Genomic DNA, 57,671 nt, shown 5'->3' on the forward strand with positions numbered 1-57,671 from the left:
CGGCCCGAGCCGGTCACGGCGGCCCGTCCGGTGCTGGCGGTGGCCCTGGCCGCCCGCCTGGGTCCGGCGCCGAGCGAGGCCCCCGCGGCCCCGCCCCTGCGCCTGCGCGGCAACGGCGGCCTGCTCACCCTGATCGATGCCAGCGGCCAGCGCTTTCAGGCACCCTCCCTGGTGCTGCACTGGCGTCGGGAGCTGTTGCCCGGGCCCGTGACGCTGCGGCGCCGGGTGCTGGGTCCGTTCGCCAGTTTCGAGAGCGCCGAGCAGGCGGCCGGGATCTGGCGTTCGATGGGGGTGGCGGCCGTGATCGCCCGGCCCCGCGACTGGGAGGTGTGGGCTCCGGCCGGCGCACCCGACCCCGCCGCGCTGCCCGAGGGGCTGCGGCTGCAGAGCCTCGAGCGGACGGTCAGCGAACGGGTCGGCCTGGAGCTGCGCCGGGCCCAGGGGGTGGTGCCCCTGGCCGGGCCGATCCGGATCGAGGCCCCCGGTGGTCTGCTCTGGGACCGGGGGGTCTACGCCGGCCCCTTCCAGCTGCTGAGCGACGCCCATGGCGGCTGGAGCCTGGTGGAGCAGGTCCCCCTGGAGCGCTACCTGGAGGGGGTGGTGCCCCATGAGATCGGGGCCGGGGTGCCGGCGGCGGCCCTCGAGGCCCAGGCCGTGCTGGCCCGCACCTGGGCGGTGCGCAACCAGCACCGCTTCGCGGCGGATGGTTACCACCTCTGCGCCGACACCCAGTGCCAGGTGTACAGCGACCCGCGCCAGGCCGGCGCTGCCGTGCGCCAGGCCATCGCCGCCACCCGGCTGGCCGTGCTGATGGGTGCCGATGGGCCGATCCACGCCGTGTACCACGCCAGCAACGGCGGCATCAGCGCCGCCTTCCAGGAGGCCTGGAATGGGCCACCGGTCCCCTATCTCAACGCCTTCCCCGACGGCCCGGCCCCCTTCCAGACCCGCTTCCCGGTGCCCCTGGCCGCCGCGGCCCTGCCGACGCTGCTCCGGGATGGCCAGGCGGCCTGGGGGGCCGACCATCCCGTCTTCCGCTGGCAGCGACGGCTCACGGCCGCCCAGGTCGCCGCCGCCCTCGGGCCGGAGCGGGGGGTGGGGAGGCCCACCGCCCTGAAGGTGCTGGCCAGGGGGCCCAGCGGCCGGGTGCTGGCCCTCGAGGTGCAGGGGACGAAGGGCCGCACGGTGCTGCGGCTGGATGCGATCCGCCGCACTCTCCGCTCCCTGCCCAGCACCCTGTTCACCCTGCGGCCGGAGGGTGAGGGCGCCTGGCAGCTGGCCGGCGGCGGCTTCGGCCACGGGGCGGGGCTCTCCCAGGCGGGTGCGATCGACCTGGCCGGTCGCGGCTGGGGTGCCCGGCGAATCCTGGCGCACTACTACCCGGGCACCTCCCTCCAGCCCCTGGGTGCCGGCGCCGATTCCCCCTAGAGTCTCCGCCTGCATGAGGTTCACCATGGCTGCCGGCGGCAGTGACAGCGATCGCCGCCGTGCCAAGGCGGCCCTGTTCCTCGCCTGCTGCGGCCTGGTGGGGATCGCCCCCCACTGGCTGCCCCCGGGCCGCAGCCTTGTGCCGGCCCTCACCCTCGCGACCCTGCTCGGGGGTTACAGCCTGCGGACCGTTCTGCTGCAGGCTTTCCGCCGCCGCCCCAGCGAGGCGCCCGCAGCGGCGGCCCCCGCGGGGGCCTGTCCGGCCGTCGATGTGGTGGTCGCCGCCCGCGACGAGCAGGCGGTGATCGCCCGGCTGGTGGAGCGCATCGCCGCCCTGCGCTGGCCCGAGGGCCAGCTGGCCCTGTGGGTGGTCGATGACGGCAGCGACGACCGCACACCCGAGCTGCTGGCCGAGCTCCAGGGACGGCATCCCTTCCTGCGGGTGCTGCGCCGGCCCAGGGATGCGGGTGGCGGCAAGTCCGGGGCCCTGAATCTGGTGCTGCAGCAACTGGGCGGCCGTTGGATGCTCGTGCTCGACGCGGATGCCGATCTGCAGCCGGATGTGCTGGAGCGCCTCGTTCCCTGGGCGGAGGCCGGCGGCTGGGCGGCGGTGCAGTTGCGCAAGGCGGTGGTCAATGCCCAGACCAACCTGCTCACCGCCGCCCAGGCGATGGAGATGGCCTTCGACGCCATGATCCAGGAGGGGCGTCTGGCCAACGGCGGGGTGGCCGAACTGCGGGGCAACGGCCAGCTGCTCTCGCGGGAGGCCCTCCTGAAGGTCGGGGGCTTCAACGAGGACACGGTGACGGACGATCTCGACCTGAGCTTCCGTCTGCTGCTGGAGGGCCTGCCGATCGGCGTGCTCTGGGATCCCCCGGTGCAGGAGGAGGCGGTGCTGACCCTGCCGGCCCTCTGGCGCCAGCGCCAGCGCTGGGCCGAGGGTGGCCTGCAGCGCTTCTTCGACTACGGCTCCGGCCTGGTCTCCGACCGGCTCGGGTTCAGCCAGAAACTCGATCTCACCTGCTTCTTCCTGCTGCAGTACGTGCTGCCCGTGGTGGCCAGCGCCGACCTGATCGGCACCCTGCTCACCCGCACGGCCCCCACCATGTGGCCGTTCTCGATCGTGGCCCTGGCCCTCTCGGGCATGGCGATCGCCACCGGCTGCCGCCGGCCGTCGGAGGGCCCCCCCCTGCCGGAGATGAACCCCTTCAGCGCCGGTCTGGGCATCGTCTACCTGGTCCACTGGTTCCTGGTGATCCCCTGGGTGACCCTGAAGATGGCCCTGCTGCCCAAGAAGCTGGTCTGGGTCAAGACGCTGCATCTCGGCCAGGACCATGGCGATCCGCTGCTCGCGGCCGATCCCGGCGAGGGGCCGATGGAGTCCGACCCCGAGCTCGCCTCGGAAGCCAGCCATGTCTGAGGGCTCGTCGCCGTGAGCAGCGGTCCGCGGCGCGGTGACACCGAAGCGGCCCCAGCCCCATCGACACGGGCCCCGCTGGTGTCCGTCATCATCCCCAGCTACAACGCGATTCGCTTCATCGAGGACACGATCGCTTCCGTCTATGCGCAGGCGCATCGGCCCCTGGAGGTGATCGTCGTTGACGACGGCTCGACGGACGGTTCCTGGGACCTGCTGGAGCGGCTTCAGGCCACGGAGTTTCCTGACCTGATCCTCCTTTGTCATCCGGGCCGTGAGAATCGGGGCGAGACAATCGCCAGGGCCCTGGCGCTGGGCAGGGCGTCAGGGCAGTTCATCGCGATCCTCGATTCCGACGACCTCTTTCGGCCCGGGAAGCTGGACCTTCAGCTGCAGGCCCTTGGCCAGCACCCTGATGTCGTGCTTTGCCATACGGCGGTCGAGGTGGTGGGGGACCTGAGTCGGTCCAGCTATTTCCAGTCCCACTTCAACAACAATCCGGCCGGGCCCTATCGCTTCTCCCAGCTCTCCGAGTATCTGATCAGGAACAGGATCTGCAATTCCTCCGTGCTCGTCAGGGCAGCGGACCTGCGGTCGGTGTCCTGGGCGACGAACATCGTGCTGGGTTTCGGTGATTGGGTGTGCTGGGCTCTGCTGGCTCAGCGGGGGCGCTTTCTGTACCTTGATCAGCCCCTCACCGGCTACCGCGTCCACCCCGATTCCAAGACCACCGCGTTCGCCAAGCACAAGCTGCGACGTCTGTTCGCCCTGCTGGAATTCAAGCTGGCCGTTCTGGCCAGACTTGAGCAGCCCGTGCTGGCGGCCAGGGTGTTTCTGTCGCTCTGCGAGACGATCCGGTTGATGCTCGTTGAGTATCTCTGGGATCCGGCCGGGCACGTCTACGGCAACCCGCCGATCACCATCAACCCTGTCGTACGCCTTCTGCTGCTCATCGGCAAGGTCTCCCGCTGGGCCGGCGGCCTCCCACGCGTTCTCAGGGGCGGGCGGACAGCACCCTGAGGTCCTGCGGCCGTTGGCTGTCAGTTCAGGTCGGCATCGCCGTTGAGGCCGCTGATCACCTCACCGTTGAAGAACTCGGCCAGACGACTGGCCTGGGCATCAATCGCCGCCGGTATCGCCCCCGCGGCCGCCCTGGGTTCGTCGGGGCCTTCTCCAGCCTGCGGCGCAGCCGGAGGCCGAGGTTGGCGATCAGCTGCAGGGGGGCTGGCAATGGGGGCCCGGGCCGCGGAGACCCCGGCGGCCTCAGGCCTGGCGGCGGCGGTCGTCGTGGGCGGTGGGCTGGCCAGGGCCGGGGCCGGGGCCGCCTGGGCGCTGGCCGTCCGGGCGGCTGGGGCGTCGCCCCCCGCCTCCAGGGTCAGCTGGCGCGGACTGCCCAGGGCACTGGCCACCGCTTTCTCCAGCAGGGGCAGGCGGCTCTGAACCATGGCCATCCAGGTCCCGGCCACCCGCACCACCGCCCGACGCTCATCCAGCCGCAGCAGCTGGGCCTGCTGGGAGAGCAGCATCCGGGTGGAGGGGAGTTCCAGCCCGGCCAGGATCTGCTGCCACAGTTCGGCCAGATCCTCGCCGGAGGGCCCCTGTCGCTCAGGGGCGGTCGCCGGATCCGCTGGGAGAGCGGCGGGCACGGTCCCGGCCGGTGCCGCCGGGGTCGTTGCCGGGGCCATGGCTGGGGTCGGTGCCAGCGGGGCCGGCGGTGGTGGGGCCGCAGCGGCCCCCGCGGGCTCCGGGCTGCGGCTGACACGCTGGCCTTCGACCGGTTGTTGCGGCCCCGCCGGGGCGGCGGCGGGTGCGGCGGCCACGGTGGCCGGCTCGGCGAGCAGGCCCAGCAGCAGCACCTCCAGCCATAAGCGCGGCTGCACGCTGTGGCGCAGCTGCTGTTCGCTGCCCTTGAGCTGGGACTGCCAACGCAGCAGGCGGGCCTTGCCGATCCGACGCGCCACCTCCGGCAGCCGTGGCCGCAACTCGGGCGTCACGCTCGTGAGCTCCAGCCGGTCGGGCGCCACCCCCGCCAGCAGCAGATCCCGCAGCAGGCTGACCAGCCCCTGCAGCACGGCGGCCGGTTCCCTCCCCCGGTCCAGCAGTTCGCGGCAGCCCTCCACCACCTGGAGGGGATCCGCCGCCGCCATGGCCTCGGCCAGCTGCAGCAGTTCCACCTCCGGCACCGCCCCCAGCAGGTCCCACACCGCGTCAGCGGCGATCGGCGCCGGCAGCAGGCTGAGCTGGTCGAGCAGGCTCTCGGCGTCCCGCAGGCCCCCCTGGGAGCGCTGGGCCACCAGGTGCAGGGCCTCCGGAGTGATGCCGATGGACTCCTCAGCGGCGATCCACTGCAGGTGCCCCACCAGGGCCTCCAGGGGGATGCGCCGGAAATCGAAGCGCTGGCAGCGGCTCAGGATGGTGGGCAGTACCCGCTGGGGATCGGTGGTGGCTAGCACGAAGACCACCCGCGGCGGCGGTTCCTCCAGGGTCTTGAGCAGGGCGTTGAAGGCGGCGGTGGAGAGCATGTGGCACTCGTCCACCACGTACACCTTCCAGCGCGCCTGGACCGGGGCGAAGCGGGAGCGTTCGATCAGCTCCCGGATGTTGTCGACGCCGGTGTTGGAGGCGGCATCGATCTCGATCACATCGAGGGCGTTGCCGGCGGCGATGTCGAGGCACAGCTGGCAGCGGCCGCAGGGCTCCGGGGTCGGTCCCGGGCTGGCCAGACAGTTGAGCGAGCGGGCCAGGATCCTGGCGCTGGAGGTCTTGCCCGTGCCGCGGGGTCCGCTGAACAGGTAGGCCGGGGCGATGCGGTTCTGAAGCAGGGCCTGGCTGAGGGTGTCGGCCACCGCCTTCTGGCCCACCAGCTGGTCGAAGCGCTGGGGCCGGTACTTGTGATGAAGGGGCTCGTAGGCCTGGACCATGCACCCTGCCCTGACCGGACAGGGAGCCTAAGGCGGACCGCCTTCGGGTGGATCAGCGGGGCGGTTCAGCGGTAGGTGGCGTGGATGTGCTCCTGGATCGGGGGATGGCGGTCGTACTGATGGAGGATCGCCGGGACCCGGCCATCCACCTCCACGAGCCCGTCGGCATTCACCCGCAGGTGCTCCCCTGCCGCCTGGGCGACGGTGGCGACGAAGCCGTTCCACGGCACCGTTTGGAACGGAAAGCCGTCGAGTAGAAGCATCTTGATGTGAAAGGCCTGATCCCAGACCGGCAGGGTGTCGAGACACTTGTCCTGCATCACACGGATGGTTTCCTGGCAGAAGGCGTCGAGATACTCACGCATGGACCCGATGGTGCCGATCGAAACGCCCGAGCAGACGGAGACCTTGTCGGCCAGCTGATGGAAGATTTCCTCGCCGTAGGCCGCTTTGATCCAGACCGCATTCGAGTGACAGTCCTTCACCTTGAGGATCTCGTCACCCGTGTAGCGACCGGAGCTCACATGGGCAAACGGGTCGGATTGAAAGATCACATCGCGCACATCGGCCAGCAGGACAGAGGCGATGGCCCTGTCGCCGCGCTCAGCCAGCAGATCGCGCGCGGCGAAATACCGGCGCAGGCAGACATGGACGTTGAGCATGCTGAGGCCGAGAACGGACGACCTGTTGTGGCGGATGATCGGCCGCAGGCCGAGCTTGCTCTTGAGCAGCAGCAGGGCGATGAGCTTGGCCTTCTTCAGGCGTTGCCACGGCTGGCTGGCTGCTCCCTTCGCTGCAGGCGTGCGGGATCGCTTCCTTTCGGGGATCAGGAAGAAGCTCAGATTGGGATAGCGCTCCTTCAGGTTGCCGTAGCGCGCCGCGTCGGATGGCGTGGTGATGATCGTCACGTCGGCTTCCTGGCAGGCCCGGTGCGCTGACTCCAGAAAGGGGATCAACTGGACGGGGTGATAACCGAAGGACGAGGTGATGATGAGATTCTTCACGCATCCGTATGGATGATTCTTGATCGATTCTACAGCGTATTCGGAATGGGGTCGCCTCCATATCGGCATGCGCACTCTGGTGGCAGCCGTGCTGCTGCGGGAGGTGATGTGATTGGCTGCGTCAGACATGGCCAATGGAGTCGGGTCGACCCTGTAGGCTGGCGGCGCCAGATTCCCGACGGTCTCTTTCCCGGTGGCGATCATTTCCCTGGAAAAGAAGTTCATCTTCATCTCCAACGGCAAGACAGGAACAACATCGATCGAAGATCAGTTGGGCCCGTACGGTGATGTGGATGGGCTCAATACTGGCCTGCCGGGCCTCTGGGCCAACAAACACATGCCTCCGGCGGTCTTGCGCTCCCTGCTGCCCCGGGATGTCTGGGAGTCCTGCTTCAAGTTCGTCTTCGTGCGCCATCCCCTCGACTGGTTCACCTCCCAGTGCGTCTACAACCTGGCGCCGCGGTGCGGCCCGCCCGGGGCGGGGGTGCCTCCGGGGCGGGCCCGGTCGGTGCTGCAGCGGCTTGCGGGCCGGCGGGTCGATCGGGCTTCCGCCCCTTCCCCTGCCCAGCCGCCTCCATCCGTCGCCCCCGGGGCCAGGAGGCGCTTCACGGTGGAGGACGTCAACCTTCTCCACGGCCATCTGTACCGGTATCGGGGGCTGGCGATGACCCCGACCCTGCTGCAGACCTCCTACGTCTGCAGTCCCGACGGTGAGGTGCTCGTCGACTTCATCGGCCGCTTCGAAACCCTCGCGGCTGATTTCGAGCGCGTCAGCCTCCGACTGGGCTGTCAGCTGACCCTGCCGCACCTGAACGCCACCGTTCACCTGCCGCCCGGTGAAGCCTTCGAGCCCGAGGCCGAAGCGCGGGTGAGGCAACTCTGGGCGGCGGATTTCGCAACGCTGGGTTACGACTGATCCGTTCCCTGGAGGGGTGGCCCTGGCTCCAGCAGCCTCTGCAGCCTGTCCTCCATCTCCTCCACCGCGGCCAGCTGGTCGGCCAGATTCTGCCCCGCTAGCCGCAGCCGCTCAAAGGGGTCGCTGCCCGTGGTGAGGGTGCCGTCCCCCTCGCCCCAGCGCCGTTCGGCCCGGGCCAGCTCCTCTTCCAGGCGCGCCTGCAGCCGCTGGCGCAGGCCATCGAGCTGTTCCAGGCTGCGCCGCGCCAGCTCCCGGCCCCGGGCCAGTTGCTCGGGGTCGAGGCCGGTGGCCAGGGTCTCGGCGAGGGACTGGCCCTGGCGCAGCAGCACCCGCGCCCCGGTGAGCAGGGCCGCCGGCACGAACTGGCCCAGGGCCAGGGCGCCGAGGCTGCCGGTGTGAAGCCAGTCCTCCACCTGGGCGCTGCGATGCCGTCCGGTCTTGCACCAGTGGGCGAAATGCTCGCAGTTGTTGAACAGCAGGTTGTAGCGCTGTTCCCCGATGCGGCCCATGGCTCGCCGCAGGGTGACTCCCACCGGCGAGCAGGCCCCCTCCGGGTAGCTCACGGCGCTGATGGGTTCCCCGCGGCTGAAGTCCTGCAGGGGGCTGCGCAGGATTTCCCTGCCCTCCAGGTAGTGGGCCACGGTGCCGTCCCCCAGGTCGATGCCGTGGTGCAGGAACAGGCCGTGCTGGCGTGGGGCCTGCAGATGATCGGCGGCGGCCAAGGAGCGGAGCGGAGCGAGGGGCGTCCACTCAGCATCGCGTCACTGGCGCGGCCGGGGATTCCCTCCGGGAGTGGGGATAGCCGCTCGCCAGGGTGTCGCTTCCCCCGGTGCCTCACGGCCCCTGCCGGTTCCCCGGAGACGCTTCGGGAGATGGAGCAGGGGGCCGCGCCAGTCGAGCAGGCGGGCGAGGCCGCGGCCTGAGTTCGGCCAGGGCCTCGAGAACCGGATCGCCCGGCGCACGTTCGCCGTCAGCCGCTTCGTGCTCTGGTGCTTCGCCTGATCCACCAGCCGGGCGAAGGCGTGCTGATCGTCAGCGACAGAATCGAGACCAGCGCCATGTCGGCGTCGAGCGCGGCCTCGGGTCAGGCCGTGGCCTGTTCACCCCGGTGGCCGTCGAGGTCGGCGGCGGCACTGATCGGCAGCACCTTGGCCTTGCTGCGCTGCTCCACCAGCTCCCGGGTGATGGTGAAGGTCTGCACGTCGCGGCGGGAGGGCAGGTCGTACATGACGTCGAGCATCAGCTCCTCGACGATGCCCCGCAGGGCCCGGGCGCCGGTCTTGCGGCGGTGGGCTTCGGCGGCGATCGCCTCGACGGCGCCCGGTTCGAACTCGAGCCGCACGTTGTCCATGCTCAGCAGCGTCTGGAACTGCTTCACCAGGGCGTCCCGCGGTTCGGTGAGGATCGCTTCGAGGGCGCTGGTGTCGAGAGGTTCGAGCACTGCGCTCACCGGCAGCCGGCCGATGAACTCGGGAATCAGGCCATAGCGCACCAGATCCTCCGGTTCGAGGTGGCGCATCACCTCGCTGGAGTGCTTCTCCTTGCCAGAGCGCACGCGGCTGCGACCATCGGCCGGCAGGAAGCCGATCGCGTTGCGGCCCATCCGCTTCTGGACCAGGTCCTCCAGTCCCACGAAGGCGCCGCCACAGATGAACAGCACCTGGCTGGTGTCGATCTGGATGCAGTCCTGGTAGGGGTGCTTGCGTCCGCCCTGGGGGGGCACGTTGGCCACGGTGCCCTCCAGCATCTTCAGCAGGGCCTGCTGCACCCCCTCACCGGAGACGTCACGGGTGATCGATGGGTTCTCGCTCTTGCGGGCGATCTTGTCGATCTCGTCGATGTAGATGATGCCCCGCTGGGCCTGCTCGACGTCCAGATCCGCCTTCTGGAGCAGGCGCAGCAGGATGTTCTCCACGTCCTCGCCCACGTAGCCCGCCTCGGTGAGCGTGGTGGCATCCGCCACCGCGAAGGGCACATCGAGCATCTCCGCCAGCGACTGGGCCAGGAGGGTCTTGCCGCAGCCGGTGGGGCCGATCAGCAGGATGTTCGACTTGTGCAGGCGGGTGGCCGTCTGGTCCGTCTCGCCCTTGCCGTCCCCCTGCCAGGCCAGCCGCTTGTAGTGGTTGTAGACGGCCACGGCCAGCACCTTCTTGGCTTCCTCCTGGCCCACCACCTGCTGGTCGAGGAAGCTCTTGATCTCCTGGGGCCTGGGGATGGTGGCGAGGGTGGGCGCCGGCCGGGCCGATTTCTTGGCCGGGGCCTTGCGGCCCCCATCGGCCATGGGCCGGCCCGGGGGGCCATGGCCGTGGTGCTCGACCAGTTCCTCGTCGAGGATCTCGTTGCAGAGATCGATGCACTCGTCGCAGATGTAGACGCCAGGCCCGGCGATCAGCTTGCGCACCTGTTCCTGGGACTTGCCGCAGAAGGAGCACTTCAGATGGGCGTCGAACTTGGCCATCGGCAAGGAGGCGGCGGGAGCGGCGGTGGTCGCCCTGGGTATGGCGGCAGGATGGACCTGCCTCCAGGATCGACCCCAGCCGCCGATTTGTCAGTCGTTCCTGAAGTTCGGAGCGGTGATCGGTGACGTCCTGGCCAGGGGCGCTAAGGGACGACGGGGGCTGGGGCGTCATCGACCACCCGGTCGATGAGTCCGTATTCAACCGCCTCCGCAGGGGAAAGGAAGTAGTCCCTGTCCGTATCTTCAGCGATCTTGTCCAGGGGCTGGCCGGTGTGCTCGGCCATCAGCCCGTTGAGCGTGTCCTTCAGGAACAGGATCTCCCGGGCCTGGATCTCGATGTCCACCGCCTGTCCCTGGGCGCCCCCCAGGGGCTGGTGGATCATGATCCGGGCATTGGGGAGGGCCATCCGTTTGCCGGGTGCCCCGCCGGTGAGCAGGAAGGCCCCCATGCTGGCGGCCAGCCCGTAGCAGATGGTGACCACGTCCGGCGCCACCTGCTGCATGGTGTCGTAGATGGCCAGGCCGGAGGTCACCGAGCCGCCCGGGGAGTTGATGTAGATCTGGATGTCCTTCTCGGGGTCCTCGGCCTCCAGGAACAGCAGCTGGGCCACCAGGGAATCGGCGACCTGGTCGTCGATTCCGGTGCCGAGGAAGATGATCCGCTCCCGCAGCAGACGGGAATAGATGTCGAAGGCCCGGTCGCCGCGGCCCGACTGCTCCACCACGGTGGGCAGGACCCCCGGAGCGGCGGTGGGGCCCGGAGCGGCCATCGCGTTCCAGGGCATCGGCCCCTGCCAACGGTTGTTCACGGGGTGGGGCCGTGTCCCCGCCGGGCCCGCCAGGGCGGCGGGCAGCCAGTCGGGGATCAGGGGCGGTCGGGCGTCGATCACGCGGTTTCGCTGGCGGACGGGGGGAGTGGCTTCAATCTATGGCTGGGCGTCCTCCTCCCGGGCCTCGGCGCCTGTGGCTCCCTTCTTCGCCTTGGCGGCCTTGGCGGGTTTGGGCGACGCTTCACCGGTGGCCTCAGGGACGCCCTCCGCCGGGGCCTCCTCCGCGTCCGGGGCCTTGTCGGTGATGGTGCTGTTGGCCTCGAGCCACTCCAGCAGCTTCTCCTTCAGCAGGTCCTCGGCCACCGCCAGCCGCAGCCGCTCCGGGTCGATGGCGGCGCTGTCGCTCAGGCCCTTGCGGATCTCGGCCAGCCGGGCCTCCAGGTCGGCGGCGGCCACCTCGATCGCCTCGGCCGCGGCCAGGGCCTTGAGCGCCAGGCTGCGCCGAAGCCGCTGCTCGGCTTCGGGGCGGGAGGTGTCCATGAGGCTGCGCACCAGATCGGGGGTGAACAGCTTCTTGACGTCCATGCCCTGCTGGGAGATCTGACCGGCGGTCTGCTCGATCAGGTTGCGCACCTCCTGCTGGATCAGGGTCTCGGGCAGCTCCACCTCCAGCTCCTCCACCAGGACCGTCAGCAGGGCCTCATGGCGGTTGGCGCGATGGCGGCGCTCGGCGTCCTCCCGCAGGCGGGTCTCCAGGTCGGCGCGGAGCTCGGCCAGGGTCGGCTTGTCGCTGGCCTGCTGGGCGAAGGCGTCGTCGAGGGCGGGCAGTTCCCGGGCTTTCAGTTCCAGCAGGGTGATGGCGAACAGGGCCTCCCGGCCCGCCGCCTGCTCCTGGGGGTAGCTGTCGGGGAAGCGGCAGGAGACGTCGCGGCTGTCCCCGACGGCCATGCCGATGATGCCGGCCACGAAGCCGGGGATCATGCGGCCCTCCTCCAGCTCCACCTCCATGCCTTCGCTGCTGCCGCCTTCGATGGCCTCGCCGGTGTCGACGAAGGTGCCGCGGAAGGCGATCTGGGCCACATCGCCCTCAGCGGCGGGCCGGTCCTCCACCGGCACCAGGGTGGCCAGCTGGCGGCGCGACTGCTCGATCAGTTCGTCGACCCTGGCCGGATCAAAAGGCACGGGCTCCGCCTCGGCCTTGAAGCCCTTGGTGCTGCGCAGGGTCGGGGTGGGCTCCACGTCCATCTCCAGGGTGATGGTGAGCTCCTCCCCCGGGGTGAAGCGCTCCAGGACCCGCTCGAAGGCTTCATTCAGTTCGGGCCGGCCGATGGCCTCGATGGCCTCCTGCTGCATCGCCTCGCGCACGACCGCATCGACCAGGTCCTCGAGGGCGGTGGCGCGGATCCGCAGCGGTCCGATCTGCTGCAGCAGCACCGGCCGGGGCACCCGTCCCTTGCGGAAGCCGGGCAGCTTGACGCTGCGGCTCAGCTTCTCGAGGGCGGCCTCGTAGCTCTTCTGGCTGCGCCCCGCAGGCACGGCGACCTCCACCGCCAGACGGCTTCCGGGGCGCGGGGAGGTGGTCACCCGGAGGTTGGCTTCGGTGCTGGCGGCAGGACTCATGAAACGGGGCTCGCTTCGGGCAGCCCCCCATCCTAGAAACTGGCCGTTCCGGGCCTCCGCCACGTATTGTGCGATCGACGCATCGGCGCGCCCATATCTCCAACTGAAGAGTTTGCTCCGGCCACCAGGCCGGAAATTTTGTTTCAGGCTCCCTTCCCCGGGGGGTCCCCGCCCCATCCGTTTCCCGATCCCCTTTCAGGGTTTCCTTCCGGGCCCCGTCTTCAGTCAGCAGGCCCGCTCCCGCCCCGCCATCCGTCCCGATTCCCCCCGTTGACCGTCTCAGCGACCCTCCCCTCCCCTCCGCGCCACCTGCCCTCGCGGCCGTTGCGCATCGCCATCCTCGGCGCCACCGGAGCCGTGGGCCAGGAACTCTTGGTGCTACTCCACGAGCGGGGCTTTCCGGTGGCGGAGCTGCGGCCGCTGGCGTCGCCGCGCTCGGCGGGCCAGGATCTGGAGTGGCAGGGTGAGCGGCTGCGGGTCCAGCCCGTCGGCGCCGACGCCTTCGAGGGCATTGACCTGGTGCTGGCCTCGGCCGGCGGTTCGGTGTCCCGGCAGTGGGCGCCGGTGGCCACGGCCGCCGGCGCGGTGGTGATCGACAACTCCAGTGCCTTCCGGATGGATCCGGCCGTGCCCCTGGTGGTGCCCGAGGTGAATCCCCAGGCCGCCTTCGCCCACAGCGGGATCCTCGCCAATCCCAACTGCACCACCATCCTGCTGACCCTGGCCCTGGCCCCCCTGGCGGCCCGGCGGCCGATCCGCCGGGTGGTGGTCAGCACCTATCAGTCGGCCAGCGGCGCCGGTGCCCGGGCCATGGAGGAGCTGCGCGACCTGAGCCGCACCGTGCTGGACGGGGGTGAACCGGTGAGCACGGTGCTGCCCCATTCGCTGGCCTTCAACCTCTTCCTGCACAACTCGCCCCTGCAGCCCAGCGGTTACTGCGAGGAGGAGCTGAAGATGCTCCACGAGACCCGCAAGATCATGGGTCTCCCTGATCTGCGCCTGACGGCCACCTGCGTGCGGGTGCCGGTGCTGCGGGCCCATTCCGAGGCCGTCAACATCGAGTTTGAGGAGCCCTTCCCCGTGATGGAGGCCCGCGAGCTGCTGGCGGCCGCCCCCGGGGTCGAGCTGATCGAGAACTTCGAGACCAATCGCTTCCCCATGCCCACCGACGTCACCGGCCGGGATCCGGTGGCCGTGGGCCGCATCCGCCAGGATCTGAGCGATCCCCGCGCCCTGGAGCTCTGGCTCTGCGGTGACCAGATCCGCAAGGGTGCCGCCCTCAACGCCATCCAGATCGCTGAACTGCTGAGGGATCCCGCCGCGGCCGATGCCCCCGCCGGAGGTGCCGTTTGAGCATGGCCACCCTGCAGGCGCCGAGCACGGCCCCCTCCCCCGAGGCCCCCTTCGGACGGGTGCTGACCGCCATGGTGACCCCCTTCCAGCCGGATGGGGCCGTCGATCTGGAGCTGGCGGCCCGGCTCGCGGACCATCTGGTCGGCCACGGCTCCGATGGCCTGGTGCTGTGTGGCACCACCGGCGAGTCCCCCACCCTCACCTGGCAGGAGCAGCACGAGCTCTTCGCCGCCGTGAAGGGGGCGGTGGGGAGCCGTGCCACCTTGCTGGCCGGCAGCGGCAGCAACTGCACCGCCGAGGCGGTGGAAGCCACCGGTGAGGCCGCCGCCCTCGGCGCCGACGGTGCCCTGGTGGTCGTGCCTTACTACAACAAGCCTCCCCAGGAGGGCCTGGAAGCCCATTTCCGCGCCGTGGCCAAGGCCGCTCCGGAGCTGCCCCTGATGCTTTACAACATCCCTGGGCGCACCGGCTGCAGCCTGGCCCCGGACACCACGGCCCGCCTGCTCGACGAGGCCAACGTGGTGGGCTTCAAGGCCGCCAGCGGCACCACCGAGGAGGTCAGCCGGCTGCGGGAGCTCTGCGGCGATCGCCTGGCGATCTACAGCGGCGATGACGCCCTCACCCTGCCGATGCTGGCGGTGGGTGCGGTGGGCGTGGTCAGCGTGGCCAGCCACCTGGTGGGTCCCCGGATCCGGGCCATGCTCCAGGCCTTCCTGAGCGGCGACATCGCCACCGCCCTCGACGAGCACCAGCAGCTGCTGCCCCTGTGCAGGGCGCTCTTCTGCACGACCAATCCCATCCCTGTCAAAGCCGCCCTGGAGATCTGCGGCTGGCCGGTGGGTGCCCCCCGACTTCCCCTGCTTTCCGCCGATACCGCCGTGCGACAGCGCCTTTCCTCGATCCTGGCTGCCCTGCGTCCCACCTGACGCCAAGGCTGATGTCCAGAGTCACCTCCGCTTCCGCTTCACCTTCATTTCCATCGCCACCCCTGAGTCCCTAACTACATGTCCAGTCAGAACGTCAATCCCATCGTCCGCTCCGGCAACGGCGCCAAAGCCAAGCACCAGGGCCTGCGCGTCATCCCCCTGGGCGGCCTGCACGAGATCGGCAAGAACACCTGCGTCTTTGAATACGGCGATGAGCTGATGCTCGTCGATGCCGGTCTCGCGTTCCCCAGCGATGGCATGCATGGCGTCAATGTGGTGATGCCCGACACCAGCTATCTGCGCGAGAACCAGAAGCGCATCCGCGGCATGGTTGTCACCCACGGCCACGAAGATCACATCGGCGGCATCCCGCACCACCTCAAGAACTTCAACATCCCCATCATCTACGGCCCCCGGCTGGCCATGTCGATGCTGCAGGGGAAGATGGAGGAGGCAGGCGTCACCGACCGCACCACCATCCAGACGGTGGGCCCGCGGGATGTGGTGCATGTGGGCCAGCACTTCAAGGTGGAGTTCATCCGCAACACCCACTCGATGGCCGACAGCTTCACGCTGGCCATCACCACTCCCGTCGGCGTTGTCATCTTCACCGGTGACTTCAAGTTCGACCACACCCCCGTCGATGGTGAGGCCTTCGACCTCCAACGGCTGGCCCACTACGGCGAGCAGGGCGTGCTGTGCCTGTTCAGCGATTCCACCAACGCCGAGATCCCTGGCTTCACGCCGCCGGAGAGGGCTGTATTCCCGAACCTGGATCGCCACATCAGCCAGGCTGACGGCCGGGTGATCATCACCACCTTCGCCAGCTCGATTCATCGCGTCTCGATGATTCTGGAGCTGGCGATGAAGAACGGCCGCAAGGTGGGGCTGCTGGGCCGCTCGATGCTCAACGTGATCGCCAAGGCCCGGGAGCTTGGCTACATGCGTGCCCCCGATGATCTGTTCGTGCCGATCAAGCAGATCCGTGACCTGCCCGACCGCGAAACCCTGCTCCTCATGACCGGCAGCCAGGGCGAACCTCTGGCGGCCCTCAGTCGCATCTCCCGCGGCGAGCACCCTCAGGTGCAGGTGAAGTCCACCGACACGATCATCTTCTCGGCCAGCCCGATCCCCGGCAACACCATCTCGGTGGTCAACACCATCGACCGGCTGATGATGATGGGGGCCAAGGTTGTCTATGGCAAGGGCGAGGGCATCCACGTCTCCGGCCACGGCTGCCAGGAGGACCACAAACTGATGCTCGCGCTGGCCAAGCCGAAATTCTTCGTACCCGTGCACGGTGAGCACCGCATGCTCGTGTGCCATTCCAAGACGGCCCAGTCGATGGGGGTGCCGGCCGACCACATTCTGATCATCGATAACGGCGACGTGGTCGAACTCACCCCCGACACCATCCACAAGGGTGAGCCGGTGAAGGCCGGCATCGAACTGCTCGACGCCTCCCGCAACGGCATCGTCGATGCCCGGGTGCTCAAGGAACGCCAGCAGCTGGCGGAGGACGGTGTCATCACCCTGCTGGCGGTGATCACCACCGACGGCGTGATGGCCGCGCCGCCGCGGGTGAACCTGCGCGGTGTGGTCACCGCCGCCGATGCCCGCAAGCTCTCGGTCTGGGCCGAGCGGGAGATCACCTGGGTGCTGGAGAACCGCTGGAGCCAGCTGGCCCGCAACACCGGTGGCAAGGCCCCCGATGTCGACTGGGTGGGCGTGCAGCGGGAGGTGGAGGTGGGCCTGCAGCGCCGCCTGCGCCGCGAGCTGCAGGTGGATCCGCTGATCATCTGTCTGGTGCAGCCCGCCCCCGCCGGCACCCCGGCCTACAAGGGCCGCGCCGATGCTGAACCGGACACCCGTCCGGCACCCCGCGGCGGCCGCAGGGATGGGGGTGGCCGCCAGGCGCCCGCCGCCGTGCCCCAGCGTCAGCTGGTGACCACAGCGGCCGCAGCCCCGGCGGCGGCCACGGCCACCGTCGCAGCGCCGGCTCCCGTCGCGGCGGCCAGCAAGGCCCCCGTTGAAGAGCCGGAACCCACCGGTCGCGTCCGCCGCCGTCGCTCGGCCGCGGCGGCGGGCTGATCGCCCGGGGGCAGGCTCAGCGGACCCTGACCAGCATCAGGCCGCTGAGCAGCTCCTCGTCCTCCTTGTCCATCGGCGCCGCCGCGGTGCGGGTGGACTCCTGCCAGCTCAGTTCCACGTCGTCGGCCAGGGCGGGATCCGCCTGGTGCAGCTCGATCAGTTCGGGCTCCTCCACCACCTCCGGGATCAGTGAAGGCTCGCTCCACGGGGCCGCCGGCGCCGCGGACGACGTCGCACTCGGGCCGTCCTTGCTGGGTGCCGGTTCCAGATCGCCGGCGGGGGCTGCTGCGGCCGACGTCGTGGTCAGCCAGGGGGCCGCCGGCCCGGCGACCGACTGAGCGGTGACCGGGCCTGGAAACGCTGGGCTAGCGGCGCCCTCGGAGAGGAAACCGGGGGCAGGCGCCATGGTCTTGGCCGCAGCGTCTCCCATGGTCGGGCCGGCGGCGGCGGCATCGATGGCGCATTGTTTCAACCCCTGCTCGGCGATCCTGGTGAGGGCGGCCTCGCTGCTCAGCTCCGCCACCGACCCGTAGTACCCGGCGGCGGCGGCCTTATCCCCGTAGCCGTAGAGCTGGGTGTGACCCAGCAGCAGCTGCAGCCGCAGCTTCAGCCCGGTGAGCTGGGGGTTGTCCGATGGGCGCAGCTGCTTGAGCAGCGCCTCCCCGTCGCCCAGCACCGTGGCCCACTTCTCCCTGGAGTAGGCCTGCTCGATCACCGCATAGCGCTGGGCGGCGTCGTTGGCGCTGGTCTCAGCCATGGAGCGGGTCGGGTGGGCGGACCCACAGTGTGCTGTGATCCCAGTGCAGCTGCCATCCTCCGGCCAGATCGAGCCGGCCCGGATTCCGCCCGCGGACCAGCCGGTCCACCAGGGTTTCGAGGCTCCTGGCTCCCGGATCTCGCCCCAGGTGACGCCGTAGCCAGTGGTGCAGCAGCCGTCGTTGGCTGGCCGGGGCCAGGCTGGCCAGCCGTCGTCGCGGTAACGGACCGGTGGGCTCTCCCTGCTGCAGGCCCGCCAGGGCCAGGTCCAGCAGTTCCGTCTCGGCCTCGAATTGCGCCTCCAGGCGCTCCGCCTGGGCACTGATCCGCCGACTGGCCCCGGGATGGAGGGACTCCAGCACCGGCATCACGTCGGCGCGCAGCCGGTTGCGGGCGAAGCGCAGATCCGCGTTGCTGCTGTCCGTCCAGACGGGCAGGCCCCGCTCCCGGCAGAGGCGGCCGGTGTCGCTGCGGTCGAAGATCAGCAGCGGGCGGGCCAGCTGCAGGGGGCCGGCGGCCGGGGCCAGGGGCCGGCTGGCTCCCAGGCTGGCCAGGCCCCGCAGGTGGCTGCCGCGGGCCAGGTTGAGCAGCACGGTCTCGGCCCGGTCGCTGGCGGTGTGGCCCGTCACCACATGGGTGCAGCGCCCCTGCAGGGCCGCCGCGGCCAGGCAGCCGTAGCGCCAGTCCCGGGCCGCAGCCTCGCTGCCGGGCACCGGATCGGCCCGGTCGAGCCTCAGGTCCAGTCCCTGGCTCCGCACCCAGAGGGTCAGTTGCCCGGCCTGGCGGGCCGCCTCGGGGCGCCAGCCGTGATCGCCGTGCCACAGCTGCAGCTGCCAGCCGTGCAGGGGCTGGAGGTCCAGCAGGAGGGTGGCCAGGGCCATGGAGTCCTGGCCGCCGGACACGGCCACCAGCAGCGACCCCCCCGCCGGCAGCAGGGTGGGCTGCCGCAGCAGGTGCCGGTGCAGGCGTGCCTGGTCGCGTCCCCAGGGTCGCCGGCCCTGGCTGGGGTCGGGTGGGAGAATCACGGCATGCGTCCTTCCGTCCGCCGATGACCCGCCTCTCCAGCCTGCCCACCGCCCTGCAGCAGGCGATCCGTCAGGGGCGGGCGCTGAAGGTCATCGCCGGCCTCGACAACTTCGACGCGGCCCGGGTGCAGCGGGTGGTGCGGGCCGCCGCCGCCGGCGGCGCCGACCTGGTGGATCTGGCCTGCGACCCCACCCTGGTCCGCCTGGCCGTGGCGCTCGCACCGGGTCTGCCGGTCTGTGTCTCGGCCGTGGATCCCACCCTGTTCCCGCCCGCCGTCGAGGCCGGTGCCGCCATGGTGGAGATCGGCAACTACGACAGCTTCTATCCCCAGGGTCGGGTCTTCGGGGCCGACGAAGTGCTCGCGCTCACCCGCCGCACCCGGGCGCTGCTGCCCGCGACGGTGCTCTCGGTCACCGTGCCCCACACCCTTCCCCTCGACGAGCAGGAGCGGCTGGCGGTGGAGCTGGTGGCCGCCGGCGCCGATCTGATCCAGACCGAGGGCGGGACCAGTGCCCGCCCCCTCAGCGCCGGTGCCCTGGGCCTGATCGAGAAGGCCGCCCCGACCCTGGCGGCGGCCCATGCCATCAGCCGGGCGGTGGCTGTGCCGGTGCTGTGTGCTTCCGGCCTCTCGGCCGTCACGGTGCCGATGGCCCTGGCCGCCGGTGCCGCCGGAGTCGGTGTGGGCTCCGCCGTCAACCGCCTCGACGATGAGCTCGCCATGGTGGCGGTGGTGCGTGCCCTGCGGGAGGCGATGCCTTTGGCAGCGGTGGTTCAAAGCGAACAGCCTCAGTAAGGTGAAAGGGTTGCGGCATCGCTTCCCATGGGCTCGCTCACCTGGCTCCTGCAATGGCCGATCCGGGCCCTCATTCTGCTGCTGGTGGCGCGACTGCCCCTGGGAGTGGAGTTGGCGAGCTTTTCCGCCGCCCTCCTGTCGGCCATCGTCATTGCCCTGCTGGGCACCCTGCTGGTCGTCCCCCTGAAGCTCCTGCTGGGGCCGGTCTGGTTCGTCTCCTCCCTGGGGGGCCTGATCAGCCCGGTGTCCTTCCTGTTCAACTGGCTGATCACGATCATCCTGTTCAGCCTGGCCGCCTGGCTGATCAAGGGGTTCCGGCTCCATAACGGCCTGATCAGCGCCATCCTCGGGGCCCTGGCCTACAGCGTGCTGAGCAGCCTGGTGCTGGGCTGGATGGGCCTGGATGTGCCCCTGACCCGGGCGATGGCGGCGTCTTCCGGCCTGGGCTGACCGGTTTTCCCGCACGGGGCGTTCCCCTCGGGTGGACGCCAGAATGGCTCGATGTCCTTCCAGCTTCACGCCCCCTACGAACCGAAGGGAGACCAACCCACCGCCATCGAAGCGATGGTGAAGGGGGTTGACGGTGGCGAACGCTTCCAGACCCTCCTCGGTGCCACCGGCACCGGCAAGACCTTCTCCATCGCCAACGTGATCGCCCGCACGGGGCGCCCCACCCTGGTGCTGGCCCACAACAAGACCCTGGCGGCCCAGCTCTGCAACGAGCTGCGGGAATTCTTCCCCAACAATGCCGTCGAATACTTCATCTCCTACTACGACTATTACCAGCCCGAGGCCTACGTTCCCGTCTCGGACACCTACATCGCCAAGACCGCCTCGATCAACGAGGAGATCGACATGCTGCGGCACTCGGCCACCCGCTCCCTGTTCGAGCGGCGGGATGTGATCGTCGTCGCCTCGATCAGCTGCATCTACGGCCTCGGCATCCCTTCGGAATACCTCAAGGCCGCCGTGAAGTTTCAGGTGGGCGACAAGCTCGACCTGCGCGGCTCCCTGCGGGATCTGGTCAACAACCAGTACTCCCGCAACGACATCGAGATCAGCCGCGGCCGCTTCCGGGTGCGGGGCGATGTGCTGGAGATCGGTCCGGCCTACGAAGACCGCCTGGTGCGGATCGAGCTGTTCGGTGATGAGGTGGAGGCGATCCGCTACGTCGATCCCACCACCGGCGAGATCCTCCAGAGCCTGGAAACGATCAACATCTACCCGGCCAAGCACTTCGTCACCCCCAAGGAGCGGCTGCAGGGGGCGATCCAGGCGATCCGGGCCGAACTGCGCGAACGGCTGGAGGTGCTCAACGGTCAGGGGCGGCTGCTGGAGGCCCAGCGTCTCGAGCAGCGCACCACCTACGACCTGGAGATGCTGGAGCAGGTGGGTTACTGCAACGGGGTGGAGAACTACGCCCGGCACTTGGCCGGTCGGGAGGCCGGCACCCCGCCCGAATGCCTGATCGACTACTTCCCGGACGACTGGCTGCTGGTGGTGGATGAGAGCCACGTGACCTGCTCCCAGCTGCAGGCCATGTACAACGGCGACCAGAGCCGCAAGCAGGTGCTGATCGAGCACGGCTTCCGGCTGCCCAGCGCCGCCGACAACCGGCCCCTGAAGGGGGACGAGTTCTGGCAGAAGGCGCGGCAGACCATCTTCGTTTCGGCCACCCCCGGCGCCTGGGAGCTGGCCCAGAGCAAGGGCCAGGTGGTGGAGCAGGTGATCCGCCCCACCGGCGTGCTCGATCCGATCGTGGAGGTGCGCCCCTCGGAGGGTCAGGTGGACGACCTGCTCGGGGAGATCCGCCTGCGGGCCGACCGCCAGGAGCGGGTGCTGGTCACCACCCTCACCAAGCGCATGGCGGAGGACCTCACCGACTACCTGTCCGAGAACGGGGTGCGGGTGCGCTATCTGCACTCCGAGATCCACTCGATCGAGAGGATCGAGATCATTCAGGATCTGCGCAACGGCGCCTACGACGTGCTCGTGGGCGTCAACCTGCTGCGGGAGGGCCTCGACCTGCCCGAAGTGTCCCTGGTGGCGATCCTCGACGCTGACAAGGAGGGCTTCCTGCGGGCGGAGCGCTCCCTCATCCAGACCATCGGCCGGGCAGCCCGCCACATCGATGGGGTGGCCCTCCTCTATGCCGACAACCTCACCGACTCGATGGCCAAGGCGATTTCCGAGACGGAGCGGCGCCGGGTGATCCAGCACGCCTACAACGAGCGCCACGGCATCACCCCCACCCCCGCCGGCAAGCGGGCGGGCAACGCGATCCTCTCCTTCCTGGAGCTCTCCCGCCGGCTCACCGACGACCAGCTGGAGGTGGCGGCCGAGCAGGCCGAGCAGAACGAGGTGCCCCTCGATGCCCTGCCCGAGCTGATCACCCAGCTGGAGGAGAAGATGAAGGCGGCGGCGAAGGGCCTGGAGTTCGAGGAGGCCGCCAACCTGCGCGACCGGATCAAGAATCTGCGCCACAAGCTGGTGGGACGACCCGCCGCCTAGGGCCCCCGCCGCCGCGGCGCCCTAGAGCGCCCGCCGATCCAGGGCTTCGGCCAGGCGGTTGGCGGCGGCCGCCAGTTCGGCCTGGGGATCGGGCCCGGCATCGGCGGCCTTGATCTCCTCCTGGCGTTTCATCGCCTCGATGGCCCGCACGATCAGGAACACCACGAAGGCGATCACCAGGAAGTTGATCAGGGCCACGATCACCGTGCCGGCGGGCCAGGCACTGATCGAATCCACCTGCGCCGCCTTCAGGGCCGGCTCCAGCAGGTTGGTCATCACCAGGCTGACGATGGCATCCACCACCTTGCCGAAGGCACCACCGATGACGACGGCCACCGCAAGATCGACCACATTGCCCTTGTTGATGAACGCCTTGAAGTCGCTCAGAAAGGAGGTGGCGGCGCGCCGGGCCATGGGATTCTTGCGTGAATGTCGTCCTTCCTACTTCACGGCTGGAGGTCCCCGTCGGCGTCCTCCGGACCATTGGTTCGCTGATGGAAGGCGATCAGGTCGGCGGCGGAGACGGGAGGGGACAGGTGGAAGCCCTGGGCGGCCTGCACCCCCGCCTGCATCAGCACCTGGAGTTGCTGGGCCGTCTCGACCCCTTCGGCGATGACCATCAGCCGGGACGAGCGGATCAGGGCGGTGAGTCCCTCCAGCCACTCAGGACTGGGCGTCTCCGGGGTGATCATGGCCAGCATCTCGCGGTCCACCTTGATGATGTCGAACGGGCAACGGCTGAGGATGGCGAGATTGGCGCCCCGCAGCAGGCTGACGTCATCGAGCGCCATCTTGATGCCGAGTTGCTGGGCCTGGAACATGCCCGCCAGGCCCAGGGCATCGGGAAGCCCCCGCTCGGTGACCTCCAGAATCAGCTGGGGAATCATGTCGGCCAGGCCGGATTTCATCGCGGCGTAATAGACCCCGCCCCGTCCGGTGATCTCCGGTGGAACGTTGAGACTGAGATGCACGTCGGCATGGCGCCGTAACCAGTCCTTCAGTTCCGCCGCCGCGGTCTCGATCACCCAGTAGGTGAGCACACCCGAGGCGGGGGTGGACTCGAGGGACGGGATGAACTCCCCGGGCATCACCAGAGAGCCATCGGCCCGCCGCCAGCGGATCAGGGCTTCGGCTCCGATGCAGCGGAGATCCGGGAGGGACAGGATCGGCAGATACTCGAGAAAAAACTCACCCTTCGCCAGGCCCTCCGCGATCTCCTCGGGTCGGATCATGAGAATCTCCGTCCCATGGGAAAGGTGATGGTTCGAAAGAGATTGAACCCTAATCCAGACATCAGGGCGCTCCGATGGGTTCCAGGCGCAGCAGCTGGCCATCGCCGGCCCCGTCGGTGAGCACATAAAGGAATCCATCCGGTCCCTGGCGCACGTCCCGCACCCGGGCGCCGATCGGAATTTCCTGCTGGGGTGTCACCGATCCCTCCGGATCCAGGCGCAGCCGATGCACCTGCCGCGACACCAGTCCGCCGGCGAAGAGATCACCGCGCCAGCCCGGATAGCGATCGCCGTCGTAGACCGCCAGGCCGGAGGGGGCGATGGCGGGCGTCCAGACGAGAACCGGATCCCGCAGGCCCGGGGCGCTGGTGGCCGGTGCGATCGGCGGGCCGAAGTACTCGCGGCTGTGGGTCACCCGCGGCCAGCCGTAGTTCACGCCGGCCTCGATCCGATTGAGCTCGTCGCCATCGCGGGCGCCATGTTCACTCGCCCAGACCTTGCCCGTGCGGCGATCGAGGGCCAGCCCCTGGATGTTGCGGTGGCCGAGGCTCCACAGCCCCGGCAGCGGGCCAGGCTTGCCGGCGAAGGGATTGCCCCGGGCCGGGGTGCCGTCCGCATTGAGCCGCAGCACCTTGCCCAGGGCACTGCCCGGGTTCTGGGCCTGGAGGCGGATCAGCTGCCCCTCCAGCTGGATCGGAGGATTGCCCCCGTCCCCGATCGCTAGCAGCAGGGTGCCATCCGCAAGCCAGAGCAGGCGGGAGCCGAAGTGCTGGGCGCCGCTCTTGCGCTGGGGCACCGCGTAAAGCACCTGCAGATCGCTGAGGGCTCGGCCATCGAAGCGGGCCCGGGCCAGCCGGGTCTGGTTGGCCTCGCTGCTGCCGGCGGCGTAGGTGAGGTAGATCCAGCGGTTAGCGGCGAAGTCGGGATGGACGGCCACGTCCAGCAGGCCCCCCTGGCCGGCGGCCAGCACCTCCGGCACGCCGCGGATCGGCTCGGCCTGCAGCACGCCGCCCCGCACCAGCCGCAGCCGGCCCGGTCGCTCCGTGATCAGCAGGTCGCCACCCGGCAGCCAGGCCACGGCCCAGGGGTGCTCGAGGCCACCCACCACCGGCACGCTGCGCACCGCGGCGGAGACGGCCGCGCTCTGGCAGCTGGCCATGGCCGGCAGCAGCAGGACCCCGGCCAGACAGTTCAGGAGTGGTGGACGGCGAAGGGCCATGGCTGGGGGGACAGCTCCAGAAGCACCAGGTCGCGCAGGTCGTGGAGCAGGGAGAGTTCCGCGCCGCTGAGCTGACGCGGGCGGGTGTCGATCAGACACAGTGTGCCCAGGCAGGTGCCGTCGTCGAGGATCAGGGGCGCGCCGGCGTAGAAGCGGATCCGGGGTTCCCCCAGCACCAGGGGATTCTCCGCGAAGCGCTCGTCGAGCCAGGTGTCCGCCACCAGCAGGTCCGAGCGCTGGAGGATCGCATGGGCGCAGAAGGCCAGATCGCGGGAGGTCTGGCCGGTGGCCAGGCCATGGCAGGACTTGAACCACTGCCGCTCGGCATCGATCAGGCTGATCAGGGCGATCGGCACATCGAAGGCGGCCGCGGCGATCCGGGTCAGCCGGTCGAAGCGCTCCTCCCGCTCCGTGTCCAGCAGGCCGAGCTCCGCCAGCCGCCGCAGGCGCCGCTCCTCGTCCTGCGGCGGCCGGGCCCGCTCCCAACGGCAGGGGGTGCGCAGGCTCCAGGCCCGCAGCCGGGCCCGCAGGAAGCTCTCGGAGACGGGCAGCACCAGCCACTCGCTGACCAGGGGATCGTCGTAGCGGGCCTGCTCCTCCGTGGCCGCCAGCATCACGACGGGGATCTCGGCCATCGCCGTGGCCGGGGACTCCCGCAGCCTGCGGACCAGCTCCGGGCCATCGCGCACGGGGGGCGCCTGCTCCAGCAGCAGCAGGGAGGCCCCGTCACGCTCGAGACGCCGCGTCAGATCGGCTTCGCCGCTGGCCACATGGAAGGGCAGGCCCTCGAGGCGCAGGGCGGTGGTCAGGGCCGCCTCCAGATCCCGGTCCGTCACCCAGACCAGGGCCGGAGGGCCTCCGGCATCCCCATTGAGGGCACCGGGGTCGGGCTCCGACCCCGGCTCGGACTCCGCTTCGGCCGGTGGGGCGCCGTTGGCGGCATCCGGGGTGCGGGCCGAGGTGCGCAGCACCAGGCCCTCCGCGGCCGCCAACACCTCCAGGGGGGTGCCCCGCTCGGCCAGATCGGCGCGCACACCGGCCAGGATCAGGTCGATGGTCGCGTCGTTGCGCAGGGGGTCGTGGTGGGTGAGCGCCAGCCGGGCCACCCCGGCCTCCTCGCAGAGGCGCACGGCGTACTCCACCGAGCTGTGCCCCCAGCCGAGCTTGGCGGGGAACTCCAGGGCCGTGTACTGGGCGTCGTGGATCACCAGGTCGGCCCCCTCGATGAACGCGGCGTAGTGCAGATCCTGGCCGGAGAGCGGACCGACGCCGCTGGCCAGGGCGGGATCGTGGGGTTCGTGGTCGCAGCAGTAGATCACCGTGGCCCCGTCCGCCTGGAGCCGGTAGGCCAGGGTGAGGGCGGGATGGTTGAGCAGATGGGTCGTGATCGTCACGTCCCCGATCCGGAAGGTGCCCTCGTGCAGGTCGTGGTAGCGGATCGTGGCCGCGAACTGCTCGAGGGTGACCGGGAAGTAGGCGTGCTGCATCTGGCCGGAGAGCACGCTGCGCAGGCTGCCCGAGAGGCCGCTGGGACCGAAGACGTCCCAGGTGTGCCCAGGGGCGAAGAAGGGGGCGAAGAAGGGAAAGCCCTGGATGTGGTCCCAGTGGGTGTGGCTGATCAGCAGCGAGCCCTCCATGCCGTCGGGGCGCTCCTGCATCAGGGCCTGCCCCAGGCCGTGGGCGCCGGTGCCGCAGTCGATCACCAGCAGGGTGCCGGCGTCGGAGCGGACCTCCACGCAGGAGGTGTTGCCACCGAAGCGGAAGGTGTCCGGCCCGGGCTTGGCGATCGAACCGCGGGTCCCCCAGAACCGAACCAACATGCCCCGAGCCTGGCGCGGCCCCAAGACTAGGAAGCCGCGGTCAGGCTGGCGCTTCCGTCCCCTGGGCCGAGTGCCGTGTGGCGCCGCCGAGGCCGAAGGCCTGGTGCACCGCCTGCAGGGCCCGCACGCCATCGGCCTCCGCCACCACGCAGCTGGTGCGGATCTCGCTGGTGGCGATCAGGGAGATGTTGATGCCTGCGTCGGCCAGGGAGCGGAACATCCGCGCCGCCGTGCCGGCGGTGCAGGCCATCCCGGCCCCCACGGCGCTGACCCTGGCGATGGCGGGGCCCTCCTCGAAGCAGGCGCCGTCCCACTGGCGCAGGATCGGCGCCAGGGCCCGCTCGGCCCCCGGCCGGTCGTCGCGCCGCAGGGTGAAGCTCATGTCCCGCCGCCGGTCCTCGGGGCCGCCGTGGGTGCGCTCCGACTGCACGATGGCGTCGAGGCTGATGCCCGCATCGGCCAGGGCCCGGCAGATGGCCGCGGCGGCCCCGGGCCGGTCGGGCACCCGTCGCACTGACACCTGCACCTGGTCGCGGTCGAGAGCCACCCCCCGCACCGCCGGATCGCCCAGGTGGCAGGGGGGCGGATCGTGGCGCAGCTGCTGGTCGGCGAGCTCGAAGGCCTCCCCGGCGGCCCGCAGGGCCCGGGCCCCCAGCTGGCCATCCACCACGCAGCTCACCTTCACCTCGCTGGTGGCGATCAGGCGCAGGTTGATGCCGAGGCGGGCCATGGTGTCGAACAGCCGGGCCGCCACGCCGGGGCGGCCCAGGATGCCGGCACCGGCGATGCTGAGCTTGGCCATGCCCGCCTCGGCGGAGAGCTGGGCCCCGTCGGCCCCCATGGCCGCCAGCACCTCCTGGCACACCTGGCGGGCGCGCTCCATCTCCGTCGCCGCCAGGGTGAAGGCGATGTCGTTGCTGGCGCCCTCGTGGATCGCCTGGACGATCAGGTCCACGTTGAGGCCGGCGGCACCCAGGGCCTCGAACAGGGTGGCGGCCACCCCCGGCCGGTCGGGCACGTGGGAAAGGGCCAGCACCGCCTGGTCGGCCTCCAGTTCGGCACCGTCCACGGGCCGGCCCAGCTCCAGCCCCTCACTGCCGATCGGGCGGGCCGGACCGCTGGTGAGCCGGGTGCCGGGGGCCTGGCTCCAGCTGGAGCGCACCGTCAGGGGCACCCCGTAGTTGCGGGCGATCTCCACGGCGCGGGGGTGGAGCACCGCGGCCCCGAGGCTCGCCAGTTCCAGCATCTCGTCGCAGCTGACGCTTTCCATCAGCTGGGCGTCGCCCACCTTGCGGGGGTCGGTGGTCAGCACCCCGGGCACGTCGGTGTAGATCTCGCAGCCGTCGGCACCGAGGGCGGCCGCCAGGGCCACCGCCGAGGTGTCGGAGCCGCCCCGGCCCAGGGTGGTGATCTCCGGGGTGCCGGCGTGGCCGCTGCTGGTGCCCTGGAAACCGGCCACCACCACCACGTGACCGTCCTCCAGCAGGCGCCGCAACCGCTCGGTGCGCACCTCCAGGATCCGGGCCCGGCCATGGGCCGATTCGGTGATGATCCCGGCCTGGGTGCCGGTCATCGAGACGGCGGGCACGCCTTCGGCATGGAGGGCCATCGACAGCAGGGCGATCGACACCTGCTCGCCCGTGGCCAGCAGCATGTCCATCTCCCGGCGGGGGGGATCGCTGCAGAGGCTGGCGGCCATGCCGGTCAGCTGGTCGGTGGTGTGGCCCATGGCCGACACGACCACCACCAGCTCGTGGCCCTCCTCGCGGCTGGCGGCGATGCGGCGGGCCACCGCCCGGATCCGCTCGGTGTCCGCCACCGAGGTTCCCCCGAACTTCTGAATCAACAGGGCCATTCCCGCGTTGCCGGCGCATCCGGCCCGATTATCGACGCGGGGCGCTCCCGGGCTGCGCCAGGGCGGCCAGCAGGAAGCCATCCCGGAAGGCGTCGCCGGGGTCGGCGCCGCGCTTGAGGGCGGCCTCCACGTCGAGCAGGCGGCGCAGCAGGGCCAGCAGTTGCTCGGGGCTGCGGCCGCGGATCTGCTTGCGCATCACGTAGATCCGCTTGGGGTTGCCGATCCCTGCGGCTTTGGCGATCACGGCCACGTCCTGTTCGCCGCTGCGCTCCAGCAGGCACACCCAGAGCCAGCCCCGGATCTGACTGGCCAGGGCCGCCACGATGCGCAGGGCGGGCTCGCCCACCTCCAGCAGGGCCTCCACCAGGGCGATGGCCTCGGCGGGGCGCTGGGCGAGCAGGGCGTCGCCCACGGCCAGGCTGCTGGTGACCTGGCCGCCGATCAGGGCAGCCACCGCCTCGGCGGTGATCGGCCCACCACTGCCGCCACCGCCTCCCCCGGCATGGAGTGCCAGCTTCTCCAGCTCGCTGGCGAGCCGCATCCCGTCGCTGCCGATCGCCTCGGCCAGGGCCTCGGCCGCCGCCGGCGCCAGGGTCAGGCCCCGGGCCCGGGCGGCGCTCTCCACCCGTTCGATCTGACCCGCCCCGTCCCAGATCGGCGGCAGGGTGAAGGACTGCTCCTCGGCCAGGGTCCGCAGGCGCTTGGTGGTGCGCAGCCGGGCGTCGGGCTTGCCGTCGCTGACCAGGAACAGGTGGCAGTCGTCCGGGATCAGCGCGACCGAGGCCTCCAGCTGGGCGGCCAGCTCCGCCGGGCAGGCCTGGCAGAAGGGGCTGCGCTGCACCACTACCACCCGCGCCCCGGCTCCGAAGGGGGGGGTGCGGGCCTCCTCGAGGGCCCGGGCCGCCTGCAGGGAATCGGCCCCGTCCAGGCGGCTGAGGTTGATTGAGGCCCAGGTGGGATCCACCAGGGCCTCGATCCGGTCCGCCAGGGCCCGCTGGCGGGCGGCTTCATCGTCGCCCCAGTAGAGGTGAATCGGCATCAGGGCAGGGGTGGCCGGGCGGCAGGGGTAAGGCGGCGAGCAGGCGGGGGTCCCGGCTGATCATCGCCGTGGCGCCCCCCTGCAGGGCCGAGGCCAGCTCCAGGGCCACTTCGGGCGCCATCGCGGCGTGGATACCTGGCCGTTGCAGCCGCGCCGCCGCCAGGGCGACCTGGGGCGTGAGGCTCACCAGGGTCCAGGCCGCGGGATCGCTGAACACCGCTTCGTAGCGGGCCGCCAGGGCTTCGTCCCCCAGGCGCAGGGGCCCTTCCATCAGGGTCATCAAGGTGGCCATGCTGAGCACACCGCGCCAGTGGCCGGCGGCGACCGCGGCGAACAGGTGCTCTGAGTGGCGGCTGGAGGCGTCGCCGCGCAGCCAGGGAATCAGCACCGTGGCGTCGACGGCCACGGCCGCGCCGAGGGTCAGGCTGGCGGCGTTGTCCAGGGGCTGGATCGGTCCGGGTTGGCTCGGCGGGAGCGGATCGGGCCAGCAGGCGCGGCCACTGCCCTTGAGGGCCATCAGGGCCTGCCGCTGGGGACGGGGGCGCCGCCAGAGCGGCACCAGGGCCGCCACCGGGTGGCCGTGGCGCGAGATCAGCGTCTCCTCGCCCCCATGGGCCCGATCGAGCAGTTCGGGGAAGCGCTTCCTGGCCTCCAGGACGCCGAGGGTGTCCATGGGGTGCGCAGGCGAAAATATCAATCTGTACACAACGTACAGATTTTGGTTTGGCTCGGCAGAGGCCCCCGCCCACCCGGAGCACGGCCAGAGCGCATCCCGTAGTCTCGCCCTTTCCGCCCCGGTGGCCCATCACCGCGCCGGCGGGGCAGCTCGGAGCGCCGCAGGCGATGGACAGCGTCGAGGCTTCCCTCGATCACCCGATCTTCCGGGAGAGTGTGCGCCGCATCCGCGCCTGGCTGGGGCCCACCGGCCTGGAGGGGGTGGAGCAGGAGGTGCTCGAGCGCCTGGTCCACAGCAGCGGTGACCTGGCCCTGGCGCCGGATCTGCGCCTCGGCCCGGGGGCCTGCGTTGCCGGCATGGAAGCCCTGGCGGCCGGCGCGCCGATCCTCACCGACACGGCGATGGCGGCGGCGGCCGTGGCGCCCATGGCCCGGCGCACCTTCGCCAACCCGGTCCATTCGGTGCTGGCCTGGGCTCCCGCCGTCGCCCCCGCCGGTGGCACCCGGGCGGCGGCGGGCATGGAGCGGGCCCTGGTGGCGCACCCGGGGGCGGTGGTGCTGGTGGGCAGTGCCCCTACGGCCTTGGAGCGGCTGCTGGAGCTGGTCGAGGCAGGCACCATCGCTGCCCCGGCCCTGGTGATCGGCATGCCGGTGGGGTTCGTGGGGGTGGCCGAGAGCAAGCGCCACCTGGCGGCCAGCGCCCTCCCCCAGATCCGGCTGGAGGGCAGCAAGGGCGGCGCCGGCCTGGTGGGCGCCGCCGCCAATGCCCTGCTGCGGCGGGCCTGGCTGGATCGGGCGGCCCAGGTTCTGCCGGCCCAGGATCAGGCCGCTCTGGATCCCCCCTGAAGCCCCACCGCCACATGGCTGTTGGCCTCGATGCGGCCCAGCACCTGGCGGGCCCGCAACACCACCGAGGCGGGCACACCCGCCAGCCGGGCCGCCTCGATGCCGTAGCTGCGGCTGGCGCCCCCCCGGCAGACCCGATGCAGGAACACCAGGTCGTTGCCGGTCTCCTCCACCAGCACCTGGGCGTTGCCGACGTTGGGCAGCAGCTCGGCGAGTTCGTTGAGCTCGTGGTAGTGGGTGGCGAAGATCGTGCGGGCGCCGATGCCCTCGGCCAGGTGCTCCGCGACCGCCCAGGCGATCGAGAGGCCATCGAAGGTGGCCGTGCCCCGGCCGATCTCGTCGAGCAGCACCAGGGAGCGGGGGCTGGCGTGGTGAAGGATGTTGGCGGTCTCGGCCATCTCCACCATGAAGGTGGACTGGCCGCTGGCCAGGTCGTCCACCGCCCCCACCCGGGTGAAGATGCGGTCGGCGATCCCCAGCCGGGCGGAACGGGCCGGGATCCAGCTACCGATCTGGGCCATCAGCTGCAGCAGGCCGCTCTGGCGCAGATAGCAGCTCTTGCCGCTGGCATTGGGGCCGGTGAGGACGATCAGGTCCGGGGACGGGGCGCCGTCGGCTTCGGGGGCCCCCAGCTGCAGGTCGTTGGCGGTGAAGGAAGCATCGACCAGCAACTGTTCCACCACCGGATGGCGCCCCGCCTCGATCACCAGCTCGCGCCCCTCGCTGAGCTCGGGCCGGCAGTAGCCGCCGGTGGCCGCCACCTCCGCCAGGGAGGCCAGGGCATCGAGTTCTGCCACCCGCCGGGCGGCCGCCCGCACGGGCCCCGCCGCCTCCCCCACCCGGCGGCGCAGGTCGCAGAAGAGGTCGTACTCGCGCTGGCACGCCCGGGCCCGCAGCTGCAGGATCCGGCCTTCGCGGCCCTTGAGCTCCGGGGTGACGAAGCGCTCCTCGTTGGCCAGGGTCTGGCGGCGGATCCAGTGGTCCGGAACAGCGGCGGCCCGGGCGCGGCTCACCGCCAGGAAGTAGCCGAAGGTGCGGTGGTACTGCAGGCGCAGGTTGGGGTTGCCACTGGCCCGCCGCTCGATCGCCTCCTGCCGCGAAAGCCAGGCCTCCTGGTCGTCGAGCTGGTTGCGCAGGCCGTCGAGCACCGGATCGACCCCGTCGTGGAGCAGCCCGCCTTCACTCAGCGACAGGGGCGGCGTGTCGATGAGGTGGTGGCGCACCTCCTCGGCCAGGGCGGCCAGCTCGGGCCAGGGACCCTTGAGGGCCGCCAGGGGGGCGCTGTGGCAGGACGCCACCAGGGCCGCCAGACGGGGCAGTCGCTCGAGGCCGTCGGCCAGGGCCACCAGGTCGCGGGCGGAGGCGCTGCCGGCACCGGCCCGCCCCGCCAGGCGCTCCAGATCCCCCATGGGGCGCAGCAGCCGGCGCAGCCCCACCCGCAGGGGCCGCTGCTCCACCAGCTCACTCACGGCCTCCTGCCGCTCCAGGATCGCGGCCCGGTCCACCAGGGGGCCCTCGATCCAGCGGCGCAGGCAGCGGCCGCCCATGGCGGTGGCGGTGCGGTCCAAGGCCCAGAGCAGGGAGCCCTGCAGGACGCCGCCCAGTTGGGTGCGGGTGAGTTCCAGGTTGCGGCGGGTCTGGGCGTCGAGCACCAGCTGGTCGCCGGCGTGCCAGAGCCGGGGCATCTCCAGCGGGATGGCCGCAGGTTCGGCCTGGGTGGTGTCCAGGTAGGCCAGCAGGCCCCCGGCGGCCCGCAGCGCCAGGGGCGCCTCCCCCAGCCCCAGGCCATCGAGGCTGGCCAGGCGGAAGCGGCGGCGCAGCAGGGCGTCGGCTTCGGTGGCCTCGAAGGGGGTGCGGGCCAGGGAGGTGAGCCGCAGACCCTCGGGGCACCAGGCGGGCGCCTCCGCCGGGCCAGGCCAAACCACCTCGGCGGGCTCCAGCTGCAGCAGCTCCTGGTGCAGGCTGCCGCTGCCCGTGCGCTCGGTCACCCGGAACTCGCCGGTGCTCACGTCGGCGACGGCCAGACCCCAGCGGCCGGCCGCGCTGCCGTCCCCGTCGAGGACCACGGCGCAGAGCCAGTTGTTGCGCCGGGCCGCGAGCATGCCCTCCTCGAGCACCGTGCCGGGGGTGAGCACCCGGGTGATGCCGCGGCGCAGCAGGGCCCCCTTGGCGGGGGTGGCCTCCAGCTGGTCGCAGAGGGCCACGCTGAGGCCGCGGCGCACCAGGTCGGCGCAGTAACGCTCGGCGGCGTGGTGGGGGATGCCCGCCATCGGCACCCGGCCCAGGGCCTTGCCGGCGTCCTTGCCGGTGAGGGTGAGCTCCAGCAGGCGCGAGAGCAGGATCGCGTCCTCGAAGAAGAACTCGTAGAAGTCGCCGAGGCGGTAGAGCAGCACCCGGTCCGGATGGGCCGCCTTCAGTTCCACGTAGTGCCGCAGCACCGGCGTGAGCGCCGCCGGGTCCACCAGGGAATGGTGGTGCCAGCGGGGCAGGTCGTCCCCGGGCTCCGGGGCGGCGTCGCCTGGCGGCGTCGGGGAGCCGCTGGCATCGCCAACGCCCGGGTCACCGGCCTGCTCGCCGTCGCCCTCGGGGCCGGCGGCCGTGGCCGCCGTTGGCCGCTGCCGGCGGGTGCGGGGCCGGGCGCTGGCATCGGCCAGCAGGGCCTGGTCGTCCGGGGCGTCCCCATCGGACGGCGACTCCGGCGCCAGCACGGTGGGCTCGGGCGTGCCCCCGAACAGGTCCCCCTGCAGGGCCGGATCGTCCGCGAGCGTGAGCTGCTGCTGGACTTCCCTGGCCATGGGTCCGCCGTCAGGAGCGTCCCGATCGTAAGGGGATCGGGCCGGGGGGCTGGCCTGGGTGGCCCTGGTGCTGCTCAACTGGGGCATGAGCTTCTTCGTGGTCTGACCCCTTGACGGTTTTCGAAGGTCGCTTCACCGACGTCGCCGGTCTGCGGATCGGCCTGGTGATCGCCCGCTTCAACGATCTGGTGACCGGCAAGCTGCTCAGCGGCTGCCTCGATTCCCTCTCCCGCCACGGCATCGACGTCAGCCCCGAGAGCAGCCAGCTCGACGTGGCCTGGGTGCCGGGCAGCTTCGAGATTCCCCTGGTGGCCCAGCGGCTGGCCGCCAGCGGCCGCTACCAGGTGGTCATCACCCTGGGGGCGGTGATCCGGGGCGACACCCCCCACTTCGACGTGGTGGTGGCCGAGGTGAGCAAGGGGGTGGCCGCCGTGGCCCGCGACACCGGTGTTCCGGTGATCTTCGGGGTGCTCACCACCGACACCCTGCAGCAGGCCCTGGAGCGGGCCGGCATCAAGAGCAACCTGGGCTGGAGCTACGGCCTTCAGGCCCTGGAGATGGGCAGCCTCATGGCCGCCCTGCCCAAGCAACAGCCATGAACCGCAAGGGACTGATCCTGGCGGGAGGCAGCGGCACGCGCCTGGCCCCCCTCACCACCGCCGTCAGCAAGCAGCTGGTGCCGGTGTACGACAAGCCGATGATCTACTACCCGCTCAGCACCCTGATGCTGGCGGGCATCCGCGAGGTGCTGGTGATCACCACCCCCACCGACCAGCCCGCCTTCGAGCGATTGCTGGGGGATGGATCCGGCTGGGGCATGACGATCCGCTACGCGGTGCAGCCCAGCCCCGACGGGCTGGCCCAGGCGTTCCTGATCGGCGCCGATTTCCTCGACGGTGCCCCGGCGGCCCTGGTGCTGGGGGACAACCTGTTCCACGGCCACGACCTGATCCCCCAGCTGCAGGGGGCCAACGGCGAGCGGCCGGGGGCGACGGTGTTCGCCTACCCGGTGAGCGATCCGGAGCGCTATGGGGTGGTCGAGTTCAGCGGCGATGGCCGGGTGCTGAGCATCGAAGAGAAGCCGCCCCAGCCGCGCAGCCGCTATGCCGTCACCGGGCTGTATTTCTACGACCACACGGTGGTGGAGCGGGCCCGCCAGGTGCGTCCCTCGCCGCGGGGGGAGCTGGAGATCACCGACCTCAACCAGCTTTATCTCGATGAAGGCCTGCTGCGGGTGGAGCTGATGGGCCGCGGCATGGCCTGGCTGGACACCGGCACCCCCGATTCCCTGCATGAGGCCGCCAGCTACATCCGCACCCTGGAGAAACGCCAGGGCCTCAAGGTGGGCTGTCCCGAGGAGGTGGCCTGGCGCCTGGGCTGGATCGACCACAGCCAGCTGGAGCGCCTGGCCCTGCCCCTGAAGAAATCCGGCTACGGCGACTACCTGCTGCGCCTGCTGCAGGAGGCCGCCAGCGACCACCTGGCCCTGGAGCCCCAGCGATGAACGTGCAGTTCCTGGCCATCGACGGCCCCCTGCTGCTCAGCCCGGCGGTCTACGCCGATGAGCGGGGCTGGTTCAGCGAGAGCTGGAACCGGCGCCGCTTCGCCGAGGCCCTCGGCAAGGAGGACGCCGACGCCCCCGAGTTCGTGCAGGACAACCACTCCCGCTCCGTGCAGGGGGTGCTGCGGGGCCTGCATTTCCAGCGGGCGCCCCACCCCCAGGGCAAGCTCGTGCGCTGCACCGTCGGGGAGGTGTTCGATGTGGCCGTCGACCTGCGGCGGGATTCCCCCACCCTGGGGCAATGGGTGGGCGAGCGGCTCAGCGCCGAGAACCAGCACCAGCTGTGGGTGCCGGTGGGCTTCGCCCACGGCTTCCTGACCCTGAGCGCGGTGGCCGAGGTGCAGTACAAGACCGCCGGCTACTGGAGCCGGGAGTGCGAGCGCTCCCTGGCCTGGAACGACCCGTCGATCGCCATCGACTGGCCTCTGCAGGAGCTGCCGGCGCCCCACCAGCCCCTGCTGGCCCCCAAGGACGCCGCCGCCCCCGGTCTGGGGGCCCTGGCAGCCGCCGGCGATCTGTTCGCGCCCGACAACGTGTGAAGGATGGCTCCGGCGGCGGGCATGGCCCCGTGCTGCATGGCAGGATCGCCCACGCTGCCTGATCCGGCCCCGAGCCTTCCTGCCCCATGCAGATCCTCAATACCCTCACCGTTCTGGCCCTGGTGGTGATGTCCTTCGCCCTGATCGTGGCGGTGCCGGTGCTGTACGCGAGCACCGAGGACAGCGGCCGCTCCAACCGCCTGATCCTGATCGGCGGCGCCGCCTGGGTGGCCCTGGTGCTGGTCAACTGGGGCATGAGCCTGCTGGTGGTCTGAGGGCCCGGGCTGTCCGGGGGGTGAACGACCTGCCCACACCCCTTAGGAGGGCTCGGGCCGGCAGTCGTGGCTAAGGGGCTGGTCCCCAGGTTCGGTTTGATGTCCCCAGTTGGTTCGGCACGGGTGTGTTCAGGCTGAGACCCCGCCAGATTCTCCTCCTGTGTGCCGGTTGCGATCTGCTCGGGGTCCTGGGTCTGGCGGCCCTGCTTGATCGCTTCGCCGATACAGGTCTGCGGGGCCAGCCCTTCTGGCTGGTGTCCTATGCGCTGGTCTACATCGCCTTCAGCTGGCTGTTCGGCAGTTACACCCTGCTGCGCTGGCCCCGCCTGGATCTCTCGCAGCTGCTGGTGCGCTTGCTGGTCACGACCCTGGCCACCGCCTTGGTGGTGGTGCTCGTCTACTGGCTGCTGAATCTGCCGGAGACTTTCGCACTGGGCCATCGGAGGGTCCAACTGGTGATGCTCAGCGGGCTCAGCCTCTGGGCGTTGGTCGTGCGGCTGGTGCTCTGGCGGCTGTCCAGAGCCCGTCAGCGGCAGGGACTCAGCCTGCTGGAGCACGCCGAGAGGGAGCAGCAGCGGCTGTTGCCCGCCCATCTGCCGGATCAGGCCCTTGGGCTTGAGGACCTCCCCTGGTCGAACCCCCTCAGCGTGCAGCGCCAGCTGAAGCGCAGCGCCGATGTGGCCCTGGCCCTGCTGCTGCTGCTGGCCACCCTGCCGCTGCTGCTGGTGGCAGGGCTGCTGATCTGGCTGGAGGACCGGGGGCCGGTGTTCTACGTGCAGGAGCGCAGCGGGCTCATGGGCCGGTGCTTCCAGCTCTACAAGCTGCGCACGATGTGCCAGGCCGCTCCCGATGCCCCCGCCACCTGGACGGTGCGAGGGGACGCCCGCATCACCCGCACGGGGGCGTTCCTGCGCCGGGTGCGGCTCGATGAGCTTCCGCAGCTGTGGAATGTCCTGCGGGGGGACATGAGCCTGATCGGGCCGCGCCCGGAGCGCCCGGAGCTGGAGCATGACCTTGAGTCCCGCATCCCCCACTACCGCAAGCGCCACTGGATGCCTCCCGGCCTGAGCGGCTGGGCCCAGGTGTGTGCCCCCTATGCGGCCAGCGTCGAGGAGGCCGAGCTCAAGCTCAGCTATGACCTCTACTACCTGCGCTACTGGGGCACCGCCCTCGACCTGTTGATCCTGCTGAAAACGGTCAAGACCGTTCTCAAGGCCCGCGGGCGTTGAACCGCTGAGAAGCTTGGATCGCGGCTCGTCGCGGGTTGAATGAAGCGGATGAAGAGATTCGAACTCTCGACCCTCTCCTTGGCAAGGAGATGCTCTACCACTGAGCTACATCCGCAGAGCGCCTCTGGGGGAAGGCGTTCCGGTCGGGCTCGCCGCCGACTGGGCCATCATGCACCATCGAGGGTGCCCCTGGCCAATCCCCCCCTCCGGCTGCCTCCGGGAAACGGGGCTCAGCCGCTGGCGGCCTCGTAGAGCCTGCGGATCTGGGCGACACTCCGCTCCCAGTCGAACCGGGCGGCGCGGGCGACCGCGGACCGGCGCAGCTGTTCTCGCCGCTGGGGCTCGGACGCCAGCGACTCCAGGGCGTCGACCCAGCCGGCGAGGTCATCCGGGGGCAGGAGGAGCCCGGCCTCCCCCACGATCTCGGGCATCGAAGTGCTGCTGGAGCAGACGACCGGGGTCCCGAAGTGCATTCCCTCCAGCACGGGCAGTCCGAAGCCCTCGTAGTGGCTGGGATAGAGATTGACGAGACAATGCTGATAGAGCCAGGCCAGTTCCCCATCGCTGACATAACCCAGGATGTGAATATCGTCAGCCCAGGGCGAGGCTGAGATCTGCTGATCGAAACCCTCCATGAGCCAGCCTTTCTTGCCGGCCAGCACCAAAGGGATGGGCTGCCCACCCCTGGCACGAAACTGCTGGTAGACATCCAGCAGAAAGGCCTGGTTCTTCCGGGGTTCGATGGTTCCGGTCGACAGGAAGAATGGCTCACCAGCCTTGAAGATTCTGTGGTCCGGCTGTTTTGGTTCCGGATGGAAGCCCGGTTGCCCGAAGCGTGAGGCGGGATAGATGACGTGCACCCTGTCCGGGGCGATGCTGGGGAAGTGCTTCAGGAACGCCTGCTTCGTCGACTCTGAGATAGCCACAAATCCGTCGGCGAACTGGGCGGCTCGCTGAACGCCTTCCAGGCAGCCCTTGCGGTTGCTTTCGGTGGTCCACTCGGGATGCTCGATAAAGCTCATGTCGTAGAGCGTGTAGATGAGTGAACCACGAACTGGCCAGGGTGGGCACCAGAAGTTGTTGGCGTGCACAACGTCAAAGCGGTCACAGAAAACTCCTCCCCTGGCGCGGTTCGCCCAGAATCGGGAAGCGCTCTTGCGACGGATCAGCCGAGGTCCATAGTGAACGCCGCGTCGGATGTGAGGAAACGCCAGGGTCTGGAAGGGATCATGAAAGAAGTCGCCGAAGCTCGTCAGTAGTGTGAAGTCCTCGTCAGAGGCTGACTCCAGGAGGCCATCGATCAGCGCAGCCGCATAGAAACCGCAGCCTGCCTTTCGCCGACCTGTCTGACTCACATCGAAGGCGATCTTCAAGCCACTCATGGCTCTGGTGCCTCCACGCGGGGAAGGGGGATCAGCTGGGCCGGGGGACGGAACCGCTGTTGCAGCTTCCGCCAGTAGCGCCGGATCCCGCTGCCCTGAATGCCCAAGTCCTGATTGATGGCGTTCAGCTGGCGCCATCCCTGCAGTACGGCCCTCCAATTCCCCGTCGCCCCTCCCTCGGCCATGGCCACCAGCGGTTGCTGGCAGATCATGGGGGGGTTCTCAGGGGCCTGATTGAGGAGAATAGATTGCATCAGCTTATAGTCGGCCGAGAGACTATATCTCTCATCGAAAGAATGCTGCCTGTATCTCTCCGTATCTGCGATGAATCCCGGATGTGGATAATGCAGGCCACCTTCCAATTGGCGCCGCCATTCAGCAGCACTGGCTGGAATGGGATCCACCTGCCACAGACTTTTGAGCTGGCGACTGGGCCGCCGGAAATAGCCGATCGAAGCCAGCAGCACATTGGCTTGGAGCCGATGGCCGGCCTGCAGGAAGGCGGCATAGGCTCCGGGATCGAGCAGAAGATCATCGGAATTGAGTACATGGGCGTAGCGACCTCCAGCCTGCTGCAGTCCCACATTCATGGCGGCATAGGGCCCGCCCGTGATGTTGCTGATCCAACGACAGAAACCGTACCTGGCGGCATGTCTTGCCACGACAGTTTCCGTGCCGTCCGTTGAACCGCCATCGATCAGGATGTGTTCCAGTTCCCAGTGATCTTTCTGCAGAATGGTCTGCGCCTGTACGACGCTCATCAGGGTTTCGCTGATCGTTCCAACCGCATTCAGGCAAGGGGTGATGATGGTCACCAGAGGTTGCGATCTGTCGACTGGACGGGTGTCTGCCTGAGCCCTGCCCTGGATGGCCCAGCCTTCAGGGTCCTGCGTCATGGGCTGGGGGTGGCTGAACCACAGCCTGCCACAGCGTTGCTGGCCTCCGGTCCTGCGGACGTAAGCTCCCATGCTCTCCAGCGTCCGTTGAGCTGGTCACGCGCCCCTGCTGTCCTTCCTCTGTGGGTCCACTCCATATCGGCTTCGATGCCCAGATTCTGCGCCGGCAGAGACGCGGTGGCATCAGCCGCTACTTCTGCGAGCTGGCTGCTGCGTTGCCGCAAGCTGGGGTTCGTGTGAGTCTGGCGTCTTCCACCGCCACCGCTTGGTGGCAGCGCGGGACATGGCGGCAGGCCGATGTGGTGCATGCCACCTTTTACGGAGGACGTCCATATCGACTGCGCCAGGGTCAGCGCCTGGTGAGCTCTCTGTTTGACATGGTTCCTGAACGCCATCCCGAGCATTTCTTCCTGCCGGGCCTGCGCTCCCCCCACGCCAACAAAGCGTCCTGGCTGTCTGCTTCCGATCTGATCATCAGTATCAGTGCTGCCTCCGCCGATGATCTGGTGTTCTTTCATCCTGGGCTGCAGACGCCTGTCCAGGTGATTCATCTGGCCACAGCGATGGACAGGATCCCGCCTGAACCAGTGGCCCGGCTGCAGGGGCGACGCTTCTGGCTGATGGTGGGCAAGCGCCATGCCTACAAGAACGGCATGACCCTGATGCGAGCGCTGGTGATGCTCCATCGGGGCGGCCGATCGGGGGGGGGGCTTCCCCTGCTGGTCTTCGCCGGTGGTGGCGCCTGGCGCCCCGAGGAGCAGCGGTGCATCGCCGCCCATGGACTGGAGCAGGCCGTTCTGCAACTGCCGGCGAGCGACTCCGTTCTGGCCTGGCTCTACCGCCGGGCGGAAGCGGTGCTGGTCCCCTCGCTTGCCGAGGGATTTTCGCTGCCGTTGATCGAGGCGCTGGCCTGTGACACTCCCGTCGTGGCCTCCGACCTTGAAGTCCATCGAGAGGTCGGCCGTGGATTTACCACCTTCCTGCCTACCCTCAATTCCGGGGCCTGGGCCGAGTGGCTCCTCAGCTGTGCCGGCAGCCCCGAAGAGCGCCCCAGCCAGTGCCTCGGTCCAGGGGAGTACGGACGACTACGTCGGCACTTTGCCATGGACCGACTGGTGCAGGAGCATCTCGAGGCCTATGTAGGCGCCGCTCAGCTACCCTCGGCTGTCCGGTGACGGGCTGACAGTCCAGCGGCTTCCGAGTTGAAAACGTCGCCAAACGTACAACTCTTCCCGGAGTGCCCTGCCAGTTCTCCACGGCATCGGCTCCAGCGTCGAATCTCCGGCGAAGTTGATGGGCGTGCCGATGCGTCCTTGACGACGCAGGGTGTTCGGGAAATCGAGACACTCTCCGATACAATGCTGCCGCTTGCCCTCCATGCGCTTTCGGATGAATAAAGCCTACAAAGCCATTGAACATTGCCGCGTGAGTGGTGATGAGCACCTAGTCTCCATCCTCGATCTTGGCCAGCAGACACTGACTGGCGTTTTCCCCTCCTCGGCAGAGGAGCAGGTCACCCGGGGCCCGCTGGAGCTTGTCTGGTGCCCTTCCAGTGGACTTGTGCAGCTCAGGCATTCCTATAATCCGGACGAAATGTATGGAGAAAATTATGGCTATCGGTCGGGTCTGAACCAGTCCATGGTGGAGCACCTCACCAGCAAGGTGCGCTATCTGGAGCGTCTTTCGGGGGTGGGACCCGGCGACACCGTTCTGGATATCGGAAGCAATGACGCCACCACGCTGAAGGCCTACACCACGCCGGATCTGCATCGCATCGGCATCGACCCGACGGGCGTCAAGTTTTCGGAGTTCTATCCCGATGACATCAAGCTGGTACCCGACTTCTTTTCTTCCGCAGCCTTCAAGAGTGTTTCAGCGGCACCCGCGAAAGTTGTCAGTTCCATTGCCATGTTCTACGACCTGGAGGATCCAGTGTCGTTTGCCAGGCAGATCTGCGATGTGCTTGCTGACGATGGCGTCTGGCATTTCGAGCAAAGCTACATGCCGTCCATGCTCCGGACGAACTCCTACGACACGATCTGCCACGAGCACTTGGAGTATTACTCGCTTGGCGTGGTGGCCAAGATCCTGGAGGCCGCGGAGCTCCGTCTCGTCGATGTTGTGATGAACAATGTCAACGGTGGCAGTTTTGCTGTCACTGCGGCCCGAAAATCCAATACCTCCCTGCGAAGCAATGCAACGGTCATTGATTGGTTGCTGGAGCAGGAGGATCGCATGGGCCTCTCCACGCCCAAGCCATTCCGCGATTTTGAAGAGCGTGTCTTCCGCCACCGCGACGACCTCACGCGCCTCGTCAAGTCTCTCGTCGCTGACGGAAAGACGATCATTGGCTATGGGGCTTCCACCAAAGGTAACGTCCTGTTGCAGTTCTGCGGATTCACCCCCAATGAGATTCCCTTCATTGCCGAGGTCAATGAGGAGAAATTCGGCCGCGTCACCCCAGGTACAAATATACCAATTATCTCCGAGAAGGAGGCTGCGGCGATGAATCCAGATTATTATCTTGTTCTGCCTTGGCATTTTCGTGGTGGCATCGTTCAGAGGGAGAAGCAGTACCTCGCAGGAGGCGGCCGCATGATCTTCCCCTTCCCCGAAATTGAAATCGTTTAGGTCGGCATTCATGCTTCGCAACCTCAAGACCAAGCTCACCAATGCCTCAGCAATGCTGGCAGGTACGGCTGGCGCAGCGACCGCTTGTGTCGCCGAAGTCCGGCAGCTTGATGAGAAGTATGAGCGCACGGCACGTCTGTGCGGACGCCTCGCTGCGTTTGAGGTCCAGCGCCTGAAGGAGATTGATACTCTCGCCGATGTGGAGTTTCAGGTCTACTCCCAGTTTGGTGAGGACGGCATCATTGAGTGGCTGGTCGCCAATCTCCACCTTCAACACAAGACATTTGTGGAGTTCGGTGTCGAAAACTATCTCGAGGCCAACACCCGCTTCCTGCTACTCAATCGCAACTGGACTGGTCTTGTTCTCGACGGGAATCCCAGGCATATGGAATTCCTGCGCTCCTCACCCACCTACTGGCGAAACGACATCCAGTCAGAGGCAGCCTTCATCACCGTCGAAAACATCAAGGAGCTGATCGAGCGGAACGGCTTTTTTGGGCCCCTGGGCATCCTCAGCATCGACCTTGATGGCAATGATTACTGGATTCTTAAGGAGCTCGACGGCTTGCACCCGGATATCCTGATTCTTGAATGCAATCCCGTGTTTGGTGATCGCCATGCGGTGACGGTCCCCTACGATCCGAAGTTCGAACGTTTTCGAAGCCACCACTCGGGCCTGCTCTTCGGTGCGTCCATCGCGGCGCTGCGGGAGTTGGCCGAAAGCCGTGGCTATGAGTTCTTCGGAACCTGCTCGAATGGCTTGAATGCCTTCTTTGTCCGCTCCGACCTTGCGCCCAGGATCTCAGAGAAAGTCAAGCGTCGCATCGCTTGGCCCGCCATCCATCGTGACTCTCGCAACCTCCAAGGAGAACTGAACTTTGTGCGCGGTAAACACCGTTTTGATCTGATCGCCGATTGTGAGGTGCATTGCTGCCGCACCAACCGGATGGTCAGGCTTGGGGACCTTGGTGACCCCTACAGTGAGGAGTGGCTCCACGCGATGGCACTTCCCGGGGACCTGCCAGCAGGCGCTGCCTAACCAACCATGAACACCACCACCGTCCTGGCTCCCGTTTCCATCGGAGAGCTGCTTGACAAGATCGTGATCCTCGAAATCAAGGAAGAGAGGATCTCCGAGGAAGCCAAGCTCATCAATGTGCGAATCGAGCTTCAATCCCTGCGCTCCATCCGACCGGCGGCCCTCACCGACAACCCTGCCGTTGCCCCCTGGGAGCAGTCCCTGAGGGAGGCCAACAGTCAGCTGTGGGACCTGGAGGACCGCATCCGCGATAAAGAGCGGGCTGATGACTTCGGTCCGGAGTTTGTGGAGATCGCCCGTCTGATCTACCGGACCAACGACCAGCGCGCCCATGCCAAGAAGATGATCAATGTGCTCTGCGGGTCGGAGATCGTTGAGGAAAAGTCCTACCAGCCCTACTGACGCCGTATGAAGGTAGCCCTTGTCCAGCTCGATGCCAACGGTGACTGCCTCTATGCCACGACGCTCGCCCGTCAGATCAAGCAGGACTATCCCGGTTGCCATCTCACCTGGTGGATCTCCTCCCGCTGCAGGAATCTGCTGACGGGGAATCCCTACGTTGATGAGGTTGTCTCTGTCGACCTGTCTGACTGGACCAATGCGAGCCGTGACATCATCTGGAACCTGGCGACCCGGGAGATTGGGCGTCGTCAGACAGGGCCCGATCCCTATGACCGAATCTGGACACCGCAGGTTTACCCGGACAACTTTCGACGCTTCGATGGCACGGTAAGGCCGAGCATGTTCCGTGGCTACGATCGTCCCATCACTGTCCCTATTGATCCCATCATCGCCTTGACTCCTGAGGAAGAGAGTCGAGCTGCTGAGTATGCGGTTGAGCACAACCTTTCTGCCAAGGGAAGGGTTGTTCTTTTTGAATGTTCTTCCAACAGCAGACAGTCCCACGTCACTCCCGAGTATGCCAAGGAGGTGGCCAGGTTGAGCGCAGCTGCGCAGGAAGACATCTTCTTCCTGCTCTCCACCATGCAACCCCTTGGGGACGATCTGCCCGCCAATGCGTTATCAGCAGCCTCCCTAACGATGCGGGAGAATCTGGCCCTGCTTGACCATTGCACCGATTTCATTGGATGCGGCAGCGGACTCACCGTGGTGGCCACCTGTGACCGTGCCAAGAGGGTTCCCAATCTTCAGATTCTCGACAGCAGCCGGTCGGTTCTGGGGTCCTTTCACCATGACTTCAGTTATTGGGGAAAGCCTACGGACACGATCATCGAATTGTGCGATGCCACTCCAGCCGAAACATTTGAATGCCTGCGGCGATGTCACGGCTGTGGCCTCAAGGCGGCCATCGCAGAGTTCCACCGCCCTGTTCCTGTCACCTTCGACTTTTTACACTCCATCAGCGAGTATCTGATTGTCAGGGGCCAGTACCTGGATGCGGCAGAGTCCCTGGCCCACACCTTCCGGCGCTATTCCGATCGCCCTGAGTTGCTCAGTTTCGCGCGTCGGGAGGTCCTGCCCCTCTGCCCGCTCGACGCGTCATTCCACCTCCCGGGCGGCATGCGGCAATGGCAGTTCGTCGAGGAGTGCTTCTCATGACCCTTGACGAGAAGGCCGAGGCAGCGGTGGTGGAAGGAACTCCCCATGCGTTGATCCGTTTCGAGGATGGGACGGTGGAGCATGTCTGCATCGAGGACAGCTATGGCGTTCAGGCTTACATCAAGATTCTTGAGACTGACTGTGAGCATCTCTCCAGGCTGATCGATCACCATGCCTTGCCCGCACTGGCCTTTGAGCGCGCCTCACAACCAGGGCCCGCCTGGGAGCTCGAGGGTACGGAGCGGGAAGTGCCTCAACTCGGTGTTGTCGACTGGAGAGGCCGTTACGCGTCGGTCGACACCTTGGCCAGGCCTGCGGCCCCTGTCCTGGTCAGGGCTGCCAGAAAGGTGCTGAGACACCTCCGGGGCTGGGGTCGTCGGGTGTGCCCCCCAGGGGCAGGATCCGCACCGAGTGGCCCAGCCCCGCAGTCGCTTTTGGGGATGCGCGTGGCGATGCAGTCGCCCTCCTTTCGGGCGCCAGGGACTGGAGATCACTCTGCCGCTCCCCATCACGCCTTTGAGGTTTCCAGCGCGGGAGGAAGGTCTGAGGCTGAGTTGAGCCTTCGCGCATGGCCCCGAATCTCCGTGGTCACCGTCAGCTTCAACCAAAGCCGGTTCCTTCGAGACTGTCTGGATTCGGTGCTGGGGCAGAACTACCCAAATCTGGACTTTGTAGTCATCGATGGTGGCTCCACAGACGGAAGTCGCGAGATTCTTGAGTCCTATCGACACCGCCTATCCCATCTTGTGATTGAACCTGACCGGGGGCAGTCCCACGCCTTGAACAAAGGATTCCAGTTGGCCACTGGAGATGTCTTGACGTGGCTCTGCAGCGATGACAGGTTGGAACCGGGTGCTTTAGAGGCCGTGGCGCGTGTTCGATCCAGCCAGCCCTGCGACATTGTCGTCGGGGGTTGTCGTGTGATCGATGGTGCCGGCCAGACCAAGCGCATCCATCACTCCGGATTCCATCGAGGATGCCTGAGTCCGTTGAGTTTCGGTGACCTGGCGAGTTTCACATCGACCTGGCAGAAGGGGCTCTACTTCTATCAGCCTGAACTTTTCTTCACGCGTGACCTGTGGAACCGGGCGGGTGCTCACGTGAAGGAGCATTTGCACTATGCCATGGATTATGAGCTCTTCCTTCGATTCGGCCTTTCAGGTGCACGTCTCTATGCTGTCGATCAGGTCCTGGCTTCCTCCCGCCAGCACGATGATCAGAAGACCCGGCATGACCTTCCCATGTACCTTCCAACGGTCAGGCGTATCTTGATGGACTTCCGCCTACAACTTGTTTCCTTAGTGCAGCCATGACCCGTTCCATTGTTCTGGGTGTGGCAGGTCAGGATGGAAGTATCTTGGCGGAGGAGTTGGTGACTTCGGGCCGTGAGGTTCTGGGTCTCGGACGCCGCGAGACCTTTCCCTACCCGATCGACAGTCCCCTCTTCGCCTACCGACAGCTTGATCTTTCCGAATCGGAGGAACTGGACAGCTGTCTGAGGGACTTCCAGCCGGATGAGGTGTTCCATGTCGCTGCCGTGCACGGTTCGGCTGGATTCCCCTATGAGGAAGTTTGGGGGAATGCCTTGGATGTCAACACCAAGTCACTGCACCGGGTCCTGGAGTACGCCAGGCTCCAGCAACCCCAGCTCAGGGTTTTCTACGCCAGTTCAGCCAAGATCTTTGGTTCTGCCTTACGGGGGCGTGTGGATCTATCCACGCCTCGCGATGGTAGCTGTCTCTATTCCATTACCAAGAAGGCGTCAGGACAGCTTGCCTCCTATTACGAGCAGGCTCATGGAATCAAGACAACAGTGGCGATTCTCTTCAACCATGAGTCCGAGCGCCGACCCAGCTCCTTCTTCATTCCGAAGATCTGCAAGGCTGTCCGCTGTTCCTTGGCTAATCCTCAGTATCGGGAACCGCTCCAGACGCTCTCCTTCCACTGTGATTGGAGCTCCGCCAGGGATTTCATGCGGATGGCGATCCACGCCGTTGAGGCGGCATATGGCGGTGAGATGATATTCGCCAGCGGGACGACATGGCATGGTCGCGACTTCGTCCAGCAGCTCTTTGCCAGGTATGGCCTCGACTATGCTCGCCATGTCGATGCCCCTGAGATTGTTGACTCTCCGTACTTCGAGGTTGATCTGGTGGACACCCTTCGACAGATCGACGTCGGGCCCCGCGAAGACATCCTAACCTTGTGTGATCGTCTGATTGCCCAGTCCCTTGCCTGACGTCTCGGCCCATCTCCTATGACATCACCTCGACGACCACCTTCGTTCAGGTATCGGTTACGGGAGTCGCTGGTGATTCTGTTGGGCCGTCTTCCGGCACGGCTGACCACCGTCGATGCCCTGACCACCGCCCAGGGCGAGTTGGCGCAGTCCAGAGCCGAGCTGAGCAGGATTGCGAAGGCAGCGGCGGAAGCCCGTGCCAGGCTTTCCGTGGTTGAGTTGGACCTTTCGCGCCTGCGCGAGGAAAACGCTCGGCTACGGCGTGATACCACTGCCTTGGAGACGGCATTGAATGCGGCCCGAGCATCTGCAACCCAGTTGTAGAGACGATGCAACCCCAGGCCATTCTCTTTTCGATGCTATCCTCAGCGCCAAACACCTTCATGGATGGGCGGAAGTCCAGGTTTGAAGTGTCGACTTGGCGGCACAGAGACCTAGGGACTGATCTGAATCGTGAGCAGGACTTGCTTTGACCCTAGAGCAGTGAGCGCATGAATTCCAGGTTTTCCTGAGCCTATGATAGAGGCAGGACGGTTTGATCCATGCCTTCACGGCTGCACGCGCTGGAAAACCAGAACCTGCGGAATTGTGTAGTTTCTTGTCGCTGTCGTGCCGCGTCTCCAGCCATCCACTTCTGACCAGAAAGCTTCTACGGTGCCCTCGGTTTCCGTCAGATGGTTGTCTACCCATTCGTCATGCTGATTGTCGACAGGCAACTGACAGCCGCTGAAGAAGACCGCGCCCTTGTAAGACAACGGAATCACGCCGACCAGCACGAATCCGGAACTCTGGAGCAGGTCGACGTAGGCCGAGGCAGGATAGGCCCACTCATAGGATCCGTAGCGTGTCGCCGTGGGATGACTGTTGAGTCCATCAACCAGCTCTCTGGCACTGTTCGCAAAATACTCCGCCATCATCAACCAATATCCGCCAGGCTGCATGGCCCTTCGCGTCCCGATGGCCATCTGGGGTATGTGGTGCCAGTGGTGCACTGTGCTGCAGGAGATGATGGCCCCAAATCTGCCGCCTAGTTGATCCCATTCATCCAGACTGTTGACCACATGGATCGTATGGTCGGGAAGGGATTGTAGGTATCCCGTTCCTGTGTACCACTTGTCGTTGGGGTCCATGGCCGTCATGTTCTCGTACCCGAGCTTGAACATGGCGTGCGCCGCGTGACCCCGCCCGCACCCGACGTCAGCGATCGGGGTCTGGCGGCAGACACCCAGCCGCTTAAGCAGTTCGTCGACCTCTTCGGTGACGCCTGAGTTCCGATAGGCGGCAAAGGATGCCGCCACATCGTCCTGCAGGTAGTGGGTCTTGAGAAGCTGGGCCAGTTCGGCGTCGGTCTTTGCTTCAATGTACGCTCGCTTCATTACCTCCTCCCACACGGTGGGATCTTCGTATCCGCCCATACGAAGGCGATCCATATCATCAGGGTAGGTGCCGAGAGGTGCCCTGACGTTGATGGGGGAACGGATCAACGCGTCAGCCAGGTCAGTGGCGATGTCTGGCTTCTGAACAGCTTCATGAGCATTTCGATACGGTACGATCGTCGGCCCCATCTGTGCGGCCTCCACGGCCCGAACCTACCCATCTAGCGCCGCAGTTGCCACGGAGATACCTTTCGAGCCTGACAGGCCGATGCCCATCCGCGACCTGCCATCCCCACCTGGACCGCTCTCGCGGCCGAGCTGATCCAGGAGCCTCCTGGCCTTGCGGTTGGCCATGGCCCGGGGCGGAGCAGTGCATTTGGAGTGGTTCCTGCGCCACGGCTCATGGGGCGCCCGCTGCTGCCGGGAAGGTGGCGAGCATCCCACTGCGGGAGTCGATCCTGGGTTGATTTGCACAATGGTTTTCAGGTTCATCCATCCTGGCCGATCCGTCGGGAGCCGAGCGACACCCGCAGATGACGCGTCTAGACTGTTTTGTCCATGCCAACTTGTCTGGGCTTGGACCGCAGGGGCAACGGCGGTTTCAACGCGGTTGCTCCCCTAGGGTAGGCTCGTTCGGAGTGGATTCAGGACCCTATGGCTTTCGGGGGAGATGCTCATGGTAAGCAGCATCAGCCTTCCCTTGCCAATCAGGCCGAGGGCAATGTTGATGTTCTGATTCGTGATACGTTCTTCCCTGACGTTTCGTCTGGAGTGCTCGTTGAGGTGGGTGCGGCTTCACCGGACTTTCTTTCTCTGGGCAATTCCTTCCGTGGATGTGGATGGCGTGTGATCAGCGTCGAGCCGAACCCGATCTTTGTCGAACAGCACCGATCCCTTGGACATGAGATTCAGGAGTTCGCCTGCGGTGAAGAGGATCGGGATGACGTTCCCTTCTTTCTTGCTGAGGCAAAGAATCTCGGGTTTCAGTATCGTGGTGGAGAGATTTCCTATGAGTCGTTTTCATCGCTAGGGATCCGCGGCGACTTCAAGAAGCTGTTCGATACAATGGCGGATCGATTCACCACCCGAGAAATCAAGGTTCGGCAGCGAAGACTTTCGACGATTCTCAACGACATTGATGGACTTGATGCTGTCGATGTTCTTTGTATTGATACAGAGGGATGGGAGCTCGAATGCCTGAAAGGCTATCCTTTTGAACGATTCCAGCCCAAAGTGTTGATCATTGAGGACTTGTTCGGTGGCACCGAAATTGATGAGCTACTTGGTCGCTATGGGTATGTCCGCTGGCAGAGACTTACTCCAAACAACGTCTACGTTCTGCGGGAATTAGCCATTTTGCCACCCCAGAGGGGTCTTCGCACGCCCATGACCAGCTATACAGGAAACCTCGAGGATGTTTTGCTCAGACGCTGCTTTGAAGGCGTAACCGATGGATTCTATGTGGATATCGGTGCCCATCATCCGACCAACGCTTCCGTGACTCGGTGGTTCTACGACCAAGGTTGGTCAGGGATCAATGTCGAGCCGGGTGATGGCATCATCCCCCTTCGTGCCGACCGCCTTCGCGACATCAACCTGGAGCTTGCTGTCTCTGACAGCGAAGGAGAGACGACGTTCTGGGTCCATTCGGCCAATACGGGTACATCTTCTCTGCACGATACCGTTCCGGACCTGGTCGCTGAGCGTGCTGGTGAGATCCAGCCGTTACGGGTTCGGCTGTCCACGCTCCCAGCCATTCTGGATGAGAATTCGCCTGGTCGTCACATTCAGTTTCTGAAGATCGATGCTGAAGGTGCTGAGGATGCCATCATTGCCGCTGCTGACTGGAGTCGCCATCGACCGGAGGTGCTGGTGGTGGAGAGCAGTGAGCCTTACACCAACATCCGCATGAAGACCCCATGGCAGGACGTGCTCAAGCAGAACCGCTATCTCTTTGCCTATTTTGATGGCATCAATGACTTCTGGGTTCGTGAGGAGAGTGCCCATCTGTGTGAGATCTTTCAAGTTCCGGTTAATGTCCTCGACGCCTACCGGATTCATGACCCAGAGCTGGAATCGCTGCGTGGCGATGTGGCCGCGCTGAGGTCAGCCCTTAAGCCGTCACTGTCCATACCCGAGGCCTTCCCAGGCGAAACGATCCCCAGTCCGGACATGCGGCCCACGGACGAGCGTTCTCCGGTCCAGCGGACCCATTCCTGGTTCCGTCGTCTGCTGCAACGGTGATGGCTGAGGATCACACAGCCGCGTCCCGCTCCGGTTTGCCGAAGATCGGCGGAGTTAATCGAGTGATCCTATTCGCCACCATGGTGCCGCTGGACAGCTCAAGCGGTGGCACCATTGTCTGTCGCGAGCATCTACGCAGCATCGCCGCTACGGCGATGGCAGAAACCCATGTCTACGCGCCTGCAGGGCGAGGGCAGGGTGATGGGCGCGATTTTCCCACCGCGGTGGGTGCGGTTTTTCATCCCCTGGAACTCGTTCCACCTAGCGCGGACTTCCTCGGCATGCCGGCCATCACCCGCCATCCCTTCAGCATGGAGCGCCAGGCGGCTGAGAACTGGCTAGTCGACCGACGTTTTTGCGAGATTGCTGAAGAGATCCGGCCTGATGTGATCATCATCGATTATCTGTTCACGGCACTGTTCATTCCATCAGCGTTCTATTGCGATGCGCCTGTGGTGATCATCACCCTGAATCGTGAGCGTGAGTTCTACCGCGATCAGAGAAAGCTTGGACGCGTGCCGCCCCAGGCCAGGGACAGCCTTTTGGCGGAGTGGCGCCTGGGCCGCTTCGAGAATGAGGTTCATGCCAAGTCCGACCGTATCGTTGTGTTGTGCCCGCACGACACCCCACGTCATCGCCAGCAGGCCGCTCGCACCGAGGTGATCGAGCCGATGCTTCAGGAGCATGCCCGGAAGTGGCGGCCCACCGGTTCGGCCAATATCTTCTTCGTGGGGAACATCAGTCACTATCCAAACTTCGCTGCCGTCCGGTGGCTTTGTCAGTCCCTGGCCCCTGCCCTTGCGTCCTGTGCTCCCTGGGTGCGTCTCACCATCATTGGGGCGGACACCGCCGAGGTTCCGCAGACGTGGCTGCAGCCGAATGTCGACCTGCTGGGCCGTTCCACCGCCGAAGAGGTTCTTCAGCACTTCACCGGCTGCGGGATCTTCATCGCACCCATCGAGAACAGCTTCGGCTCGAAGATCAAGATTCTCGAGGCCCTTGCCCACGCCACTCCTCTGCTGGCCACCGCCCAGGCTTTGACCGGGGTGCCCGGTGCTGCTGGAATTCCACTGTTCCGCCTTGATGATCCCCGGGGTGCCGCCGAGCTGGTCGCCTCCCTGCTCCATTCGCCCGAGCGGCTTGCAGCCCTGTCGCAGCGCATGGAGGAGATCCGCACCAGCAATCTGTCCCGTACGCGCTCCGCCTGGCCATCCCTCATCGAGGAAGTCGCCTCTGCCCCGGCCGTTTCCAGACGTTTCCGTCCCTGGTCAGGCCTTCGCCCCCGCCGTGCCCCCACGGCGTGCGGTCCCGTGGTCGAAGTCGGCGCCAGCAGCTACCACTGGATCCACTCGGAGGGCCTGGGGTCCTTAGAGCAACTCAACGGCCGCCCGTTACGCTGGACAGCGGAGTCAGCCAGCCTGACCCTCCTGCTGGACCCGGCCAAGCCACCTCGGTGGCTGAGGGTTCTTACCTGGGACATCGCCCCGGAAGGGGAAACCCGGCTTCAGGTTTTCGCCAACGACAGCCCTGTCCTGGAAGGATGGGTGGTGGGGGGCAGGCCGGTTGAGCGTGTCGTCCGGCTTCCGCCCCTCAGAGGTTGCGGGGAGCTGACCCTGCGTTTCTCAACTCCCGGATTCCGGATCGCCGGCGACGATCGTGTTCTGGGTGTTGCACTGGAATCGGTTCGCGTCGGCCGCAGCTGGTTCAGGATGAAAGCCTATCCATTGGCCCTTCATTACTGGAACACCCATCAGCCGTTTCAGCGTTTCGGCCGGCGTCTTGGTCTGCTTCCCAGATAGCACCCTCCGTTGATCTCCAGCGTCCAGGGGGAGCTCCCTTCCGCACGCTTCGCTGATCTGCGAGGGGTTCCCGGTCCCTCCTCCCGGCCGGGATGGAGGAGCTTGATACGCGACAATGCCCTGGCACGACGCCTTCCCATTGACACGTACCGCCCTCATCGCCGGCATCACGGGTCAGGATGGTGCCTATCTGGCACGCCATCTCCTTCAGGCCGGGTACCGTGTGGTGGGTAGTAGTCGGGATGCCCAGAGCAGCGACACCAGCCGTCTGAGCAGACTGGGCATTCACCAGGACGTGGAGCTGATCTCACTGGCGCCGAATGATTTCCGCAGTGTCCTGAAGGCTCTCTCTTCGATCGAACCTGCGGAGCTGTACAACCTGGCTGGCCAGACGAGTGTGGGCCTTTCCTTCGAGCAGCCGGTCGAATGTATGGAGTCGATCGCCAGCGGCACCCTCAACTTCCTTGAGGTGCTTCGCTATCTGGGTGCTCCCACCCGTATGTTCAGTGCTGGCAGCTCAGAATGCTTCGGAGACACGCAACAGCAACCAGCCACCGAGGCGACTGCCTTCCATCCCCGCAGTCCCTATGCCGTTGCCAAAAGCACGGCCTACTGGCAGGTCGCGAATTACCGTGAGGCCTATGGAATCTTCTGTTGCACCGGCATTCTGGCCAACCATGAGTCGCCTCTCAGGCCGCATCGGTTTGTGACCCAGAAGATCATTGAAGGTGTTCGCAGCATTGAACGGGGCGAGACCCATGAGCTCCGGCTGGGTAACCTCGATATTTGGCGTGATTGGGGCTGGGCCCCTGAGTATGTCGTCGCCATGCACAGGATGCTGCAGGCGCCGGTCGCCAAGGATTATCTGATCGCTTCCGGGCACACCACATCCCTGCGAGAGTTTGTCCGTCTGGCCTTTGTGGCGGCAGGCCTGGAGCCTGGGGTGAGTATCATCAGTGATGCTACGTTTCTGAGACCCAGCGATCTGAAGTATTCAGCCATGGATCCCAGCCTCATCGCTGCTGATCTCGGCTGGAAGGCCAAAGTGACGCCGGCTGAAATCGTGCAGAGAATGTACGATGAAGTCCTTGTATAGATGAAGCCTCAGATAGCCGATCCGTCGTCCTTCGGCAGTCTGGCTGGCGTCAGCCGCGTATCTTCCGAAGGACCCGCTTCATTTCTCTCTTGAGGCGAAATGGGATCGCGCCAGACTTGCCCTTCTGGATTCCGTGGTAGATGTGTTGTTCGCCATAGCATTCTGATGACGGCTTCAGAATAAAATCGAGAACCCGTCCTTGATCTTCTTCCCAGTTTGTCAGCAGTTGCGCTGCAGTCCGATGGGCATTCTCGCAAATCCATCCGATGTTCTTGAATGTCAATGGCTTGAGACTGGCAGGGTTGTAGAGCATCCCGTTGACACCATCAACAATGTACTCATTCATGGTTCCATTGTTCGGCGCGACGACGCACAGTCCGGCTGATAGTGCCTCCAGAAAGGACTGGCCAATTCCTTCTTCCAGTCGGGGGGCAATGTAGACGTCACAATCTCTGATGATTCGCATGATCTCTGCCTTGCTTTCTAGCCAGTGGCTGATCGTCAACGATTGGCAGTTGGGGAAGGCTGAGCGGACGTCCTGTTCGCTGGTTTCGACTTCTCCAGGATCGGCAGGCAGATGGACATGCAGGCTCAGATCTGCTTGCTGCTCGCACAATAGCTGACCAACCATCTCGATCGAAATCTCCGATGGCCTTCTGGCCCAGAAGAAGGCATGAAGGCTGTCTTTGAAGCGATGCCCATCAACAGCGAAATTCCTGCCTGCGTTCGGGGGCATGTATTGGCATTGCATCGATGCGATTCCATTGCTAGTTGCGATGGCATGAACAGCTGCAGAGAAGCTGAGGACCTTTGAACCATGGAATGGGCTCCATAGTCTTCTCAGGTCAAACAGGGGCCCTTTGGCAATCCCAAATTGATCCAGCATTGGGATAAATGTTACGTTGGGATGATGTCTCGCTACGCAATCGGGCAGTCCTTGGGGAATGGCCTGAAAGATGACAATCGCATCGTAGGCTTCTAAGTTGCTGAAGCGGACAGGGGTGCCACCTTCCCAGCCTGAATCCCAGAAATAGTCGACCGTGTGCCCTTCGCTTGCCAACAAGCTCGGCAAGAAGAGTGTGGATCTTGTCTTCCGATGATAGGAGTGGTCGCAATAGGCAATCTTCATCTCACTGATCTCTTCTTCGAACTGAATTCTTCAGCCTGCCGAATGCCTTGACGGCGAGACGCCGATGGAGCCTTTGCAAAAGATAGCCCCTATAGGATAGTTCAGGGTAGAAGGCATTGGCCTCCTGCAAGGCGCTAGCCAAAGGAAGAGGCGGTCGTTCTATGAACAGTGACCGTCGTTCGTGCCAAGCAAAGAGGTGAAAGAACAAGGATCTGATGACTTCAGATCTCAGGAGCGGATAGGTCCTTTCGGCAATCAGCAGCATTTCGTTCGCATGGCTCCTGATGTCGCTTGACATACCACCGATTGAGTAGAGCACCGTTGGAATGCTTACGACTTTCACTCTGGCTCCACCTTTAACGGCTCGAATGATCCAATCTGAGTCAGCTGCAATCTGCAGGCTCGAATCAAATTCTCCGACTTTCTGGAAGATGGAGCGATGAGCATAGACACCGTTGTGGCATAGGTTTGGACATCGAAAGACAAGGAACCGGTCCAGACCTGACGGTAGCCAGAGAGTCTCTGTTTTGCCTTTAATGGCCAGTGCTGCCGATGCTAGGATGTCGACATTACGATGGCTCCCATGCAATTTCTCAGCGATCTTGCTGGCGCCTTTGGGGATGATGCGATCGTCAGCATTGACGAAGCAGACATACTCGCCTCGTGCAAGACGAAGTCCCTTGTTCATCGCATCATAGATTCCATGGTCAGCTTCTCTGACTAGAACGTCAATCATCTGGGCATGCTGATCCAAAATCCGATCCGTGCCATCGTTAGAGTTGCCATCAATGACGATGTACTCGCACGCAAAAAGGGATTTACAGCTGGCGACACTTGAGATTGTGGCTTCAATGCTGTTGAAGGAGTTGTAGCTGACTGTGATGAAAGAGATGAATGGTCGTTCTGTCGACGGCTCTGCAGGCCCACGACTGTGGTGTTCCATTGCGCGGACTCTGGCCATCAATTGCTTGGTAAATGGCACCACACTTCAGGGTGACCTTGGGCGCTTCTGACTCACTCCATGGTACAGGCCTTATTGCAGGCCAGCGTCATTGACCTCTTAACCAGCGAGGTTATGGCGCTTCTCTGCCGCGCTCTTCGCCGGGCAGTCGCCCGTCAGGTCCGCATCTCCTGGAAGGCCACCCTGATGTTCATGGTTGTCGTCGCGAAGACGCCATAGATGGGCCGCTCGCCAACCATGGGCTCAAACACCAAGGTGTCCGTCTTGTAATGCAGAACCTGGAATCCCGTGGCGTCACCGTTGCTCACTGCTGCGGAGAGGCTGTAGCTCCCTGGTCGCAGAAAGGGCATCGTGAAGCCAAAGGAGAAAGTCACCATCTGCTGACTCTCAGCTCTCAGCTTCTTTTTCCCGATCGAACTCTCGCCGAAGATGATCTGTCCGGTTCGGTCTCTCACGACAAATCCGGCGATGAAGCTTTCGATGAATGTCTCGCAACGTGCCACGATTTCCAGTCGTGCTTCTTCACCGCACTTTGGTGCCGTCGTTGAGTCTCCATCCTTTTCACGCAGCACAACGCTGATGATGCTGGCTTGTCCATTGCCATAGTCCCGCTCGGAATCCCAGTTGACCTTCTCCCCTTGAGTCCCGTGAGTCTGTCCATCCGGTATAGCCATTGAACGTTCCCAGTCGAACTCGATGGTTTTGCTCGCATGGCCGGTTTCAGACAAACCACGTTTCTCGCGATTCTCGGTTGGCGAGCCGGTTTCTCCTGCGGTACCCGACGTGATTTTCGCCTGCTCGACCTCGGCATTCGAGGCCTCCAGGCAGCTTCTTGTATAGGCCGTGAGGATGGCAGCGGTTGCGGTATCCATACGGACGCGACCAGAATCAATCCAGATGGCCCTTTCGCAGAGACTGGAAACAGCATTGAGATCGTGGCTGACAAACAGGAGTGTCCCCTGCTCCGTGAACCGCCTGATGAAGCGCATGCACCGCTGGCCAAAGACCGCATCTCCCACGCTGAGCGCTTCGTCAACGATCAGAACAGAGGGTTCCACATGGGCGATCACGGCGAAGGCCAGCCTGACGAGCATGCCACTGGAATAGGTCTTGACAGGCTGGTTGACGAAGTCACCGATGTCGGCAAAGGCCTGGATATCTTCCAGCTTTGCCCTGATCTGTTCTTGCGTCAGACCCAGCAGAGAGGCATTGAGAAATACGTTCTCGATGCCTGTGAATTCCGGATTGAAGCCACTGCCCAACTCCAGAAGTGCGGCGATGGTGCCACTCGTTCTGACGCTCCCCTCCGTTGGCGCCAGTGTACCGCAAATCATCTGCAGCAGTGTGCTCTTGCCGCTGCCATTCCTGCCAATGATCGCGACGGTTTCCCCAGCCTTGATCTCTAGGTCGACATTCCGCAGTGCCCAGAACTCGCGATAGTACTTGCGACGCCCGCGCCACAGTGCCTGTTTGAGTCTGTCCGTAGGCTTGGCATAGATCTGATAGCACTTGCCAAGATCGCTGACGTGGATCGGATGGAGATCCTCGCTGGAGTCGACGTTGTGTTGGGTCACGTCAGATGACATCGGCAAACGCTGGCTTCGCTTTCTGGAAGGCGCGATAGGAGGCTTCGCAGGCGACTAGGGAAACGGCAATGCCAAGAATAATGTATGTGATGCTCGGTGACTGGCCAAGAATGGCCACAGCCCGCGTCTCCTCGATGACATGCGCCAGCGGGTTTAGCTGCAGGATGGGCAGCCAACGCGCCGGCAGCGCTGACAATGGAAAGAAAATCGGACTGAGAAACATGAGCATGCTCACGACCACGCCCACGAGTTGGCCAATGTCTCTCACGAACACCCCAAGGGCGGAGAGGATCCAGGTGATGGCGAGGGTACCCAGTAGAAAGGGCGTCCAGACGACGGGAAGCCAGAGGAAGCTCAGAGGAATCCGCCCATAAGCCGCGATTTCAAAGATGAGCAGGACCAGCAGGCTGGTGAGCGCGTGGAACCCCGCGGTTGCGGCGGAGACGGGCGCAAGAACCTCCAGGGGGAAGACAACTTTCTTGACGTAGTTCGGATTGGCAAGAACGAGACCGGGCGCGCGGTTCAGGCATTCCGAGAACAGATTGAAGACGATCAGGCCGGCAAACAGGTTGACGGCGAAGGCGAGCGGTCCGAGATCCTCTCCCGTCCCCCAGCGAGCCTTGAACACCTGGGAAAAGACGAGCGTGTAGACCGCCAG

At 66.4% G+C, this 57,671-nt stretch carries 49 protein-coding genes and 1 tRNA gene (2 of these 50 cut by a window edge); 26 read left to right on the top strand and 24 right to left on the bottom strand.

The window, feature by feature from the left end; translation table 11 throughout:
- The 3 genes in view from VB738_RS03035 to VB738_RS03045 are tightly spaced (at most 25 nt apart) and all read left to right on the top strand, a layout consistent with a single transcriptional unit that may run on beyond the window.
- Positions 1–1,428 carry the 3' portion of a SpoIID/LytB domain-containing protein gene (locus tag VB738_RS03035; RefSeq protein WP_323304322.1) on the top strand. The gene continues 162 nt to the left of window position 1, outside the view, so the window shows 1,428 of its 1,590 coding nt (coding positions 163–1,590); its start codon lies beyond the left edge, outside the window; its stop codon occupies positions 1,426–1,428.
- 25 nt (positions 1,429–1,453) lie between these two features.
- Positions 1,454–2,848, top strand: a complete 1,395-nt coding sequence (locus tag VB738_RS03040; protein ID WP_323304323.1) for a glycosyltransferase family 2 protein — start codon at positions 1,454–1,456, stop codon at positions 2,846–2,848.
- A 12-nt stretch (positions 2,849–2,860) separates the two neighbouring features.
- The gene (locus VB738_RS03045; RefSeq protein WP_323304324.1) at positions 2,861–3,865 is read left to right on the top strand and encodes a glycosyltransferase family 2 protein; all 1,005 of its coding nucleotides are present in this window, start codon (positions 2,861–2,863) and stop codon (positions 3,863–3,865) included.
- Between the two features lie 20 nt (positions 3,866–3,885).
- Here VB738_RS03045 and VB738_RS03050 read toward each other — a convergent pair whose 3' ends face one another.
- Both VB738_RS03050 and VB738_RS03055 read right to left on the bottom strand, forming a co-directional pair.
- Entirely contained in the window at positions 3,886–5,766 is a 1,881-nt protein-coding gene (locus VB738_RS03050) for a DNA polymerase III subunit gamma/tau (RefSeq protein WP_323304325.1), read from the bottom strand.
- A gap of 65 nt (positions 5,767–5,831) precedes the next feature.
- Positions 5,832–6,770, bottom strand: a complete 939-nt coding sequence (locus VB738_RS03055) for a hypothetical protein (RefSeq protein WP_323304326.1) — start codon at positions 6,768–6,770, stop codon at positions 5,832–5,834.
- Between the two features lie 337 nt (positions 6,771–7,107).
- On the opposite strand from VB738_RS03055, the gene VB738_RS03060 reads away from it, so the two are divergent.
- The gene (locus tag VB738_RS03060) at positions 7,108–7,686 is read left to right on the top strand and encodes a hypothetical protein (protein ID WP_323304327.1); all 579 of its coding nucleotides are present in this window, start codon (positions 7,108–7,110) and stop codon (positions 7,684–7,686) included.
- Here VB738_RS03060 and VB738_RS03065 read toward each other — a convergent pair.
- The 4 genes from VB738_RS03065 to tig form a co-directional block, all read right to left on the bottom strand.
- Positions 7,677–8,408, bottom strand: a complete 732-nt coding sequence (locus VB738_RS03065) for a lecithin retinol acyltransferase family protein (RefSeq protein WP_323304328.1) — start codon at positions 8,406–8,408, stop codon at positions 7,677–7,679. The genes VB738_RS03060 and VB738_RS03065 overlap by 10 nt on opposite strands.
- A gap of 362 nt (positions 8,409–8,770) precedes the next feature.
- Complete coding sequence (gene clpX / locus VB738_RS03070; protein WP_015109845.1) at positions 8,771–10,144, bottom strand: ATP-dependent protease ATP-binding subunit ClpX; 1,374 nt, start codon at positions 10,142–10,144, stop codon at positions 8,771–8,773.
- Positions 10,145–10,287: 143 nt separating this feature from the next.
- Complete coding sequence (gene clpP, locus VB738_RS03075; RefSeq protein ID WP_323304404.1) at positions 10,288–10,929, bottom strand: ATP-dependent Clp endopeptidase proteolytic subunit ClpP; 642 nt, start codon at positions 10,927–10,929, stop codon at positions 10,288–10,290.
- A gap of 141 nt (positions 10,930–11,070) precedes the next feature.
- Positions 11,071–12,534 carry a trigger factor gene (tig, locus tag VB738_RS03080; protein WP_323304329.1) on the bottom strand — a complete coding sequence of 488 codons (1,464 nt, stop codon included), beginning with the start codon at positions 12,532–12,534 and terminating at the stop codon, positions 11,071–11,073.
- A 270-nt stretch (positions 12,535–12,804) separates the two neighbouring features.
- Between tig and VB738_RS03085 the strand changes: the two genes are divergently transcribed.
- From VB738_RS03085 to VB738_RS03095, 3 genes are all read left to right on the top strand, one after another.
- Positions 12,805–13,887 (top strand): aspartate-semialdehyde dehydrogenase, encoded by a 1,083-nt coding sequence (locus VB738_RS03085; RefSeq protein WP_323304330.1) that lies wholly within the window; start codon positions 12,805–12,807, stop codon positions 13,885–13,887.
- Positions 13,888–13,889: 2 nt separating this feature from the next.
- Positions 13,890–14,813: a 4-hydroxy-tetrahydrodipicolinate synthase gene (gene dapA, locus VB738_RS03090; protein WP_323304331.1), complete on the top strand. Its 924-nt coding sequence runs from the start codon at positions 13,890–13,892 to the stop codon at positions 14,811–14,813.
- Between the two features lie 78 nt (positions 14,814–14,891).
- Positions 14,892–16,904, top strand: a complete 2,013-nt coding sequence (locus VB738_RS03095; protein ID WP_323304332.1) for a ribonuclease J — start codon at positions 14,892–14,894, stop codon at positions 16,902–16,904.
- A gap of 16 nt (positions 16,905–16,920) precedes the next feature.
- On the opposite strand, the gene VB738_RS03100 is transcribed toward VB738_RS03095, so the two are convergent.
- Both VB738_RS03100 and tilS read right to left on the bottom strand, forming a co-directional pair.
- Positions 16,921–17,661: a hypothetical protein gene (locus tag VB738_RS03100; protein ID WP_323304333.1), complete on the bottom strand. Its 741-nt coding sequence runs from the start codon at positions 17,659–17,661 to the stop codon at positions 16,921–16,923.
- Positions 17,654–18,685, bottom strand: a complete 1,032-nt coding sequence (gene tilS / locus VB738_RS03105; RefSeq protein WP_323304334.1) for a tRNA lysidine(34) synthetase TilS — start codon at positions 18,683–18,685, stop codon at positions 17,654–17,656. Before tilS ends, VB738_RS03100 begins: the two co-directional genes overlap by 8 nt.
- Before the next feature lie 23 nt (positions 18,686–18,708).
- On the opposite strand from tilS, the gene VB738_RS03110 reads away from it, so the two are divergent.
- Genes VB738_RS03110 through uvrB form a run of 3 tightly spaced genes read left to right on the top strand, consistent with a single transcriptional unit; the run spans position 18,709 to position 21,990 of the window.
- Positions 18,709–19,479: a DUF561 domain-containing protein gene (locus VB738_RS03110; protein ID WP_323304335.1), complete on the top strand. Its 771-nt coding sequence runs from the start codon at positions 18,709–18,711 to the stop codon at positions 19,477–19,479.
- 27 nt (positions 19,480–19,506) lie between these two features.
- Positions 19,507–19,929, top strand: coding sequence for a phage holin family protein (locus tag VB738_RS03115; protein ID WP_323304336.1), 423 nt, complete (start codon positions 19,507–19,509; stop codon positions 19,927–19,929).
- Between the two features lie 51 nt (positions 19,930–19,980).
- The gene (gene uvrB, locus VB738_RS03120; protein WP_323304337.1) at positions 19,981–21,990 is read left to right on the top strand and encodes an excinuclease ABC subunit UvrB; all 2,010 of its coding nucleotides are present in this window, start codon (positions 19,981–19,983) and stop codon (positions 21,988–21,990) included.
- Positions 21,991–22,011: 21 nt separating this feature from the next.
- Here the strand turns inward: uvrB and mscL are convergent, their stop codons facing one another.
- The 7 genes from mscL to VB738_RS03155 form a co-directional block, all read right to left on the bottom strand.
- On the bottom strand, positions 22,012–22,404 hold the full coding sequence (gene mscL / locus VB738_RS03125; RefSeq protein WP_094584232.1) for a large conductance mechanosensitive channel protein MscL: 393 nt from the start codon (positions 22,402–22,404) through the stop codon (positions 22,012–22,014).
- 32 nt (positions 22,405–22,436) lie between these two features.
- Positions 22,437–23,222 carry an EAL domain-containing protein gene (locus tag VB738_RS03130; protein WP_323304338.1) on the bottom strand — a complete coding sequence of 262 codons (786 nt, stop codon included), beginning with the start codon at positions 23,220–23,222 and terminating at the stop codon, positions 22,437–22,439.
- Between the two features lie 61 nt (positions 23,223–23,283).
- Positions 23,284–24,381 (bottom strand): PQQ-dependent sugar dehydrogenase, encoded by a 1,098-nt coding sequence (locus tag VB738_RS03135; protein ID WP_323304405.1) that lies wholly within the window; start codon positions 24,379–24,381, stop codon positions 23,284–23,286.
- Between the two features lie 32 nt (positions 24,382–24,413).
- Positions 24,414–26,261: an MBL fold metallo-hydrolase gene (locus VB738_RS03140; RefSeq protein ID WP_323304339.1), complete on the bottom strand. Its 1,848-nt coding sequence runs from the start codon at positions 26,259–26,261 to the stop codon at positions 24,414–24,416.
- 40 nt (positions 26,262–26,301) lie between these two features.
- A complete protein-coding gene (locus VB738_RS03145) occupies positions 26,302–28,116 on the bottom strand; it encodes an aspartate kinase (RefSeq protein WP_323304340.1) in 1,815 nt (604 codons plus the stop codon).
- 28 nt (positions 28,117–28,144) lie between these two features.
- Entirely contained in the window at positions 28,145–29,155 is a 1,011-nt protein-coding gene (holA, locus tag VB738_RS03150) for a DNA polymerase III subunit delta (protein ID WP_323304341.1), read from the bottom strand.
- Positions 29,124–29,828, bottom strand: a complete 705-nt coding sequence (locus VB738_RS03155; protein ID WP_323304342.1) for a type II toxin-antitoxin system prevent-host-death family antitoxin — start codon at positions 29,826–29,828, stop codon at positions 29,124–29,126. The genes holA and VB738_RS03155 overlap by 32 nt, the downstream gene beginning before the upstream one ends.
- Before the next feature lie 170 nt (positions 29,829–29,998).
- Between VB738_RS03155 and VB738_RS03160 the strand changes: the two genes are divergently transcribed.
- Complete coding sequence (locus VB738_RS03160; RefSeq protein WP_323304343.1) at positions 29,999–30,676, top strand: precorrin-8X methylmutase; 678 nt, start codon at positions 29,999–30,001, stop codon at positions 30,674–30,676.
- On the opposite strand, the gene mutS is transcribed toward VB738_RS03160, so the two are convergent.
- The gene (gene mutS / locus VB738_RS03165; protein WP_323304344.1) at positions 30,652–33,471 is read right to left on the bottom strand and encodes a DNA mismatch repair protein MutS; all 2,820 of its coding nucleotides are present in this window, start codon (positions 33,469–33,471) and stop codon (positions 30,652–30,654) included. The two genes, VB738_RS03160 and mutS, sit on opposite strands and share 25 nt — an antisense overlap.
- A 110-nt stretch (positions 33,472–33,581) precedes the next feature.
- Here mutS and ribH point away from each other — a divergent pair, with 110 nt between their 5' ends.
- From ribH to VB738_RS03190, 5 genes are all read left to right on the top strand, one after another.
- Positions 33,582–34,070: a 6,7-dimethyl-8-ribityllumazine synthase gene (gene ribH, locus VB738_RS03170; RefSeq protein ID WP_323304345.1), complete on the top strand. Its 489-nt coding sequence runs from the start codon at positions 33,582–33,584 to the stop codon at positions 34,068–34,070.
- Entirely contained in the window at positions 34,067–34,975 is a 909-nt protein-coding gene (rfbA, locus tag VB738_RS03175; protein WP_323304346.1) for a glucose-1-phosphate thymidylyltransferase RfbA, read from the top strand. The genes ribH and rfbA overlap by 4 nt, the downstream gene beginning before the upstream one ends.
- On the top strand, positions 34,972–35,571 hold the full coding sequence (gene rfbC, locus VB738_RS03180) for a dTDP-4-dehydrorhamnose 3,5-epimerase (protein ID WP_323304347.1): 600 nt from the start codon (positions 34,972–34,974) through the stop codon (positions 35,569–35,571). The genes rfbA and rfbC overlap by 4 nt, the downstream gene beginning before the upstream one ends.
- Before the next feature lie 86 nt (positions 35,572–35,657).
- Positions 35,658–35,846, top strand: a complete 189-nt coding sequence (gene psbZ, locus VB738_RS03185) for a photosystem II reaction center protein PsbZ (protein WP_094584244.1) — start codon at positions 35,658–35,660, stop codon at positions 35,844–35,846.
- A 125-nt stretch (positions 35,847–35,971) separates the two neighbouring features.
- Complete coding sequence (locus VB738_RS03190; RefSeq protein ID WP_323304348.1) at positions 35,972–37,075, top strand: sugar transferase; 1,104 nt, start codon at positions 35,972–35,974, stop codon at positions 37,073–37,075.
- A 43-nt stretch (positions 37,076–37,118) separates the two neighbouring features.
- Here VB738_RS03190 and VB738_RS03195 read toward each other — a convergent pair.
- The 3 genes from VB738_RS03195 to VB738_RS03205 all read right to left on the bottom strand — a co-directional run bounded on the left by VB738_RS03195 (position 37,119) and on the right by VB738_RS03205 (position 39,272).
- Positions 37,119–37,190 (bottom strand) — tRNA-Gly (locus VB738_RS03195).
- Between the two features lie 115 nt (positions 37,191–37,305).
- Entirely contained in the window at positions 37,306–38,448 is a 1,143-nt protein-coding gene (locus tag VB738_RS03200; RefSeq protein ID WP_323304349.1) for a glycosyltransferase family 1 protein, read from the bottom strand.
- 5 nt (positions 38,449–38,453) lie between these two features.
- Positions 38,454–39,272: a glycosyltransferase gene (locus VB738_RS03205; protein WP_323304350.1), complete on the bottom strand. Its 819-nt coding sequence runs from the start codon at positions 39,270–39,272 to the stop codon at positions 38,454–38,456.
- A 458-nt stretch (positions 39,273–39,730) separates the two neighbouring features.
- On the opposite strand from VB738_RS03205, the gene VB738_RS03210 reads away from it, so the two are divergent.
- From VB738_RS03210 to VB738_RS03240, 7 genes are all read left to right on the top strand, one after another.
- On the top strand, positions 39,731–40,528 hold the full coding sequence (locus tag VB738_RS03210; protein WP_323304351.1) for a glycosyltransferase: 798 nt from the start codon (positions 39,731–39,733) through the stop codon (positions 40,526–40,528).
- Positions 40,529–40,742: 214 nt separating this feature from the next.
- The gene (locus tag VB738_RS03215) at positions 40,743–41,984 is read left to right on the top strand and encodes a class I SAM-dependent methyltransferase (RefSeq protein WP_323304352.1); all 1,242 of its coding nucleotides are present in this window, start codon (positions 40,743–40,745) and stop codon (positions 41,982–41,984) included.
- Between the two features lie 10 nt (positions 41,985–41,994).
- The gene (locus VB738_RS03220) at positions 41,995–43,023 is read left to right on the top strand and encodes a hypothetical protein (RefSeq protein ID WP_323304353.1); all 1,029 of its coding nucleotides are present in this window, start codon (positions 41,995–41,997) and stop codon (positions 43,021–43,023) included.
- 6 nt (positions 43,024–43,029) lie between these two features.
- Complete coding sequence (locus VB738_RS03225; protein WP_323304354.1) at positions 43,030–43,425, top strand: DUF6165 family protein; 396 nt, start codon at positions 43,030–43,032, stop codon at positions 43,423–43,425.
- Between the two features lie 6 nt (positions 43,426–43,431).
- On the top strand, positions 43,432–44,583 hold the full coding sequence (locus VB738_RS03230) for a hypothetical protein (RefSeq protein ID WP_323304355.1): 1,152 nt from the start codon (positions 43,432–43,434) through the stop codon (positions 44,581–44,583).
- 584 nt (positions 44,584–45,167) lie between these two features.
- A complete protein-coding gene (locus VB738_RS03235; protein WP_323304356.1) occupies positions 45,168–45,896 on the top strand; it encodes a glycosyltransferase family 2 protein in 729 nt (242 codons plus the stop codon).
- Positions 45,893–46,822: a GDP-mannose 4,6-dehydratase gene (locus VB738_RS03240; protein WP_323304357.1), complete on the top strand. Its 930-nt coding sequence runs from the start codon at positions 45,893–45,895 to the stop codon at positions 46,820–46,822. The genes VB738_RS03235 and VB738_RS03240 overlap by 4 nt, the downstream gene beginning before the upstream one ends.
- A gap of 548 nt (positions 46,823–47,370) precedes the next feature.
- Here VB738_RS03240 and VB738_RS03245 read toward each other — a convergent pair.
- Positions 47,371–48,402, bottom strand: a complete 1,032-nt coding sequence (locus tag VB738_RS03245) for a methyltransferase domain-containing protein (protein WP_323304358.1) — start codon at positions 48,400–48,402, stop codon at positions 47,371–47,373.
- Positions 48,403–48,852: 450 nt separating this feature from the next.
- Between VB738_RS03245 and VB738_RS03250 the strand changes: the two genes are divergently transcribed.
- From VB738_RS03250 to VB738_RS03260, 3 genes are all read left to right on the top strand, one after another.
- Positions 48,853–50,442, top strand: coding sequence for an FkbM family methyltransferase (locus VB738_RS03250; protein ID WP_323304359.1), 1,590 nt, complete (start codon positions 48,853–48,855; stop codon positions 50,440–50,442).
- 35 nt (positions 50,443–50,477) lie between these two features.
- Positions 50,478–52,241 carry a glycosyltransferase gene (locus VB738_RS03255; RefSeq protein ID WP_323304360.1) on the top strand — a complete coding sequence of 588 codons (1,764 nt, stop codon included), beginning with the start codon at positions 50,478–50,480 and terminating at the stop codon, positions 52,239–52,241.
- A 115-nt stretch (positions 52,242–52,356) separates the two neighbouring features.
- Positions 52,357–53,337, top strand: coding sequence for a GDP-mannose 4,6-dehydratase (locus VB738_RS03260; RefSeq protein WP_323304361.1), 981 nt, complete (start codon positions 52,357–52,359; stop codon positions 53,335–53,337).
- 49 nt (positions 53,338–53,386) lie between these two features.
- Here VB738_RS03260 and VB738_RS03265 read toward each other — a convergent pair whose 3' ends face one another.
- The 4 genes from VB738_RS03265 to VB738_RS03280 form a co-directional block, all read right to left on the bottom strand.
- A complete protein-coding gene (locus VB738_RS03265) occupies positions 53,387–54,466 on the bottom strand; it encodes a glycosyltransferase family 4 protein (RefSeq protein ID WP_323304362.1) in 1,080 nt (359 codons plus the stop codon).
- A 1-nt stretch (position 54,467) separates the two neighbouring features.
- Positions 54,468–55,448 (bottom strand): glycosyltransferase family 2 protein, encoded by a 981-nt coding sequence (locus VB738_RS03270; protein ID WP_323304363.1) that lies wholly within the window; start codon positions 55,446–55,448, stop codon positions 54,468–54,470.
- Between the two features lie 134 nt (positions 55,449–55,582).
- A complete protein-coding gene (locus tag VB738_RS03275) occupies positions 55,583–57,001 on the bottom strand; it encodes an ABC transporter ATP-binding protein (RefSeq protein ID WP_323304364.1) in 1,419 nt (472 codons plus the stop codon).
- 1 nt (position 57,002) lies between these two features.
- On the bottom strand, positions 57,003–57,671 hold the 3' portion of the coding sequence (locus tag VB738_RS03280) for an ABC transporter permease (protein ID WP_323304365.1). The gene runs 138 nt beyond the window's last position; the window shows 669 of its 807 coding nt (coding positions 139–807); the start codon falls outside the window, past its right edge; it ends in the stop codon at positions 57,003–57,005.

Source organism: Cyanobium gracile UHCC 0139 (assembly GCF_034931325.1).
Lineage (GTDB): Bacteria > Cyanobacteriota > Cyanobacteriia > PCC-6307 > Cyanobiaceae > Cyanobium > Cyanobium gracile_B.

Excerpts from the sequence above, each read along its gene's own strand:
- VB738_RS03155 (WP_323304342.1), bottom strand. The coding sequence starts at position 29,828 with ATGGACACCCTCGGCGTCCTGGAGGCCAGGAAGCGCTTCCCCGAACTG.
- VB738_RS03230 (WP_323304355.1), top strand. The coding sequence starts at position 43,432 with ATGAAGGTAGCCCTTGTCCAGCTCGATGCCAACGGTGACTGCCTCTAT.
- VB738_RS03060 (WP_323304327.1), top strand. The coding sequence starts at position 7,108 with ATGCCTCCGGCGGTCTTGCGCTCCCTGCTGCCCCGGGATGTCTGGGAG.
- VB738_RS03095 (WP_323304332.1), top strand. The coding sequence starts at position 14,892 with ATGTCCAGTCAGAACGTCAATCCCATCGTCCGCTCCGGCAACGGCGCC.
- VB738_RS03160 (WP_323304343.1), top strand. The coding sequence starts at position 29,999 with ATGGACAGCGTCGAGGCTTCCCTCGATCACCCGATCTTCCGGGAGAGT.
- VB738_RS03040 (WP_323304323.1), top strand. The coding sequence starts at position 1,454 with ATGGCTGCCGGCGGCAGTGACAGCGATCGCCGCCGTGCCAAGGCGGCC.
- holA (WP_323304341.1), bottom strand. The coding sequence starts at position 29,155 with ATGCCGATTCACCTCTACTGGGGCGACGATGAAGCCGCCCGCCAGCGG.
- VB738_RS03050 (WP_323304325.1), bottom strand. The coding sequence starts at position 5,766 with ATGGTCCAGGCCTACGAGCCCCTTCATCACAAGTACCGGCCCCAGCGC.
- VB738_RS03115 (WP_323304336.1), top strand. The coding sequence starts at position 19,507 with ATGGGCTCGCTCACCTGGCTCCTGCAATGGCCGATCCGGGCCCTCATT.
- tig (WP_323304329.1), bottom strand. The coding sequence starts at position 12,534 with ATGAGTCCTGCCGCCAGCACCGAAGCCAACCTCCGGGTGACCACCTCC.
- VB738_RS03100 (WP_323304333.1), bottom strand. The coding sequence starts at position 17,661 with ATGGCTGAGACCAGCGCCAACGACGCCGCCCAGCGCTATGCGGTGATC.
- VB738_RS03145 (WP_323304340.1), bottom strand. The coding sequence starts at position 28,116 with ATGGCCCTGTTGATTCAGAAGTTCGGGGGAACCTCGGTGGCGGACACC.
- VB738_RS03110 (WP_323304335.1), top strand. The coding sequence starts at position 18,709 with ATGACCCGCCTCTCCAGCCTGCCCACCGCCCTGCAGCAGGCGATCCGT.
- VB738_RS03225 (WP_323304354.1), top strand. The coding sequence starts at position 43,030 with ATGAACACCACCACCGTCCTGGCTCCCGTTTCCATCGGAGAGCTGCTT.
- clpX (WP_015109845.1), bottom strand. The coding sequence starts at position 10,144 with ATGGCCAAGTTCGACGCCCATCTGAAGTGCTCCTTCTGCGGCAAGTCC.
- mscL (WP_094584232.1), bottom strand. The coding sequence starts at position 22,404 with ATGGCCCGGCGCGCCGCCACCTCCTTTCTGAGCGACTTCAAGGCGTTC.
- rfbC (WP_323304347.1), top strand. The coding sequence starts at position 34,972 with ATGAACGTGCAGTTCCTGGCCATCGACGGCCCCCTGCTGCTCAGCCCG.
- rfbA (WP_323304346.1), top strand. The coding sequence starts at position 34,067 with ATGAACCGCAAGGGACTGATCCTGGCGGGAGGCAGCGGCACGCGCCTG.
- VB738_RS03220 (WP_323304353.1), top strand. The coding sequence starts at position 41,995 with ATGCTTCGCAACCTCAAGACCAAGCTCACCAATGCCTCAGCAATGCTG.
- VB738_RS03240 (WP_323304357.1), top strand. The coding sequence starts at position 45,893 with ATGACCCGTTCCATTGTTCTGGGTGTGGCAGGTCAGGATGGAAGTATC.
- dapA (WP_323304331.1), top strand. The coding sequence starts at position 13,890 with ATGGCCACCCTGCAGGCGCCGAGCACGGCCCCCTCCCCCGAGGCCCCC.
- clpP (WP_323304404.1), bottom strand. The coding sequence starts at position 10,929 with ATGCCCTGGAACGCGATGGCCGCTCCGGGCCCCACCGCCGCTCCGGGG.
- VB738_RS03135 (WP_323304405.1), bottom strand. The coding sequence starts at position 24,381 with ATGGCCAGCTGCCAGAGCGCGGCCGTCTCCGCCGCGGTGCGCAGCGTG.
- mutS (WP_323304344.1), bottom strand. The coding sequence starts at position 33,471 with ATGGCCAGGGAAGTCCAGCAGCAGCTCACGCTCGCGGACGATCCGGCC.
- VB738_RS03260 (WP_323304361.1), top strand. The coding sequence starts at position 52,357 with ATGCCCTGGCACGACGCCTTCCCATTGACACGTACCGCCCTCATCGCC.
- VB738_RS03130 (WP_323304338.1), bottom strand. The coding sequence starts at position 23,222 with ATGATCCGACCCGAGGAGATCGCGGAGGGCCTGGCGAAGGGTGAGTTT.
- psbZ (WP_094584244.1), top strand. The coding sequence starts at position 35,658 with ATGCAGATCCTCAATACCCTCACCGTTCTGGCCCTGGTGGTGATGTCC.
- uvrB (WP_323304337.1), top strand. The coding sequence starts at position 19,981 with ATGTCCTTCCAGCTTCACGCCCCCTACGAACCGAAGGGAGACCAACCC.
- VB738_RS03210 (WP_323304351.1), top strand. The coding sequence starts at position 39,731 with ATGGTTCCTGAACGCCATCCCGAGCATTTCTTCCTGCCGGGCCTGCGC.
- VB738_RS03265 (WP_323304362.1), bottom strand. The coding sequence starts at position 54,466 with ATGAAGATTGCCTATTGCGACCACTCCTATCATCGGAAGACAAGATCC.
- VB738_RS03250 (WP_323304359.1), top strand. The coding sequence starts at position 48,853 with ATGGCTTTCGGGGGAGATGCTCATGGTAAGCAGCATCAGCCTTCCCTT.
- VB738_RS03215 (WP_323304352.1), top strand. The coding sequence starts at position 40,743 with ATGAATAAAGCCTACAAAGCCATTGAACATTGCCGCGTGAGTGGTGAT.
- VB738_RS03140 (WP_323304339.1), bottom strand. The coding sequence starts at position 26,261 with ATGTTGGTTCGGTTCTGGGGGACCCGCGGTTCGATCGCCAAGCCCGGG.